Origin of the sequence: Paenibacillus haidiansis (assembly GCF_036553665.1) — a bacterium.
Classification (GTDB): domain Bacteria; phylum Bacillota; class Bacilli; order Paenibacillales; family Paenibacillaceae; genus Fontibacillus; species Fontibacillus haidiansis.
The window spans coordinates 403,561-459,895 of the sequence record NZ_JAZHPZ010000004.1; the positions used below are offsets into that span (position 1 = coordinate 403,561).

Sequence of the window (56,335 nt, forward strand, 5' to 3'; positions counted from 1 at the left end):
CGGAGTACCCAGGTCAAATACCGGTTTGAAGTCGCTCCCATTTGGATCTTTATCGCCAAGATCGCCTGTCTGGTGGCGGTCATCAACCTGCTGACCTTCGTGCTCGCCACGTATAACGGATTTCCGAACATCCTGGTCATCCTGTTCGTACTAGTCGTCATCTATTCGTTCGTGATGAACCGGATGATCGCCGGACGCCATATTTACGCGCTTGGCGGCAACGAAAAGGCCGCCCAGCTGTCCGGGGTAAAAACGAAAAGAGTCTCGTTCTGGGTATTCGTTAATATGGGCGCACTCGCCGCGCTCTCGGGCCTGATCTTCGCAGCCCGGCTGAATTCGGCCACGCCGAAGGCGGGCACAAACTTCGAGCTTGACGCGATCGCCGCTTGCTTTATCGGCGGGGCCTCGGCCTCCGGCGGGATCGGCACGGTGTTCGGCGCGATTATCGGCGGTCTCGTTATGGGCGTAATGAATAACGGCATGTCCCTTATCGGGCTCGGCGTCGACTGGCAGCAAGGAATCAAAGGATTGGTCCTTCTCCTCGCCGTCGCCTTCGACATTTACAACAAGTCCAAGACAAACTGATTCGGGGTCAATGACAAAACAAGCTCCCGCCGTAAAATACGGACGGGAGCTTGTGGTTTAGGATTCAATAATCGCTTTGATCTGCGCGCACTCTTCACGAAGAAGGTCTAGCTGTTCCAGATAACATAACAAAGCTTTGAATACGATGCTTTTCCCCGGAGCGTCGCTCGTCTCCGTTTTCATCTTCAAGATTGCCTCCAGATAATCCTCCTTTTCCCTCTCGGTCAAGGATGAATCATGCTGCACGGCCAATTCCATATTGCGGAACGATCGCAACAGCTGGCGCGATTTCGAAATCGGAGAAATATCCTCCGGGCATTCCATCAGCCAGGAAGGAGGGTCAAACAGGAGCGGCACATTCGGGCCGTTTTTTTGCAGTCCTTCCACCAGTACACCGACCATATGCTCCACATAAACCGCCAATTTGTAACAATGGTCATGGGACAGACGCGGATCGATCATCATCGTATAACTCAGCAAAATACTGCAGGCGATAAAGGCAAAATCCAGCGCACTCTCTTCAACTTGCTCACCGTACAGATCGACTATGCTTTCCGTAATCCAGATAAACAGTTTCCGTTCAATGGCCGCCGTTGCCCGTTGGATTTTCTTATTCTGAAAGACCGGCAAGATCGGGACAACGAACAATAGCGTATATGTCCGATGGTTGAAGATGTTTTCCAGAAAAATGACAATCAGTTCGATCATCCGGTCTCTTTTCGAGATATCCGTTCGACGATACAGATGATTAACCTTGTCTTCCAACTCTTCAATAAACATCGTCATCGCTTCCAGCAGCAAATCCTCTTTGCCGGGAAAGTATTTATAGAAGGACGGCTTCGTCATGCCGCTGGCCTTGGCGATGTCGTCGACGGTTAAAGAAGCATACCCTTTTTCCGCAAAAAGCCGGACCGCTGTCTCTATGATTATTTTTCTTTTATCCACGAGCGATCGGTCCTTTCAAATAAATTTATCTTACATCGGCAGCGGGTTCCCCGGAAGATCGGCCGGAGGCTTCGCTTTCGGATTCGCTTTGCGCTCCTTACGTTTGTCCTTATAAATCGCAACAACCATATAAAGCGAAGGTACGACAATCAAAGTCAGGATCGTCGAGAACATCAGACCGAAGATGATCGTGTACGCCATTGGCCGGAACAGGATGCTGCCCGAAATGGCAAGCGGCAGCATGCCGATGATCGCAGTCAGCGAGGTGAGCAAAATCGGCCGGAAGCGCGCGGCGGTAGCCGCGATGATCGCTTCTTTCAGATCCTTCCCTTCCCGTCTGGACTCTTCGATGAATTCTATCAATACAATCCCGTTCCGCACAACGATCCCGGCAAGCGAGATGATCCCCATGATACTCATGAAGCCGATGGAGGAACCGGAAATGAAGATGCCGATAACTCCGCCCGCGGCCGCCAGATAAACCGTCGTCATAATGATGACCGGCGCCGATAAAGAGTAGAACTGAATCGTAATCAAGAGCAGGATCAAGAAAATGACGATAACAAACAGGCTGGCCAGATCGGCGAAGATTTCCGATTGATCGGAGGTTTCGCCGCCAAGGCTCCAGCTGTAGCCCTCCGGAAACGGTATATCCTTCAAGATATCCTGCACTTCGGCGTTCAATTCCGTAGCCGTTTTCCCGTTGGCATCCGCCTCCACCGTCACGGTCCGCACCAGATTATAGTGCTGGATCTTCTGGATGGCAAACGTAGGCTTCAATTCGGCTACCTGCGACAATGGAACCTGCATCCCCTGGGAATTGGTAATGTTGATTTGCTGGAACAGCTCGCTCGGGTCGCCATCGCTGTTCTTCATATACAGGTTGACGTCGATGATCTGTTCCCCGGTGTCAAAATCGCCGATATCCAGGCCGTCCCCCATCAAACGCAGGGTCTGGGTCAAAGTGGCGTAATCGACCTGATGCTGGTTCATCGCGTCTTTATTGATTTCAAATTCCAGCGTATAGCTTTCATTCCCGAAGTCGTCTTTAATTCCCGTCGCGCCATTCACTCGCGCGATCTTCTCCTTGACTTGTTGGGACAGGTCCTGGAGCTTCGTCAAATCCTCGCCGGCAATCCGTATGGATACGGCCGCGCCGACCGGGATACCGAGTCTTGGAACGCGGAGGGAAATTGCGGCCGACGGAAATTGCTGATCCAGCTCCTTCTGCCACGCTTTCACCGTCTTATCCAAATCGAACTGACCCTCTTTGCCGACGACGGAAATTTGACCTGTCGTCGTCGAAGCGCCGATAACGTTCGTAATATCGGAAAACAGCTGCGGCGCCTTCCCGCCCGAGGAATGGCTGACAAGCTCGGCTTCCGGCTGTTTGGACACCCATGCGGCGATATCGGATATCGTTCGATCCGTTTCCTGGAATGAGGTGCCGACAGGCATCTCCACGTTGATGACAACGTTCGGCTCTTCCGCTTCCGGGAACAGGTCGATCGGCGCCAGCAGCGCAAAGCCGAAGGAGGCCGTACCGATCAGCAGCCCCACCAAAGCGGTAAGCAGCGGCCGCTTCAGCACTTTGGGTATTAATTTTTCCGAATAAGCCTTTGTAACAATTTGAATTTGTTTACCCAGCAGGCCCGCCGGCTTCGGTTCTCCCGTTTTCTTGTTGCGTCTTCGTTTCTCATACCATTCGCGGAAAATCGGAATAATCGTCAGCGACATCAGCATGGAAGCCAGCATGGAACTAGAGATGACAATCGGAATCGGCTTGATAAAGGTACCGATGTCCCCTGTCAGGAACAACAGCGGCATAAAGGCAAAAATCGTCGACAACGTGGCCGTCAAAATGGACACGGACACTTCTTGCGCCCCTTTGACGGAAGCGACGGACGGCGGTTCTCCCAATTCGCTCAGCCTGCGTTCGATATTATCGTTGACGACGACGGCGTCATCCACGAGAATCCCGAGCACGATAATCAGGCCTACGATCGATATCTCATTCAGAGAAACACCGGTCAGCGGCAAGGCGATCAGACCCAGCGCGATGGAAATCGGAATCGCCAGCGCCACGAAAGCCGAAGTCACCAAATTTAGACCCAGCGTACAGACGATAATAACGGCGATAATCGCAATGATCATCTCTCTGGACAGGTCTCCGAACATCTCGTTCACTTTGTCGACTTGGACAAATGTCGGAGAGAATTTTACGTTCGCCGGAAGGTTCTTCGCCATTTCTTCCAGTTTCGGCGAGATGGCCTTATCCATGGAAGGCACGTCGGAACCCGTCTGGGCGTTGACATTGATCAGAATGGCCGGCTTGCCGTTATAGTAAGGCAGGTAATCCGCCTCGCCCTGGGTCAGCTTCACTTCACCGATATCCTTCAAATAAACGGGAAATCCGCTTTGCGTCTTCATGATCTGGACATTGTTCAATTCATTCACGTCGTCCAAGCTTTTGACCAGCAGCTGATAATTCCGGTTATCGTAATTCAGATCCCCGAGCGGCACCCGGTTCGTCTCGGCCTGAACGGCCTGAACGACCATTTCCCACGGGACTCCGTATTGCTGCAGCTTTTGTGTATCGATTTGCATCCGGACTTCCTGATCCGGAATCCCGTCGATTTCAACGGACGCAACGCCTTTTACCGTACGGATCTGGTCGCGCCATTGAATCATCGTATCGTTCAGCGCATACAACTCTTCACGCGTTTCTGCGGTAATGACATAGGAGCCGACAAAGGAGGAGACCAAGTCGTCATTGACGACGGGCTGGAGCGCATCCTCGGGCAAACCGGACGCGGCATCCTGGACGCTTTTGCGCACCTCGTCCCAGGTTTCATCGTAGTTGGCGTCATCATACGCCTGTACGATGATGCTTGAATATCCGCTTCCCGAGGTGGAGGTGATGGTCTCGACCGTTTCCACCTTCTTGATCGCCTGCTCCAGCGTCTTGGTAACAGATTGCTCCACCTTTTCCGGAGTCGCACCCGGGTAAATGGTCGTTACCGTCGCCATACTTACGGTCGCGTCGGGCATATCCTGCCGTGCCAGACCGGTAAAGCTGTAGACCCCGAACAAAATAAGCATAATGAAGAACAACAGCGTAATTTTGCGTTTTTTTACGAAAAAGTTAATCATGGAGTCGTATCCTCCGCGGTTTTAATGGCATCGCCGTCAAACAGCGCATCGGCCCCCGCGCTAACAATGGTATCTCCCTCCTGCAAGCCGGACACGATCCGGAAGCGGTTGCCGATAATCTCTTTGCCCAATTCGACGACCGTCTTCACCGCCTTGCCGTCGACAGCACGGAAGACATACGGTTGCTGTCCGTTGCTGATGACCGCCTCCGCGGGAACAAGAATCCCTTTTTCGCCGCCGGTTTGTTTGCCGGCCTTCACGACTTGTCCCGGAATCCAGTCTTTATCCGGGTTAGGCACGGTGACTTCCACCGAGACCGTACCGGTTCCCGCATTCGTTTGCGGGTAAATTCGCTGTACGGTTCCCGTCCGGGTCGTGCCGGACAATTCCACGTCAACCTTCTGCCCTGCCTGCCAATCGGCGATTTGACTGTCCTGTACGGGCAATATCAGCTTGAGCGTTTCGGTCGAGCCGATCGTATAGGCCTGCGCGCCAGCGCCCGCCATTTGTCCGACCACCGCCGAATTTTGCAAAACCGTACCGTCGATCGGCGCGATCACCTTGGTTTTGGATAGGGCCAATTCGGCCTGATCCCGTGCGGTCAGCGCATTTTTATATCCGGCCTGCGCCTGCGACTGTGCCGCCAAAGCGGATTGCTTGCCCGACTTGGCTTGATCCAGCGACGACTGGGCTATTTTGCGTTGTTCCTCGGTCGCCCCGTCGGTCAGTTGGGATAGGGCTTGCTTCGCGCTGTCCAATTGGTTCTCGACATTTTTTAATTGAACTTGCGAATTCTCGTAATCACTGAGCGAAATCAATCCTTCTTGATACAAGTTTTGATAGCGGTCCGCGTCGGCCTTCATTTTGGTATAAGCGTCTTCGGCCTGCTTCACCTGATTTTCCGCCTGGGCCAGCTGCTGTTGGGAAGCCCCCTTCTCCACTGAAGACAAATTCGCTTCCGCCGTTTTGATTTGCGCTTCCGCTTGGGCGATGCCCGCCTTGGCCGCGCTGACCTGCCCTTCCGCTTGCGCCACGCCGCTCTCGGCTTGCGCCAACTGCAGTTTCGCCGGTTCATCGTCCAGCACGGCCAGTACATCCCCGGCCTTTACCGTATCGCCGACTTCAACCAAAGTCTGCTTGATCTCTCCGGAAGCCTGAAACGAAACTACCGCAGAATCGTAAGACTGAAGTGTACCGGATAAATCATATACTGTATCTAACGGTTCATTTTTTACTTGAATGACATCGACAACAACCGAATCGTCATTTGACGCCGCTGATTCCGCGTTGTTTCCGGAAGAACATGCGGTTAAAGACAGCGTTAATAACGCCGCCATGATCAAGTAGGAATAGCGTCCTTTCATTCGTAATTCTCTCCTCCCGTCTAACTGCCCGGTTATTTTTTTAACTCTAAAGTAACCCAGTCGCGGCGCGGTTGTCAAGCGACGCGGACAAGGCTAGCATTTGATTTTTACTATAGCTGTGTGATAGCATGTTGAACTAGAAGAAGATACTGTTATGGGGAGGAACATTTGCATGAAAAGGAAGCTGGCGGCATTCACTCTGTCTCTCGCCCTGCTTGCCGGCGGTCCGGTATCGGCGTTTGCCGCGGACAGCGACAATACGACCAAATCGGGAAATGCCGCCTCAACGGATAAGGATTTGAGAAGCAGCTTTGTCGAGTCGGGGAATCTGATTTCTATTAAACATTTGGATCTGGACACCGTTTTGGATCTGGCGCTTAATAATTCCTATAACTTATCTCTATTGGAAATGAAGCTTACGGCGCTCCGGCAAAACGAAGACAACCTCGAGGAGCAGGGGGAACAGCTTGAAGGTGCGGGGATCCCCAACATTTCCGGTTCATTGCCCGGTACATTGGAAGAATTCTTGGAGGAATACGGCCTGTCTATTGACGATGAAACGACCGAACTGCCGGACTGGCTTGAGCCGGCCTTCGAATCGGGCAGCGGCATGGTGAACGGAATCGTGCAGGGCTATAACGGCATCGCTTCCATGCTGAACCAGCAAATTCAAAGCTCGCGCGAGCAGCTTGAACTGGGGCTGGATCAAATCGGTGTGGAGAAATCGAACACGCTGATCGATCTGGAAAAAGCGCGTACCGGCGCAAAACTGCAGATTACTTCCCAGTACGTGCAGTTGCTGTCTTTGGACAAACAAATCGAACTGGGCGAAAAGTATTTGGGGGTACTGAACGGGGATTACAACCGGGCCGTAGTCATGCAGCGGGAAGCGATGGCGACGAATGAAGATGTCACGGCGGCCCAGCGGCTCGTCGACGATCAGCAGGAGCAACTCGACACACTGCGCGACAATTATCAGCTCGCCCTTATTCAAATGTGCTACGATCTTGGGCTAGTCTATGATCCGGAGATTATGCTTAGAGACATCCCTTATACGCCGGAATCCATTACGCGTAAGGATACGGAAGATCTTTTGGAGAATTCCTATGATATGAAGCAGAAATGGAATGCGATCGTGCTCGCGAATAAGCAGGAAAAACATACAAGCGCCGCTAATGAGCATGAGGAAGATTATCTCGATACGATGACGAGAATCGCCGAGGAGCAAGCGGAACAAACCCGCGTCGAGCTCAGCAAAAAGATCAGCAAAACCTATAGCGATGCCAACACGGCATATAAGGCTTACCAAAATGCGGCCAAAGACCTGACGGAGGTCCAGCAGGACTATGCCAATATGGAAGTCCGCTTTGAGAACGGGTTGGTCTCCCGCTATGATTTTAACAAATACGGGTTCCGGTTGACCCAACAGGAGCTTGCCCTCGATCTGACCCGGTTGCAAACGTATATGGCCGCCCAAGCGGTTGAGGCTATGGAAGAAGGACTCATCAATTAACCGGATTTGAATTCTACAATCATCCGATACACGAGTGAAGCACACTCGCGTTACGCCTATGAAGGCGTTCGCGGTGTGCTTTTTTATTTTACATAACTTAAACGTTGAGAGGAAAGGTGAAAAATGAATATTTCAGTTCAAGAGGTACAAGAAACGCCCTCCGCATCGGGTTACGGTAAAGCTGTGACCCCGCATGACGAAGCCTTCAAGAAGCTGCTGCATACCTTTTTCGCCGAATTTATTGAGTTATTCTTCCCTGAGCTTCACAAACTGTTGGACTACCGCCAGACCCGGTTTCTCATGCAGGAACAGCTTGTCGACATTGTCGGCGAAGAAAAACGAACTTTGGATTTACTGTTGGAAACAAAGTATAAGCAATCGGATGCTTTTATTCTCCTTCATCTTGAACCGCAATCTTTCAGGCAACAGGATTTTCACGAAAGAATGTTCATCTACTTCGGGCGACTTTTCGAGCGTCACCGGAAAGAGCACCGGCTCATTATTCCCATCGCTATTTTTACGGCCGACGACGCCCGTAATGAACGAAATTCACTCCATATGGCTATCCCCGGTCATGAGATATTGCATTTTCAATTTCTAAAAGTCGAGCTTCGCCAGAGCAACTGGCGTAGGTTTGTGGACTCCAACAATCCCGTGGCTGCTGCATTGCTGGCGAAAATGGGATACAATAAAGGGGAAGAAAAGGAGATACGGCTGTCGTACCTGCGTATGATTCTGCAACTCAGAAAAAAATTGGACGATGCCAGATTGGCGCTCGTCATGTCGATCGCCGATTTGTATTTTGTGCCCGATCCAACTGAGGACGAGGCAATGCTGCGTGAGCTAACCGAACAATTTCCGGAGGAGCGTGAATCTATTATGGAATTGATGCCGGCGTGGTCCCGTGCGGGATATGAGAAAGGGATCGAAGAAGGTAGGGAAAAGGGAATTTTACAAGGATTGGAGCAAGGATTGGAAAAAGGGATAAAGTCCGAAAGAAGGAACATCGCGCGCAAGCTGATTTCCAAAGGGTTCTCGCCCGAGGAAGTGGCCGACGCCCTGGATTTGCCCGTGGATGAAATAAATAATCTTATGAACTGAACCCAATACAAAGAAGCCGATAATGCTAGGCGATCGGCTTCTTTCTTTGCAAATTGGCGTATATTAAGCTATTGTATTTATTGATTAATTGATCGAGCAGCACCGACTGCTGAAGAACCCTTTTATGCTGCAAGCCGTATCTGGCCGCCAGCCGATTCAATTCTTTTCTCTCTACTTCTATGCTTTGTATGATTTTCTCATAATTATTCATAACTCTCACCCTATGAATAATTTAGGAGAAGTTGCTAAATATTGCATAGTGAAAGCTATTGCAAAGAAGAGATTTACATTTTTTACGAAAAAAAAATGGAGCCGGTTTATTTTCCGACTCCATTTTCGTTCGTATCTTATTGAGATTATCCCCATCCGTGATTATATGCAGCCAAAGCAATCGGACTCGTAACAAACATTACACTAAGCATAAGCATAGCCGAAACCAGCCATGACATTTTGTTTTTCATTTTCCCACACCTTTCTGCAAAATTCAGAATATTTTTTACGTTGTGCTTCAGAAGAGTACTCCCGATGTAATTCAAAGATTGCCATATTGGTTACAATTAGTTCTTTCCCGCCTAGAGACAGTGATAGCAGGATGCTATATAAGATATTGTCCAATCCTTCTTCGTATAATCCTTTACGGAAGTGGTATAACGCAAAATTTCGGAAGAAAACGGAACATCTGAAAATATTGGTAGACTCCTTATAGTTAGATTTAACTGAACCATGGGAGAACCAGCTATTATTATCCAGTTCTTTATAATCCTCGATCTCGGCAGAATATTTAGTCAAAATATCATCGATAAAAAACTGATGGCGATTTGCAGACTCGATTAAAGTGATTAGGCCCTCAATAATTTCATCCGGATGCTCTTCCAAGAAACGGACATAATCAGGAATAAGTGAACGATTTCCAGCTTTTATATCAACGCATAAATAGTTGGCTCGGGCAAACATTTTTAATAGCTTGACCTCAGCCTTCCCATCCTCGTCCAGTCCTTCAAACCAACTTAAATCAGCATACTCCGGAATCAACTTTTTACATTCTTCAAATAAACCACGATACTCATAAGTTCCCGATTTAATAAGAAGAGCCCTTCCATAGTAATAAACCAAAGGCCGAGCAGGGTTAAAATCGCTCTCTTGCCATGCCTTCTTGTTATACAAAGCTAAAGCCAACTGCCTTAACTCATCCACATAAATTTCTACCTCGGACCAATTAAACTTTAGTGCATGCACTTCTGCCAACATCAAAAGTCCGTCAAGCGCATAAGATTCCGGAAGCCTGTATCGGTAAGGTAGAAACTGCATAGCTGCCTTATATCCTTTTCGTCCGTCACCCTGGTGTATTTGAAACAGCCTATAATAACTCATGGCCAGACGTTCGGAATGATTGGATCTCTCGCTCTCAATTACGCTTTCGTACAGAATAACGGCCGCTTCTTTCCAGCCCTGCTCAAACATGAGCTCGGCCGTTTCAAAAATCCCCCCCACCTGCTTTAAATCGTCCAGTAGACGGGTAAGAACTTGTTCGATACAGTCATGCCGTTTAAGTTCGGCGCAGCGCAATAAAAACGGACGCATCCGCCGCCAATGCGGAGCTGTAGGAACAAAACATTCATCTGCGTATAAATCATAGAAGTAGCCTTCGGAGAATCCCATCGCTGTTGTGATTAGATCAAGCTGTCCTACGGAAATCGGGCGGTTACCGTTGATGATTCCGCTCAGGGTGCCGACGTTTACTCCCGAAAGTTCCGCGAAATGATGAAGGGTTATCCCTTCTCTCTTGATGTGGTCTTCCATTTCTGCGCGGATCGTGGTGGCGGAAATCAATCGGCTATCACCCCCAAACCAAATTTCACGTAAAATTCGAGTTAATTATCCATAATCTAGCATACGATGTATTTATATGAAATTATAATCCTGAAATTTACAGCAGTCAACACTAAATATGTAAATATATAATCGAAAATTAAAAATATTGTCAGATTACAATAAAAAGTAAAAAACTTCTTTTTATAAACAGCCATTGTTCGACTGCATTCCCCGCATTTCTTCCCGTGATCGGCATAGAAAAAGAGGGGCAGCGCTAACATCACGCTGTCCCCTCTATCTATTTTAGCTATTCCGTTACGAGCTTCGCTGCGTTCGCATTCGATTCCACCTGCGCCGGGTTCTTGCAGCCCGGAATCACCGCGCTGACCGCAGGATGGCGCAGGCACCACGCCAACGCCCACTCGGCCATGTTTACACCCTCCGGCACTTCTTCCCGGGCGATCCGCTCCACTTCTTCAAGCTTGCGGCGCGTGTTCTCCGGGTCGTGGCGGTGCCGGACATCGGTCTTGTCGAACACGGCGCCCGGCTTGTATTTGCCGCTCAAGTACCCGCTCGCCAGCGGCACCCGGGCCAGCACGCCGAGGTCCTGGCGCTCGCAGGACGGGAATACCCGCTGCTCCGGCGTGCGGTCCAGCCGGTTATATACTACCTGAATCGCCTCGGAATGGACCTTGGTCGAAGCCTCGGTTTGATGCAAATTGTCATTGCTGCCGATCGAGGTGCCGAGATGGCGGATTTTCCCGGCCTGCTTCTGCTTGTCCAGCATCGTCCACAATTCGTCATTGTCGAAGGCCGTATCCGGGCCGGAATGGAATTGGTAAAGGTCGATGTAATCCGTTTGCAGCGCCTTCAGCGAACTGTCCAGTTGCTTCTGCACATCTTGGGCACCGTACATATCCGTCCGGGTAAACCGTTCGTGGAAGTGATGCCCGAATTTCGTCGCGATAATCCAGTCCTCACGTTTCCGGCGGCCGATATAGTTGCCGATAAAAGCTTCGGACAAGTGATCGCCGTAGCATTCCGCCGTATCGATCAGGTTGATCCCCAGCTCCTGCCCTTTATCGAGGATCGCGTCGACTTCGTCCTGGGTGAACTGCTTGCCCCATTCCCCGCCGAATTGCCAGGTTCCAAGGCCAATGACGGAGACGTTCAGCTCCGTTTTTCCCAATCTGCGATATTTCATTTGCTTCCCTCCCGGTAGTTATGGCTATATAAGCCGGTTTCTCCTAAAATTGTACCACGTTTCATCAGCGCCGCAAAAACCGGAGCCCGGCATGCGCTATCCATCGGTAACTGCTACTTCATTACTTTCTTAATCAGCTTGAGGTTTCGATCGGAGTATGGCGGAAAAATGAAACTCAAGCTGACTTTGGTCGACTTCCTCAGCACACCCTTCCGGTGGGAAAAGGCCTCAAAGCTGTATCGTCCGTGATAGGCCCCCATGCCCGATTGGCCCACGCCGCCGAAAGGAAGATAAGGCGTTACGAGGTGAAGCAGCGTATCGTTCACGCAGCCCCCGCCAAAAGAGACCGCCTCCATCACCCGGCGCTCGGTCCGCTTGCTGCCCGTAAACAAATACAGCGCCAGCGGCTTGGGACGGGAATTCACCGCGGTAATGGCCTCCTCCAAATCGTGGTATTCCAGTATCGGTAAAATCGGCCCGAATATCTCCTCTTCCATGACCTTGTCGTCCCAGTCCACACAGTCCATCAATGTGGGGGACAAATACAGGTCCTCCCGATCGCTCGCCCCGCCGGCTACGACCTTTGAGGGCTCCAGCAGCCCGCTCAGGCGTTCCCAATGCCGCTCGTTCACGATCCGCCCGAAGTCCGGGCTTTGCTGCGGATCGCTGCCGAAGAAGGCGGCGATCCGCTCCTTCATTTTGGCGATGAGCGCGGGCTTGATGTCCCTATGGGCGAGCACATAGTCGGGAGCGACACAGGTCTGGCCGACATTGATCATTTTCCCCCAAATGATCCGCTGCGCGGCCAAATCGAGATCGGCGTCCTTGTCGACAATGCACGGGCTCTTTCCGCCCAGTTCCAAAATGACGGGGACAAGCCGCTCTGAGGCGGCCTGCATGACGATTTTCCCGACCCGGGTGCTCCCCGTAAAGAAAATTACATCGAACGGGGCATGGATCAGCGCGGAAGTCGTCTCCTGACCGCCCTCGACTACCCGAATGTATTCTTCGTCGAAATGGGCCCGGATCAGCTTGGCAATCACCGCCGACACATGCGGCGTGAATTCGGAAGGCTTGACGACGGCGGCGTTGCCGGCGGCGATCGCTCCGACGAGCGGGTCTAAGACGAGCATAAACGGGTAGTTGAACGGGCCGATAATGAGCGCCGATCCGTACGGCTCAGGGTAGATGACGCTTCGCGAGCCGAAATGAATGAACGGAGTCCGCACCCGCTTCGGCTTCATCCATCGCTTTATATTTTTCAGCGTGTAGCCGATGCTGTCGTACAAATAACCGAGCTCGGTCGTATAGGCTTCAAACTCGGATTTGCGCAAATCCTGGTGCAGCGCCTCCAAAATTTCGGACTCATGCTCCCGAACGGCCGCCTTTAAGGTTTGCAATTGCTTGATCCGAAACGCCAAGGAGCGCGTCGCGCCCGAGCGGACGTAATGCTTTTGCCGGTTTGCTAGGTCGAGCGCGATCCGCGGGTCCTTGATTTCATTCTTTTCCTCCATAGAGATCCCTCATTTCAAAGCATCCTTCTTGAGCCCAGTATATCGCAAAACCGAAAGGGACGCTGTTTCTGTTCAGTTATTGGGCCCAGCGGAAATATGTCTATTAAGAAATATTTAACCTCATCCAAATAAACTATCAGCCTATTAGATATTCATACAAGAAATATGGACTAGAAATGCATAGCATATAGCGAATCAATTCCTGTGATGAGGAGGGATTTTATTGGCTACCGTAATCAATGTGCCGGGTGATTTCCCCACCATTACGGCGGCTATAGCCGCCGCCGCTCCGTTCGATACGATCCGGGTGGCACCGGGAACATACAACGAAACGGTCATTGTTAATAAAACGATTCAGTTGCTGGGGGCCCAGGCCGGTGTCGATGCCCGCACCCGGCCGGGAACGGCCGGAGCCGAATCGATCATTTCCGCCGTCAATGCGAGCGGAACGGTTCAACTGACTGCCACGCATGCCGTGATCGACGGCTTTACGATCCAGAACAATACGGCGGGGCCCGGTATAGTCACTGCTGCGGCCGGTTCTGGCTACTGGATCTTCAGCAATATCATCCGCAATAACACATTCGGGATATACCTAAACTCGGATACGATACTGGAATCCCAGGTCCGACATAATTTCTTTATTAGCAATAATCAGGCGGGGGCCGGCAGCGGGAATGGGGTGTTTTCGGAAAACGGGGCGAACTTTTGGGTGGACGAGAACTTGTTCACCGGACACGCTACCTCATCGGTCAATTTTGCTCCCATAACTCCAGGGGCGGTAAATGCCGTTGTCTCCAACAATACCATGATTACAGACAACTCTATAGCGGTAACGAACGCAAGTAATATTAAAATCGCCGATAATCTACAGACGAATTCTCAAGGGAGCGCCATCTTCTTTGGCGGCAATTCCAGCAATGTCGATATCGAGGGGAATGCGATCCTGAACGGGGTCTCCAACGCGGTTCGGGTAACCACGGCATTCGTCGGTACTCCCAATACCAATATCCGCATGAAAAACAATACCATTTCCGGCAATGCCGTTGCCGGTCTTAATCTGGATACGGGAGCGTATGCGGTCGGCGGAACCAGCCTGGCGTTGGATGCCACCAACAACTATTGGGGCAGCCCGACGGGCCCCGCTCCGATCGGCACCGGGGATGCGGTAATCGACCCCGATGGCGTAGCTGTCGTGACCCCCTTCCTGACGGAGCCTCCCGTAGATGTGACCATCCCGCAATCCCTGCTTACAACGGGGCCGATCATGGTCTCAAGCTCGCCGATCCAAACCGCGGCCGTGCTGCTGCTGAACGATGATGCCGTATCCACGGCTCTGTTTACGATTACGGCGTACGATCTATCCACGGGAATCAAAGTGCCTTTCGCCGTATTTCCTTTCAATATTCCGCCGCAGCAGCTCCGGTATCAAGAGATCGCTGTGGGAGGTACCTTCGTATATGAACTGGAGTTCAGCATAGTCGGTACCAGTCAAGGAACGGTTTCGGTATGGAACCTCGATGTGAACAAGGTGCAAATTCTTGGCCTGCGGTTAGTGGCTGCGGAGATATACGTTCTGCAGCAGTCTTTTCCGACAGTCGATTAGCGAAAAAGCCTCCAATTCCGATGTTCGGAAATTTGGAGGCTATGTTTTTCCATACGTTATACGAGAAAGGGCGATCAGGGCTTAACCTGCTGAATCTGGATCAGGTTGGTTGTCCCCGCCTGACCGAGCGGCAGCCCGGCCGACAGCACCACCGTGTCTCCGGCGTTCACATACCCGGTTTTGAGCGCGCTGCGAATCGCCGTATCAAACATCTCGTCCGTAGTGGTTACCGGCTCTCCCTGGAACGGAAACACCCCGGAAAGCAGGCATATCTTAGGCAGGACATGCCGGTCGCGGGTAATCGCCAGGATCGGCGCCTTCGGGCGATATTTGGACACCATCCGGGCGGTAAACCCGCTCTCCGTGGAGGTGATGATCGCCTTCGCGTCCAGTTCCAGCGAAGCGCTGACCGCGCTCTGGCTGACGACCTCCGTGATGTCGGCCGCATGCTGTTTGCGCTTGCGGTCGAATTGATCGCGGTAATCGGTCATCTCCTCCGCCTGATGCGCCACCCTCGCCATCGTCCGGACGGACTGGACCGGATATTTGCCCGCGGCGGATTCCCCGGACAGCATGACTACGTCCGCCCCCTGCATGACCGCGTTGTAGACGTCGCTGACCTCGGCCCGCGTCGGGCGCGGATTCACCTGCATCGACTCCAGCATATGCGTGGCGACAATCACCGGCTTGCCGGCGAGGTTGCACTTGTCGATCATTTCCTTCTGCATCATCGGCACGACTTCGACCGGCACTTCTACGCCGAGGTCGCCGCGGGCCACCATAATCCCGTCCGAGGCCTCAAGAATATCGTCCAGTTGCTCGATGCCTTCCTCATTCTCGATCTTGGAAATGATCTGCACATGGCCGGCGCCGCGCTCCTCCAGGATCCGCCGAACTTCGCGGATATCGTCTCCTTTTCTGACAAAGGAAACCGCGATCATTTCGATATCGTGCTCCAGCCCGAACCCGATATGGCGGATATCGCGCTCCGTTATCCCCGGCAGCGTCGTCTTGATGCCGGGAAGATTGACGCCCTTGCGCGGCTTGAGTAAGCCACCGCTAATGATCCGGCAGCGGATGTCCGTCCCTTCCGCCGAGAGCACCCGAAGTTCGATCAGCCCGTCGTCGATCAGAATCCGGTCGCCCTCCCGGACTACCTTGGGCATGTCCGGATAATTCACCGAGATCCGCCGGGAGTCGCCCTCGATCTGCTCGGTAGTCAAAGTGACTTCCTCCCCCGCCGTCAACCGGCAGGACTCCTCCTTGAGCTTGCCGATCCGCACCTCCGGCCCTTTGATATCCATCATGATCGGCACAAACGTGTTCAGTTCCCGCGCCGCCTGCCGGACATTGGCGATCCGCCGGGCATGCTCCTCCGGTTCCCCGTGGGCCATATTCAGCCTCCCGACCGTCATCCCGGCCTGAATCATCTCCTTCAAGATGTCCGTAGAATCGCAAGCGGGCCCCAACGTGCATATGATTTTCGTCCGCAGCATATAATCCCTCCTTCTTATCCCTATTACCCTAAAAACACGCCGGTTCCGTCCGTTATCCGGCAAATTCCCAGCCCGCGGCGCATATTCGCTCAGGTTAGGTTACCCTGGGAGAGATTACGGTATCCCCAATCATAGGCGGCAAGAAAAGCGATAAGGAAAGCCGCCGTTCGCCTTAAATCTCCTGCAGCCGCTTGTCCAAAAGCCGGAACATCGCCTCGCAGCGGTCTTTCGGAACCCCGGCATACATATCTCCCATGCTAAACTCAAAGTAACTCGTTCCCGCGTCGAAATCCCTGAGATTCCCGGTCAGTCCGATGCCAGTCTCTTCGCATATTTCCGCGAGTACCGATTCCACCTTATCTTTCGGCGCGGCAAAATGAACGTGAAACATATTGGATACGGGCACTTGCGGGCGCGTAGATACGCCGTGGCATTGATTGATGCGCTCGGCCAGCGCCTGCGCGTCCCGGTAATACTGCTCCATTTTGCCGATCCGTTCTTTAAAGTAATATTCGCTGCTCAAAATATACGGATACAAGCTGATCAGATCGCCGCCATGCCGTCTTTTCCAAACTTTCGACTTTTCGGCAAAGGTCGTATCCCCCGCCAAAATCGCACCGGCTACGCCGCCGATCGTTTTATAGAAAGAAACGTACACACTGTCGAACAGCGCGCAAATCTCGGCAGCGGTCTTTTGGTAGTAAGGCAGAATTTCGTACAATCTCGCGCCGTCCAGATGCAGCTTGATGCCCTTCTCCCGGCAGTAAGCGGAAATCGCTTCAAGCTCGGTAAACTCGGGCAGCTGTCCTCCGATTTCGCGCTGCGGCAGCTCCAACAGGAGGCAGGCGATATCCTCTTGCAGCTCCGTTACGTCCTCCAGCGTGATTAAACGGTTCTTATCGGCAAGCAATATCGGCTTGATGCCATGTAATTCCTTAAGCCCGTCCTCTTCGTGGATCTCCAGATGGCATAGCGGATGATAGGCGACCTGCTTCAAATTTTGCCCGTCGCACCATATTCTTAAAGCAATTTGCTGCGCCATCGTGCCGCTCGGAAAAAATACCGCTGCCTCCTTGCCCAAATAAGCCGCCATTTCATTTTGAAAATCGTCAATGATTTTGCCCTTGCCGTACATATCACTGTCCGTGCTTCCGTCGACTTGTTCCAGCACGGTCTTTAACACGTCGACATTCCGCGGCCCCTGGCCCGGCAGGCGATATTCCGCCCGGTTAAACGCATCCGTTAAACTTGTTGCTTTTTGATTATAGCCGCTCATAGGTGTTTCGCTCCTTTTTATCGCTTCCCATTTAGGGTACTGTTTAATTCGGTACAATATTTCTATTGTATACCTCCCTGGGGAAACGCAACACCCCTGTACTACGTCGGTCAAAGACCGGAAATGATGATGCGACCGGTTTCATAAGCCAATATGGAAACAACGGAGAAATTTAGTTACAATAGGGCACGAAAGATACTCTAATATCTACCCGAAAGGAATCTTATAACTATGATCAATGTGAATGGAAAATGGGCGCTGATCACGGGCGCCAGCCGGGGCGTCGGCTACCAGACCGCGATATTCATGGCGAAGCAGGGCTGTAATCTCATCTTGCATAGCAGAAAGCTGGAGAATACCAAGGCGGTGGAGGAAGAAGTCAAAGCGCTTGGCGTTGAAGCATACAGCGTAGAGGCGGAGCTTGCCCGCCAGGAGGAAGTCGTTAAGATGCTCGATGAGATTGAAGCCAAAGGAACGCAGGTGGATATCGTCTTCAACAATGCGGCCGTCCAGATTGCCTACCGGAACGATTATTGGAATACTCCCGTGGAGGACTTCGAGCAAAGCTTCCAGATTAATTTCATCGCTGCCGTTACGATTTGTAACCGCTTTATTCCGAAAATGCTCGAACGCGGCTTCGGACGCGTAATCAACACGACCAGCGGCATCCGCAACGAGCCGGAGCAAGCCGGATATGCGGCCAGCAAAGCCGCGCTCGACAAATTCACGAAGGACTTGGCCTCCCGCTTGGAGGGCAGCAATGTGATGCTGAACCTGACCGATCCCGGCTGGTGCCGTACCGACTTGGGCGGACCGCAAGCGCCTAATGATGTGCGGAGCGTCATTCCGGGCATCGCCGTCGGCGCTTTCGTCGACGACAAGCAGAGCGGCCGTTTCTTTCCGGCCCAAAGCTTCACGGGCCTGTCCCTGGAAGAAGCCGTCGCGAAAGCCGAACAAATGGAAGCCCAGCCCTATGTAATTTAGCCCAATCCAGCCCGGCGCTCAGGGCCGGGCCTCTACAGATAGCGTCCTAAAAAGACGTTATTTGTACCCATTTGGCTTAAAACGCAAAAATAGCGTCCTTTATGGGCGCTATTTTCATCGAAATTAAGCTTCCGGAGCAAAAAAAGGTCAAATTTGCTTAAATAAGCGCCTTTTCTGCCGCTATTCTATTGTACTCGGCCAGATTTGGCTAAATAACGTCCCAAACGGACGATATTAGTTATATTATTTGGCTTCTTTGGCAATCGCGCTCGCCGTTTGCTTCGCAAATTCCTCGGGTGTAACTTGCTTGTCGAACAGGGCGGTAATCAAATTACGGTGCAGCTCCGATACCGTGGCGGTCGCCTGGGTATCAAAATAAGTCGTTACATTGGAAGCTTTGTTCAAATCATCGAGAATTTTCACGTACATCGGAGGCAGATCGATGCCTTCGGTGTCCACCTTCGTCGCCGGAATCACCCCGGCTTCGGCCACGGCTTTCTCGCCCCATTCTTTGACCAGGAAGGCGGCGAAGGCTTTGGCCTGCTCCTTCACCTTGGAATTCTCCGCCACGAACAAGCCTACGCCGGGACCGCCTACATAACTGTCGATACTCGTACCTTTGCCGCCATGATAGAGCGGGAATTTGAAATAGCCGATCTTATCCTTGAATTCCTGCGAAACTCCCGGGCTCATCGTGTAGTTCGGCAGCTCCCATGTCGCCGTCAGAAACATCGCGGCCCGCTCACTCACAAAGTATTCCTTGGCATCATCATTAGACAATCCGCTGCTGCCTTTCTCGAAAGCGTTCATGTCAACCAGGTTCTGTACTTCCGCCGCGGCTTGCACAATAGCCGGATCATTGAAGCTGACTTTGCCGTCGATCACTTCGTTTAAAATCGTCGGTCCGCCGATCCGGTCGGTCAAATACATGAACCATAAAGAGCCGGGCCAGCCGTCCTTGTTGCCCACGGTAGCGGGAATAACCCCGTTATCCGCCAGCGTTTTGACGACATTTTTAAGTTCTTCGAAGGTTTGCGGAACCTCCAGGTTGTATCTCTTGAAAATTTCCTTGTTGTAGAATACGTAAGAAATATTCAATTCCAGCGGCATTCCGTAGGTTTTGCCGTCAGCCGCATAGGATTCCTTGACGCCGGGGATGAACGCATCCTTCAGGTCGGCTTCGATGACGTCGTCGAGCGGAGCAAATAAATTGCCCTCCGCAAAATTTTGGATGTATCCGTCCGACCAGGTCATTCCCACATCGGGCAATTCATTCGAAGAGGCCAGGACTTTAATCTTTTCCTTGTATTGGTCGTTGCCCAAAACCTCGGTCTCGATTCTGACGTCCGGATGCAGGCTCTCATAATCGGCGATAATATTTTTGACAACCGTAAACTGGGCATTGGCGCTTCCTTCCGGCCATAGGTGCATAAAATGAATGACCGTTTCTTCTCCGTTGGGCTCGCCCCGGCTTGTTCCCCCCTCCGCCAAACCGCTTCCATTTCCGTTCAAGCCGGAGAATGAACAGCCGGGCAGCAGCAACACGGCCACAAGCGTTAGAGACAGCATCATCGAAAACGCCTTCCTTTGGAACAATTCAAATTCCCCCTTTGTTACTTGTCCAAGTTCCGCTTATCGCTTATAACCGGAGCCCAACACTTTTTTTAAAACGCCCTATTTGTGTTTTTTGCGGTATGCCGTCGGAGTGAGCCCTTCGAACTCCTTGAAGATCTTAATGAAATATTTGGCCGTCTTGTAACCCGCCTCCTCGGCGATGTCGTCAAGGGGAAGGTCGGTCGTAATGAGCAGATCCTTCGCACGCTGAATTTTGCTGCGGGTTACATATTCGCTGAATGTCAGATTCAGCTGTTCCTTAAACAGTACGCTGAAATAGCTGGGATTCAGATGTACATGATCGGCTACTTCTTTCAGTGTGAGCTCATTCTGGAGATGATGGTCAATGTAGTGCAAGGCTTCGCGAATCGGACCGTTGGCCGTCACCGTTCTTGTATTGGCGTGAACCAGCTTGTCGTCAACCACCTTTTCGATGATTTCCGCCCGCTCCCGTTTTTCTTCGATCCGGAGGGCGTCCTCCACGGCCTCGATCAGCTTGCCGCGGCTGATCGGCTTGAGCAGATAGTTGACCACGCCAAGACGCAGCGCCTCTTGGGCATATTCGAACTCGGAATAAGCCGAAATGAGGATGACGACGGGAGACATATTTTGTTCCTTTATAGTCTTCAGAAGCGCCAAACCCGTAATTTCGGGCATGCGGATATCGGTCATCAGGATATGAATCTTCTGGCGGCGCATCACCTGGATCGCTTCTTCCCCGTTGTCCGCGGTAATAATCTGATACTTCCCGCAGGACCAATCTTCGAGCGTCTTTTTGATCCCTTGGCTCGTTCTCGGCTCGTCGTCAACAATTAAAATGGTCTTAGCATACATTTTCCCTGCCCCCATGAATTGGTATTTCAAAGGAAATCAGCGTCCCCTGATTGATTTTGCTTTCTATGGTAAGCAAGTTCCGCTCCCCCTCCTGATAGTACAGCTGCAGCCGCTTATATACGTTGGAAATGGCCATACCCTTGCCGAAACCGGACTGAACTCCTCCCTTTTCCATCGAAGAGATAATGTCGGCGAGCTTTTGCTCCTCGATGCCCGGTCCGTCATCCCGGACGGAGATCCGCAAAAACTCCTCATTGCGCGTAGGTTCAACCGTAACGGTAATCGTACAGTCGCCGATTTTATTCCCCGCTCCATGCAAAATGGCGTTTTCCACGAGCGGCTGAATCAGCAGCTTCGGTATCCTGACATAGTCCCATTCCGGGGAAAGCGAGATATGGCAATTCAACCTGTCTCCAAACCGCATTTTCATAATCTCCATATAATCCTTGATATGCTGGATTTCATCTTTGATAAATACCCAATCATCGTCGGACGGTTTGGTAATCGTATAACGAAATAGGTTTGACATCGCCACCACATGCTCCGCCAGTTCCCCCTGGCCGTTGTCCTCCAATGACCAATGGAGCGCATCCAGCGCGTTAAACAGGAAATGAGGGTTAATTTGCGCCTGGAGCGCCTTCAGCTCGCTGTGACTCCTCGTAATCTCTTTCTGGTAGACCATTTTGATCAAATGATTGGTTTCCTTCACAAGCTGGTTGTAGGTGCTGTTCAGTTCATTGATCTCACTGACCGCGGAGAACCCGGGGTTCATCGTCAGCGAGCCTTCGCTCGCCTGCTGCATCGTTTTCGTTAGCCGGTTGATCGGCTTCGTAATCATCGTGGAGAGAAGGACCGAACATATGACGAAAATCCCCAGTCCGATCAGGCCCGAAAACACAATGCCGATCTTTAGCGCATTGGAACCCACCATTAAAGCGCTTACAGGAGTGAGAATTACTACGGTCCAGCCTGTTTCGGACGACTTTTGCTTGGTCATGATGTAGTCCGTATTATCCAAGGTCACGGTGGATTCTTTGCTGTTTAGCACCTCTTCAAGCGAACCATTGTAATTCGAAATAATGGGGGTATTGTCCTCGCCCAAGAGAATGGAGTATGGCCTGGTCCCGTTGACAAGCCTTTGATTCGCAAATTGAAAATAAGAGCGGTCGATGCTGACGAGCAAATATCCGCCGTTGGTATAGTAATAATCAATCAGATTCGTTCTTCGGATCGCGAGGAAATAATTGTGGTCATTCGGATCTTCCCCGATCCAAACCAACTGGCCCTTCGCTTCGTTGGCCTTGGCTACCCATTCGTTGGGTATCCGCATCGAAAGCGGCGTATCGTCGAGCGGGAGAATCCGCTCCAGCATATTGGTATACAGCTCAAACGAGGAAATCCCGTCGGCATTGCCCATAAGCGTATACACAATTCCCTTCAACTTCTGCCGGTCATTGTAGCTCACCGGATTGTCGTAAAATTTGCGCAGTAAAATTTTCTGGGTATTATCGTTGGTAATGACGAGCTTGGAAACCATGTTGATTTGCTCATAGAGGGAATCGAACCGGCCGCTGGCTTCGACGGCTACCTGCTGAATCTGAGCTTCGGCGTTGTTTTGCAATAGAGAGGATACGGTCTTGAAGGTCAGAAAACTAACGATCAAAAGCACGATCACCATAACAATAATGAAGACGAACAGAATTTGGTTTCTGAGCGTGTTCATTTTGGCAAAAAATGAGTTCATTTGCGGGTCGCCTTCCTTGAAAAGGAGTATGGAGACAATGCGGAAATATACGATATGGAACTTTAGCACTACCGCCATTATAAGCGTGAATTCCCGGCTTGGGCAATCCCAGCCTGAAAAACAATGACGAAAAAGCTCTATCCGTACCGATAACGGCTTACGGATAGAGCTTTACGTTCCAATAACGGAACCGTGTTTAGTTCTTCATGCGCGGATCCAGCGCATCGCGCAAGCCGTCGCCCATCAGGTTGAAGGCAAGCACCGTGAGCATGATGGATATCCCGGGGAAAATCACCGTCCAGGGCGCGGTAGCGATAAACTGCCGCGAATCGGACAGCATTTTGCCCCATTCCGGCGCCGGCGGCTGGGCGCCCAGGCCGAGGAAGCCGAGTGCGGCCGCCTCGATGATCGCGCTGGCGATGCCGAGCGTGCCCTGCACGATGATCGGCGTCAGGCTGTTCGGCAAAATATGACGCAGCAGAATGCCGCTATTCTTCATGCCGATCGCCTTGGCGGCGGTAATGTACTCTTCGTTCTTCAGGCTGAGCACCTTCGCCCGGACCAGCCGCCCGTACGTCGGGACGTTGACGATCGCGATCGCGTACAGGGCGTTTTGCAGCGAAGGCCCGAGGATCGCCACGATGGCGATCGCCAGCAGGATGCTCGGGAAGGCCAGCAAAATGTCAAACAGCCGCGAGATGAGCATATCCACCCACTTGCCGTAGTATCCGGCGAGGATTCCCAGCAAGGTTCCGATCACGATCGAGCCGACGACAGAGAACGTGCCGACCCAGAGCGAAATACGCGCCCCGTACAGGATCCGGCTCAGGATATCCCGTCCCAGATCGTCCGTGCCAAACCAATGCGCCGACGACGGCGGCTTGAGCCGGTCGGTCAGCTCCTGGGCTTTGTAATCGTATGGGGCGAGCACGGGAGCCAGCAGGGCAAGCGCGATGAACAGCACCATCATGATCAGGCCGGCCATCGCGATTTTGTTCTTGCGGAACGCCCGCCACGCATCCTGCCAAGGTCCGGAAACCTTTTCCTCCCGTAAGGTGGCGCCCGTAGTCAGATTTGTCGCAGTTTGAGCCATGGTCTCCCTCCTTACCGAAAGCGGATGCGCGGATCGACCGCCGCGTACAGCAGATCCACAATCAGATTGATGAATACGAAGATGAAGGCAATGATCAGAATGCCGGATTGGATGACCGGATAATCGCGGAAGCTGATTGCTTCATAGATATACCGCCCCACACCCGGCCAGGCGAAGATCGTCTCCGTCAGCACGGCGCCGCCCAGCAGCGCGCCGGTTTGCAGCCCGATCACGGTCAGCACCGGGATGAAGGCGTTCTTCAGCGCATGCTTGTAAACGACGAAAAATTGCGACAATCCCTTGGCTTTGGCCGTACGGATGAAATCCGAATTCATGACCTCCAGCATGCTGGAGCGGGTCATGCGGGCGATGACGGCCATCGGGATCGTACCGAGCGCCACGCTCGGTAGAATTAAATGCTTCATCACCGTCCATAATTGATCCCAGCGGCCGGCCAGAATGCTGTCCAGCAAATAGAGATTGGTCACGGCCTCGACCGGATCGCGCGCGTTCATGCGTCCGCTCGAAGGCAGCCAATCCAGCCTGAGCGAGAACACCCACTGCTCCATCAAGCCCAGCCAGAAAATCGGCATGGACACCCCGATAAGCGCGACGAGCATACAGATGTAGTCGAACCAGGAGTTCTGCTTCCAGGCGCTGATAATCCCCGCGTTGACCCCAAAGATAACCGCGAACAGCATCGCGGCCACCGTCAATTCCGCCGTAGCCGCCAGGTAAGGCCCGATCTCCTTGGCAATCGGCACTTTCGTGCGGATCGATTGCCCGAGATCGCCTTGCAGCAGATCACCCATGTAGGTGAAATACTGCTGGTACCAGGGATTATTCAAACCGAGCTGCTCCCGCAGCGCCTCTTTGGATTGCTCCGTGGCCTTTTGGCCCAGAATCGTCTCCGCGGGATCGCCGGGAATCGCGTGAATGATCGAAAATACAATCAATGTCATGCCGATCAGGACGGGAACCATTATTAACAGCCGTTTAAGAATATATGATTTCAAGAAAAGGTTCACCTGCCAACCGGGTTAAAGAATCACCCGTTTATTCGAAATATATGTTGCTGTAGTATTCGGTTCCCGTCGGAGCCGGCACATAGCCCTTCAGGTTTGCTTTAGCCGCCAGCAGAGGTGTGGTGTGCACCAGCGGAATCCATGGCGCATCGTTCTTGATGATCACTTGGGCTTGTTTATACAGTTCTTCACGTTTGGCTTGATCCGTTTCGGTTTGCGCCTGGATCAACAGCTTATGCAGCTCGTCATTGGCGTAATAGCTGTAGTTATTCGATGGAATCGCATCTTTATCAAGCAGCGTATACAAGAAATTGTCCGGGTCTCCATTGTCGCCGGTCCAGCCGAGCATGTAGATATCGTCCTTCTCGCCGGCTTGGGCATCGTCCAGATAAGTCGCCCATTCCGGAGATTCGATATTTACTTTGACGCCGATCTTCTCAAAATCCGCTTGAATGACTTCCGCTACCTTTTTGCCGTCAGGCATGTACGGACGGGATACCGGCATCGCATAGAAGGTATATTCCCCAGGCAAGCCGTTTGGATAACCCGCTTCGGCCAGCAATTGCTTCGCCTTTTCCAAATCGTACGGATAATCTTCAATAGTATCGTTATAGCCCCACAGGGACGGCGGCATCGGGTTGACGGCCGCTTGCGCTTGCCCCGCGAAGAAGGCGTCGATAATGCCTTGTTTGTTTACCGCGTGGTTCAGCGCCTGTCTCACTTTGACATCGTTAAAAGGCTCTTTCTTCAGGTTGAAGCCGACATAGCCGACATTGTTGGCCGGGCGTTCGATCTTTTGCAGCTCCGGATTGGCTTCCAGCGTCGCCAGATCGTCCGGGCTCAAATCTTCCATCAGATCGATTTCCCCGCTTTGCAGCGCGTTAAACCGTGCGGAGTTGTCCGGGATGGAACGAACGATAACCTTGTTCAGCTTCGGAAGGCCTTCCTTCCAATAGTTCGGGTTCTTCTCCAGCGTAATGGAGTCGTTGCGCTTCCATTCCTTGAATACAAACGGCCCGGTACCGACCGGCTCGTTCTTGAAGTTCTCCTTCTTCTCCTGAATCGCCGTCGGGCTGGCGATCCCGAAGGAGGTCATCGCCAGGTTTTGCAGGAACGGCGCCTGCGGCTGGTTCAGTGTAAATTCGACCGTATTCGCGTCGATCGCTTTCACTTCCTTAATGACCCGGCTGCCGTCGGGACCGAACATCGAATCGTAATAGTCGAAAGAGTCTCCTTCAAATTTGTATTCACTGTTCGGGTCGGACCAGCGCGTAAAGTTGAATACGACCGCATCGGCGTTGAAATCCGTTCCGTCGTGAAACTTCACGCCTTGACGTAATTTAAAAGTGTACTTTAGGCCGTCTTCCGATACATCCCAGCTTTCGGCCAGGGAACCTTGCACTTCCGTTGTTCCTTCCTTGTATTCCAGCAAGGAATCGAATACCTGGTGGGCAATCTTCAGTGACTCGCCGTCCGTGACGATCGAACCGTCCAAAGAGGCGGAATCCCCGCCGCGTCCCAAGATCAGCGTATCCTGTGACGAAGCCGCACCCTTGTTCTCTGTATCTCCCGCGTTCGTACCGGTATTCGCGGTTCCGTCAGCGGTCTTCCCCCCGTTGCCGCCGCTATTGCCGCCGCAGCCGGTGAGGGCTACCGCCACGCTTAGCAATAGGACTAACATCAATAAACTTAACTTTTTCGCCTTCATGTAATGTCTCCCTTCCCTTTTTAACATTATGTGTTTATATCAAGCCGGCCATGGGCCGGTATAAACCGATTCTGTGTTAAAGCCTGAAACGTGCACTTAAATCGCCTCTTCCTTGGAAAGCGGCTCAGTGAATAAATGGCATGCCGTTTGATGTCCGCTCCCGGTGGCGGCGAGCTCCGGCCGTTTGCTCCGGCAAATGTCCATCGCCAGCGGACAACGGGTATGAAAGGCGCAGCCTACCGGTGCGTTTGCGGGACTCGGAACTTCCCCCTGCAGCAGAATCCGCTCCGGCTTCACGTCGGGATCCGGCTCCGGCACCGCGGACAGCAGCGCCTTGGTATACGGATGCTGCGGCGAAGCGTAAAGCTCTTCCGTATCGGCGATTTCAACGATTCGGCCCAAGTACATCACGGCCACCCGGTTGCAGATATGCTTGACGACGCTGAGGTCGTGAGCGATAAAAATGTAGGTGAGGCCGAACTCCGCCTGCAGGTCCTGGAGCAGGTTGACCACCTGCGACTGGATCGACACGTCGAGGGCGGATACCGGCTCGTCGGCCACGATCAGCTTCGGCTGCAAGGCGAGCGCCCTGGCTATGCCGACCCGCTGCCTCTGGCCGCCGGAGAATTGATGCGGGTACCGCTGCAGGTGGCTCTTCGTCAAGCCGACGACATCGATGAGCCGGTTAATGGTGCTCTGCCGCTCCTTGGCCGGAACCCCATGCACGCGCAGCGGTTCCTCCAATATCTGCCGGACGGTGTGACGCGGATCGAGCGAGGAGAACGGATCCTGGAACACGATCTGCATATCCCTGCGCTTCCGGCGAAGCTGTTCGGCCGATAGAGACGTAATATCTTCCCCGTCGAACACGATCCGCCCGCCGCTCGGCTCGATCAGCCGCAGCAGCGACCGTCCCGTGGTCGACTTCCCGCAGCCGCTCTCTCCTACGAGCCCGAATGTTTCGCCCCGGGATACGGAGAAGGATACATCGTCGACGGCTTTCACGAATTGATCGGTCTTGCGGAACATTCCGCCGGAGACCGGAAAATATTTCTTCAAATGCTCGACCTGGAGCAGTGGTTGTTGTTCGCTCATACGGCATCCTCCTGCGATTCATGAAGCCAGCAGCGGCAGCTGTGCGCGGCCCCGTATTCTCTAAGCTCGGGCAATTGCTCGAGACACAGCGGCATGGCGTGCGGACAGCGGTCGGCAAACCGGCACCCCTTCATTCCCGCATGCAGGACCGGCACATTGCCGGGAATCGAGAACAGGCGCGGCCGCTGCTCGTTCATCCGCGGCACCGATTGGATCAAGCCCTGGGTATACGGATGAAGCGGATTTTTGAAAATTTCGCGGACCGGCCCTTCCTCCACCACTTTCCCCGCATACATGACCGCGACCCGGTGGCACATTTCGGCTACAACGCCGAGATCGTGGGTGATCAGCATCACGGCGGTGCCGTTCTCTTCGTTCAGCCGGCGGATGAGGTCGAGAATTTGCGCCTGAATGGTTACATCGAGCGCGGTCGTCGGCTCGTCGGCGATAAGCAGCTCCGGACTGCAAGAAATCGCCATCGCGATCATGACCCGCTGGCGCATCCCTCCGGAGAGCTGGTGCGGATATTCGTCCAGCACGCTCTCCGGCCGCGGAATGCCCACCTTCCGCAGCATTTCGACGGTATGCACGCGCGCATCCTTTCTCCCGAGCTCCCGGTGCAGCCGGATCGCCTCGCCGATCTGTTCGCCGACGGTAAACAGCGGGTTCAGCGAAGTCATCGGCTCCTGAAAGATCATGGAGATCGAGTTGCCGCGGATGCGCCGCATCTCCCGCTCCTTGAGCGGAACGAGGTCCTCGCCCTTGAACAGGATGGACCCGCCGACGATTTTGCCGGGAGGCTCCGGTATAAGCTTCAAAACCGAAAGGGAGGTTACGCTTTTCCCGCAGCCCGATTCGCCGACGACGCCGAGCACTTCGCCGGGATTTACGGTCAGATTGACGCCGTCAACGGCGGGAACTTCCCCACGGTCGGTAAAAAAGCTGGTACGCAAATTCTGAATCTGCAAAACAGGTTGGATCATCGTATTACAGCCTCTTTTCGCTATAGATTGAGCTTGCTGCCTAATGGGATGTAAGCTGTATGGAATTCGGGCAAACCGTCCACGCTATGTAAACATTTGTCCGTCTCCGCTTCCTTAATGCAATGCAGTAAAGCGATTGCATGCAAGAAATTCATGTCTGTAATCACTGGATAGATTCTGTGTCGCAGGCGATCAAGCAAAGTGTCCGCCAGTTTTCTCATGCTGCCCTGATTGTGGTGTAGTATTTGTATGTCGGGTGTTGGTTGTTGGTTGTGCAGGATCTTGTTGTATGGTACCGGCGGCCGTTCATGAAGTAGTACCGGTTTTGGGAAAAGGAAGTTTATAATGCGCAATCGTAGTCGAGGTTGAAGTTGAAGATTTGACAAAATCCGGTTTTTTATAACAAAAAATCGAACTTAGGTCAATTATTATGTTAGCATTTGTAACATACATGTTAAGATATTTTATAGATACTTTACAGTATTTTTAAAATCATGGCAATACAAAACTTGGAAGTCTCCGTCAATGAAACCCTTATGTACGACGCGTTTTCCAAGGAGCGGGAGACCCTTTTAACGACAATTCCCTTCCGCCAGTCCGGCGTGTCTCCATTGCTGATGTGATTTAACTTTACACATTTGTCATAACAACGTAAAATCGGACTTCTCCATATTGAACCATAATGATGAAAAAATATGTCCGCTATGCTACAATACTGGAATGTTCATCGGGAATTTACCTGGGAGGTTAATGAAATCGCATGTTAATCATCGGCATCGCCGGCGGCACCGGCTCCGGAAAAACAACGGTGGCCCGCTCTGTCATCGAACAGCTCGGGCCGGATAAAGTTACTTTTATATCGCAGGATAATTATTATAAAGACCAAACGAATTTGACCATGGAAGAACGTTTGCTTACCAACTACGATCATCCCTTCGCCTTCGACAACGAGCTGTTAATCGAGCATTTGACCTTGCTGCAAAGCGGACAAGCCGCCCACGCGCCGGTTTATGATTTTACCGACTATACCCGTTCCGAGACGGAGACGGTTCTGCTGAAACCGAACCGCATCGCGATTGTGGAGGGCTTATTCGTGCTGTATGACGAGAAGCTGCGGGAAATGCTGGACATCAAGGTATTCGTGGATACGGATTCCGATGTCCGCCTGCTTCGCCGTGTTCTGCGGGATATGGAAGAGCGCGGCCGCTCCATCCATTCCATTCATCAGCAGTATCTCGCCACGGTGAAGCCGATGCACGAGGCGTTCATCGAGCCGTCCAAGAAATATGCCGACCTGATCATCCCCGAAGGCGGGCATAACGAGGTCGGCATCAGAATGCTGTCCATATTGACCGAGAAGTATTTGCTCGGCGGCGGAAGCTGGCCGCTCGATTAAGGCGTCACCGTCCGCATCCACATTTCGATTTCATCGGTGTTCATCGGTCTGCCGTAATAGTAGCCCTGCATGACATGGCAACCGAGCTGCATCAGGAATTCGACGTGCTCCCGGCTCTCCACGCCTTCGGCAATCACTTCCAGTTCCAGATTTTCCGCCATTAAAATAATCGCGCTGATCACGGCCCGCTTGGTAGGCGTTTCCAGATTATTGATAAATAGACGATCCAGCTTCAAGGCGTCAAGCGGAATCCGGTCCAGCAGTCCGATCGAAGAGTACCCCGTCCCGAAATCGTCCATCGATATTCGGACGCCCATCTCGCGGAGGGACTCGATCTGCCCGATGATATCCTGAATATCGTGCAGGACCATCGACTCGGTGATCTCCAGCTCCAGCATCCGGGGGTGGAGCCCCGTTTCTTCCAGCGCATGCCGGATCATCGCCCGCAGCCTGCCGGTCTGAAACAATCGGACCGAAAGATTGACGGAAATCGGCTTATGCATTCCTCGGTCCTGCCAGATTTTGCACTGGCGGCAAGCCTGAAGCAGAGTCCATCTGGTCATGGGAACGATCATTCCGGTCTCTTCGGCGATCGGAATGAATTCGCCGGGCGAAACCATCCCGAGACGGGGGTGTTTCCAACGGATCAGCGCCTCCCATCCGGCGAGCAGGTTCTCCCGGGCGTTCCACTTCGGCTGATAGACTAAATAGAACTGATCGTTGTCCAAAGCCAGCCGCAAATCTTTTTCGAGCTCCATTTTCCGGACTTCCAGATGGCCCATTTCCTCACTGTAGAAGCAATAGCGGTTCTTCCCTGCTCCCTTGGCCCGGTACATCGCGGTATCCGCGGATTTCAGCAGGGCCGTACGGTCCTTGGCCTGTCCGGAGCCGATGCTGATGCCGATGCTGGCGGTTATGTATAACTCGTTTCCTTGTATGGAATATACTTTCTTCAAACTGTTTAAAATATCTTCCGCCAATATTTTGGCTTGTTCGTAATCGCAAGGCGCGGATATGAGCAAAAACTCATCCCCTCCGATGCGAAACACTTCCCTGCCGCTCTGCGCGAATTCGCTCAAACGCTTGGCCACCTGTTCAATGAGCATATCTCCGACCTGGTGCCCCAAGGTATCGTTGATCGCCTTGAACTTGTCGAGGTCCAGATAGAGCACTCCGATGCTGTCCTGCCCCCCTACCGTATCGAAAAAGCGGTTCATTTCGTTCCGGTTCGGCAGCCCGCTGACCGTATCGCGGTAAGCCATTTTCTCCAACACATAACGGTCGAACAGAATCGCGCACCAGGATACCAGAAAAATCACGAAAATCAATAAAGTTACTCCCAGCAGCAAGTATAAATCGATACCGTGCCTCGAAGAAAGAGGGATATTCTCACGGGTAAATTGCACGGCCTTCATGCCCGTATAATGCATCCCGCAGACCGCAAGCCCCATAAAGCCGGCGGACAGCCACTTCAGCCAACTGGTCGAATGCTGGTTGCGGAATTTAAGAAACAGCAGCAAGGCGGTAAACGCGGCGGCCAGGGCGATGAACACGGACAAAAGCACATACTTGATGTCATATTTCACTTCCGCCGGGACGATCAGCGCCTCCATGCCCAAATAGTGCATCGCCACAATGCCGATCCCCATGGTGAACCCGCCGACCGCCAGCTTAAATTTGCCGATCTTGGCCGGCAATGTTATATAAAACGCAATAAACGAAGAAATCACACTCACAATCATCGATAGCAGGGTAAGCCACAGGTCATATCTGACCTGAATTTGCAAATGAAAAGCCATCATTCCGACAAAATGCGTCGCCCATATTCCCGTGCCCATGACGAACGAGCCGACAAAAATCCAAAACAGGCGGATGATCCCGCTCCCCCGGGAAATTCGGGCCGTAATGCTAAGTGCGGAGTACGAAGCCATAATCGATATCCAAATGGACAGTGCAACGATATAGTAGTTAAAACTGCCTGTCAGATGCAACGCACTCCCTCCTGTTCCTCATGCTGTCTACATTGCTTATATATGATATCGGCTGAACTAGGTTTAATTTTAAATTTAAATTTTAAAAAAAGCCGAAGGCATTGGCCTTCGGCTTTCCACAATTTTCGCAATATTCCGTATGAGATTAGAACGATAACGACGAATGAAGCAATTCGCTCACGGTAAGCAGTTCGTACCCTTCCGCCTTCAGCTCGGATACGAGAATCCGCACGGCCTCGATGGTCTGGGACCGGTCGTCGAATCCGTCGTGAAAGATCAGGATGCCGCCGGCTCTTGCGACTTCCCGGCTTTTGTCGACGATATGCCGCACGCCGGGCATCTCCCAATCGGTCGCCGCTCCGTTGAGCGCTCCGATCGCCCGGTAACCCGACTCGTCCACGATTTCGGCCACTTGCTCATCATATGCGAAATAAGGCGGGCGGAACACCTTCGGGGCGCTTCCGGTGATTTCTTTGATCAATTCGCCGGTTCGTACCAATTCTTCCCTGCACTCCTGTTTCGTTAGCTCCGGCAGGGCCGGATGGTGATACGTATGATTTCCGATTTCATGGCCCTGTTCGTAGGCCGCCTTCACCAATTCGGGATGCTGTTCCATCTGGGTGCCGATCATGAAAAAGGTCGCTTTCCCGCCGGCCTCCCGGAAAATTTCCAGCACCTGCGGAGTATAAACCGGATTAGGGCCGTCGTCAAAAGTAAATGCAACCGCTTTCCTTTTTGTTTGAATTTCGTTGATAATTTGTAACTCGGGCATGGTTTGGCCATCTCCTTTAGCCTTTAATATAGGAAAGGATAATACGAAGCCGGGAGCCCGTCAATCTTCAATCTCATTTCTCGTAGTGGAATCGGCCGGGATGTGTATTTATTATTCCGGCACAGTATCCGCGACTCCAAGCTGGGCACAGGTTTGGCCAAGCTGGGAGTCGCGGCCACGGTGCGGAACTGGAAGACCATGAACAAGCTTGCGGAGCTCGCGTCCGATATGGAGTAAATATGCCGCTGGCCGAGGGTATCTATCAGGCCCGCTTGGCCTCGCCCCATCGCAGAAACACTTTGATAATCTCGTTGATCAGCAGCGGCACCAGAGCCAGCCCGACGACGATGCCCCAATCGGTCAAAGACAAGCTTTGCACCTGGAACGCCGCGGCCAAGAAGGGCACGGTGATCGAGATAAACTGCAGGACCAGGCCCAGAACGACGGCCCCGACCAGAAACTTGTTGCTGAATACGCCGATTTGGAAAATCGATTTGGTATCGCTTCTCTTGGAGAAGGAGTAGAACAGCTGCGAAGCCGCAAGCACGACGAACGCCATGGTGCGGGCATAGGTCATCGCGTCCTCCGGAATATCGCGCGCACCCAGGCTGTAGCCGAATTCCCTTAGCCCCAAATAGAAGGCGACCAGGGTCAAGGCGCCGATCAAAAGGCCCCCGAGCACCGCGCGAAGCGCCGCCCCTCCGGCGAAGAAGCCCTCTTTCGGGTCCCGCGGCTTCTTCCTCATCACATCTTTCTCGCCCGGGTCTACGCCGAGGGCGATCGCCGGCAGCGTATCGGTCACGAGGTTGACCCACAGAAGCTGGGTCGCGAGCAGCGGTAGCGGCCAGAAGAACACAATCGAGGCAAGGATCGCCACCACCTCGCCGAAATTGCAGGCAAGCAGGAAGGTGACGGTCTTGCGAATGTTCGCGTAAATGTTTCTGCCCTCCCGGATGGCGTGGACGATGGTCGTAAAGTTGTCGTCGGTGAGAATCATGTCGCTGGCGCCCTTGGACACGTCCGTTCCGGTGATGCCCATGGCCACGCCGATGTCGGCCGATTTCAGAGACGGCGCGTCATTGACCCCGTCCCCCGTCATCGAGACGATATTGCCCTGTGCTTTGAAGGCCTTGACGATCTTGACCTTATGCTCCGGGGAGACGCGGGCGAAGACCCGGATATTTTTGATTTTCCGCGCGAAGGCCTCGTCCGTCAGCTCGTCGATGTCTGCCCCCGTCATGCTCTGATCGAGCGATTCGGCGATGTCGAGCTCTTTGGCGATGGCGACGGCCGTATTTTTGTGATCGCCGGTAATCATCACCGGGGTGATGCCCGCCATTTTCGCCTCCCGGATCGAATCCTTCACCTCCAGCCGCGGCGGATCGATCATCCCGACAAATCCGAGCATCGTGAGATCCCGCTCCATCTCCTCGGGCGGCAGCTCGCGGCCGGTATCCTTGTACGCCGCCGCCAGCACTCTCAGGGCGTCGTTCGACATCTCCTCGGCCGCCTGCATATACTGCCGCTTCAGCTCCTCCGTCATCGGTACGACCTCGCCGCCCACGACGGCGGAAGTCGAGATTTTCAGCAGCTGGTCGATCGCCCCCTTCGTGTTCACCCGGAATCCGGTGCGGGTTCGGTTCAGGGTCGACATCAGCTTGCGGTCGGAATCGAACGGCTTCTCGCCGACCCGTTCGTATTCCGCTTCCAGCGATTTTTTCAATATTTCGTGCTGTTCCCCGTAAGCGACCAGAGCGATTTCGGTCGGGTCGCCGGTCCCTTCCCCGTTCTCGTATGTGGCGTCGGAACAGAGCACAAACGATTTAATCAGCTCGACCGGCGGTTTGTCGCCGAGCGGAGTCGCCGTATAATACTTGACCACCGTCATTTTGTTCTGGGTCAAGGTACCGGTTTTATCGGAGCATATAATATTGACCGAGCCCAATGTTTCCACGGCCGGCAGCTTTTTGACGATCGCGTTGATCTTGGACATTCTGGTGACGCCAAGCGCCAGCACGATCGCCACGATCGCGGCCAGTCCCTCCGGGATCGCCGCAACGGCCAGACTGATCGCGGTAAGAAACAGGTCGAGCAGATCCCTTTTTTGAAAAAGTCCGATCACGAAAATGAGCACGCAAATGCCGATCGCGATATAACCGAGCATTTTGCCGAGCTCTTCGAGCTTTTTTTGCAGGGGCGTCAGATCTTGTTCGTCTTCATCCAAAATTTTGGCGATCTTGCCCATCTCCGTGTCCATGCCGGTGGCTACCACCACGCCTTCGCCCCGGCCATACGTGACCAGGGTGGACATGAAGGCCATATTCGCCATATCGCCGATCGGTGTCTTGGGATCCGATAGAATCGCATTCGCATCCTTGTCGGAGGGGACGGATTCGCCGGTCAGCGCGGATTCCTCGATCTGCAGGTTGGCGCCGGAGAGCAGCCTGAGATCGGCCGGAATGGACCGGCCGGCATCAAGCACCACGATGTCTCCCGGCACAAGGTCGGTGGAGTCGATCTCCCTGACTTCCCCATCCCGCTTAACGAGCGACTTGGGGGTCGCCATTTGCTGCAGCGCTTCGATTGCTTTTTCCGCCTTTTGCTCCTGAAAGACGCCGATGACGGCATTGAGCAAAACTACCACGAGAATAATTATCGCGTCTATGTATTCGCCGACGATCAGCGTGACGACAGCCGCCCCCAGCAGCACATAAATAAGCATATCCTTCAGTTGCGCAAGAAATAAGGCAAGCAGCGTTTTCTTCGGCTTCCCTTTCAGCTTGTTCGGACCGTGCCGCTGCAGTCGGGATTTTGCTTCCCCGGCAGCGAGCCCGTTAGCGGGATCAACCTGCAGCTCCCGAATGACCTCTTCCTTGGATTTGGAATACCACACCCACGTTCACCTCAAATTATTAGGATAATTATAGATATTCTAAACCGAATCGGAGCAAATTAATCCGGAAATGGAAAAAAGGGCTCCTACATTAAGTATAGGAGGCCCTTCTCCGGATTACAAATATTCCCTCAAACCCCACTTCTCATTCGACTTTACCGCCTTCAACGACAAGCTGATCCGTAAAGCCTTCACCATAAACTGAATTCAGCGTCTCGTTATACGCCTGGTGAATATAATTCTCTTGGCCCAGCGTTTCGAGCTCCTGATTGATCCAATCGAGCAACTCTTGATTGCCTTTGGCGACGGCCGGAGCGATCGTATCCTGTCCGCCGAATTCCGGAATCGTAACGGTGAAGCCGGGGTTCGATTTCGCCCAGGCGATCAGCTCCGTGTTGTCATTGGCGATAGCGGCGCCGCGCCCGTCTTTAAGGGCCGAGAAAATTTCCGTGTATTGGTCGAATTTAAGCAGCTCGATGTCCGGGTAATTTTTGGTGAAATACGTTTCGGCCGTCGTCCCTTTGGCTACGATCAGCTTCTGTCCTTTCTCTTTCAATTGATCGATGGAAGTGATCGGGGCGCTGTCCGGCGAAACGATCCCGAAGGAAAGCTTCATATACGGAAGGGCGAAATCGACCTTCTCTTTTCTTTCGTCCGTTACGGTGAAATTGGCCATGATAATATCGACCTTGTTGGACTCCAAGTAAGCGACCCGGCTCGCCGCGTCCACGAGAACGAATTCCGCCTTGGATTCGTCCCCGAGCAAATCCTTGGCGAAGCGCTTGGCGATGTAGACGTCAAACCCTTGATTTTGGCCGTTCTCATCTACATATCCGAACGGCGGTTTATCCGCGAAGACCCCAATTCTGATCTTGTCATTCTTCTTGATCTGTTCGATGGAATTGAATTTGCCGCCCGAGGCGGATTTGCCGTTCCCGGAACCGCAGGCCGTCAGCGACGCCACCAGCAGAACCGCCATCAATAGCCATCCGATTTTCTTTACGCTTGTCTTCATCCTTCTCCATCCCCCTCTTAATGATCGTACTGAAATATATCCAGAAAGTGCTGGGCACGCTCTGATTCAGGCTTGGTAAAAAAACGCTCCGGCGGCGCGGTCTCCACGATTCGTCCCCGGTCGATAAAGACGATCCGGTCGCCGACCGATCTGGCGAAGCCCATCTCATGAGTGACGATGACCATCGTCATCCCCTGATTGGCGAGGCCGCGGATCACATCGAGCACTTCCCGGACCATCTCCGGGTCGAGCGACGCGGTGACCTCGTCGAACAGCATAATGTCGGGATTCATGCATAAGGCGCGGACGATCGCGATCCGCTGCTTCTGCCCGCCCGACAGCTCCCGCGGGTAAGCATGCTTGCGGTCGAGCAGCCCGACCCGCTCCAACAATCCTTCGGCCTGAAGGAGGGCCTCCCGCTTGTCTCTTTTCTGCACTTTAAGCGGTCCGAGCAAGATGTTATCAATCACATTCATATGCGGAAAAAGCTCATAGCTCTGGAACACCATGCCGATGCGCTGCCGCACTTCGCGCCAATCGGTGCCGGCGGCGGTCAAGTCCTTGCCCGCATAACCGATGCTCCCGCCTTGTACGGATTCAAGGCCGTTAAGACATCGCAGCAGCGTGCTTTTGCCGCACCCGGAAGGTCCCAGCACGACGATGACCTCCCCCCGCTTGACCTGCAAATCGATGCCGTCCAGCACTCTGCGCTCGCCGAATTGCTTCACCAGCCCTTTGATCTCCAGCAGGGTTTCCGTCTTTGTATCTGTTCCGGCAAGCTCCGCCGGGTTCGCGATATTCAATATATTCGCCATATTCGTCCTACCTCCCACAGCTAGCTTTGCCACCGGCGTTCAAACCGCTTGGACAGTTTCGATAACGGGTAACAAACGAGAAAAAACAGAATAAAGATGAAGCCGTACACCCAGAATGAGGCATTCGGCGCTTTGATGACGCCCAGCTCGATGATTTGCTGCCCCACCTTGACCACTTCGATGACCCCGATCAGCACGACGAGCGAGGTCGTCTTGATCATGCGCGTGGCGAGGTTGATCGTCCCCGGCAGCATCCGCCGGATCGCCTGCGGGATCAGAATGTGACGGTAAATTTGCGCAGAGCTTAAACCGAGCGCTTTGGCGGACTCGAGCTGATGCTTAGGCAAGGATTCAAGGGCTCCGCGCACGATATCGCCCATTTCCGCGGCTCCCCAGAGACTGAATACGAGAACCGCGGTCAGCTCCCCGCTGATCTCCACACTCATCATCGGCGTAAAGATGAAATACACCACGTAAAGCCAGACCAGGATCGGAATGATCCGGAACGCCTCCAGATAAAGGCGGAGAATGAACCGCAGCGCCCCCGACTTCAGCGTCCGGAGCAGCCCCATTAATAAGCCCAGAACCGTCCCGATCAGGATGGAGACAAAGGCGATTTCCACCGTGACGAGCAAGCCTCCGAGCAGCCGCAGGAAGTTCGATCCTTGAAACAATACCTCAATCCCCAAATTCCGCATATCTTACCTTCCTTTCGATCCAGGTCAACAAGAACGACAGCGGCAGAATCAGGATTAGATATGCCGCCACCAGCATAAGCAGCGATTCCTCCGTCTTGTAAAACATGCCGATCAGGTCTTTGGCTAAGTTGGTCAAATCCAGCAGCGAAATGGCCCCGACGATGGAGGTCTCTTTCAGCAGGAAGATCGCATTGGCGCCCAGGGACGGAATGCTGATGGAAAAAGCCTGCGGCAAAATCACGTGCCGGGCCAGTTGCATCCGCGACAGCCCGATGCTGAGCCCGGATTCGATCTGCACCCGGCTTACGGCTTCAATGCCGCTGCGGAACGCCTCGGTCATATAACTCCCGCCGAGGAAGGTCAGCCCCACGATGGCGCAGCTCATTTCGCTCATATGTATCCCGATCTTCGGCAGCCCGTAATACAGGAAGAATAACTGTACGAGGAGCGGAGTGTTTCTCGACAGTTCAATATAAGCCCGGATCAACGTCTGGAGGCCTTTCACCTTATAGTGCAAAATAATGCTGAACGCCAGGCCCACAAGCAGTGAGAGCAGAACGGCCCAAAAGGCCAGCTTCACGGTCAGCCACATCGCCTCGCCGTAAAGCGGCAAATTCTCGTAAATATAATTCCAGTCCAAATTCATCTCGTTCTTCAGTTCCCTTTTTAAATAATATATAAAATTTAAAATAATCCTTATTAATCCTATGTATTAAATCGGATATGTGAGATCGTGACACCGATTGTAACCTTTTCCCCAGTACTCGTCAAGTAGTTTGCGCACAAAGAAAGTGTTGTCACACTAGATAATTTGGCGGTAGGGCGTGATGCGGAGTCAAGCACATTCCTGCAAATGTGCAGTTTTTTTTCGAGCAGGAGGCACAAAAAAGAGAAATTCCTGCGATTGTGCAGGAATTTCTCGATTTAGCTCGTCTTATATGGATTTATGGGAAAAATACATGCATATTTGCAGGAATCCGGCTGAAGCATCGCCACGTTTCGGAAGAAGCTGCACTTTTGCAGCAATTTCCGGTCAAATCAATTTATGCGTATACCACTTTTTGCCGCGGAACCGCCAAAGGAAGAGAGCCCCCCGCACGCCCCACTCAAAGTTCATCGCCAGCCAGACGCCCAAAATGCCGAAGCCCAGTATAATGCCGAGCACATACCCCATGATGACCCGGAACAGCCACATCGTCATCATGGAAGTCATCGAGGTGAATTTCGAGTCGCCCGCGGCCCGCAGCCCTGACGGCAAAATAAAGCTGATCGACCACAGAGGAACCTGAGCGATCGTGTTGATCAGCAGGACGAGGAAAATATCGTCAACAATTTCGGCCGGCGGATTGAAAATCGAGACGAGCGGCCGGAACAACGGCATCAGAATGAGTCCGATCAGCAAAAGGGAAGCCGAGCCGAGAATTAGAAAAGATTTGATAAACTTCCGGGCATCGGCGATATTCCCCCGCCCGATACATTGGCCTACCACCGTTACGATGGTCAGGGACAAGGCGCTGGCGGGAATCTGGAATACCATCGACAGGGAGCCGGTGATCGCGTTGGTCGCGATGGCGTAGGTGCCCAGGCTGACGATAAACACCTGAGTCAACAGCTTCCCGCCGTTGAAAAACATCTGCTCCGCCGCAAACGGCACGCCGATGAACATGATTTTGCGCAGCATCGAAAGCGGGACTTGAAACAGATCGCGCAGACGCAAATGTAAGGTTGAGTCTATTTTGAACAAATAATACAGCGCGCAAGCGGCTCCCACATAACGGGCGATATTGACCGCCAGCGTCATCCCCAGCACGCCCATATTCAAAAGATTGATAAAGACGACATTAAGCGCGACATACAGCAGGTTCATAATAAGCGAAAGCATCAGTGAGGCCCGGGTCTTGCCGATCCCCCGGAGCGCACCGCAGACCGCCTGGACTACGGCGATGCCGAGGTAGGAGGCGCTGCTGCCGATCAAATAAACCCGGGCGTTCCCCAACACCTCGGGCGTGGCCGTTCCGAACAGGACGCTGAGCACGGGGTTGTGGAAGCCCATCAGCAAAAGGCCGATGGCCAGCGAGATCAGGGACACCACCGTCACGGCGCTCGCCGACGCCTTGGACACCATCGGGTCATTGCCGCTGCCCTTGTACTGCGCAACTACCACAGTGCCGCCGGTGGCGATGGCCACAAACACATTGATCAGAAAAATGTTCAGCGAATCCACCATATTTACCGCGCTGACCGCATCCACCCCGGACGAGCTGATCATGGCGGTGTTGACCAGGTTAAGTCCGACAATAAAAGCCTGATCGATCAGGATCGGAATAAACAAAGCTATGATTTGCCGGTAGTCCATCGACTCCCCGGAAAGGTATTTCTCCAAAAAATTACTCTTTTGCAGGCGTGCAGGGAGCTGCATCATGATCACATTCTTTTCTAGTAAAATGGAAAAAACCCTTCATGCGAAGAGCTTCTCAATAAGTGTATCGGTTAAAGAGCCTTGATAATTGAGGATAATAGGGCCGCCTTCACGATTTATATACCTGCTTGAAGATATCACTCGCCGCCGAATCTGTCAATGAAATTGGCCCTTTTTCGTAAAGGTAAAATACGTCTGCAGGCAAAACACTAGACTAGGTATATAGAATTATATTTATAGGTCTTTTGGAGCATTATTTTAGTCCCTGTTAAAAATATTATCGAAGATTCCCAAAAAAATAATGTAATATTTTAAGCAATTTTGAACATGGGGAGCTGGTGTTACTTTTTTCATAGAAACGCGATGAATTAATCAGGAGGAGACGGAAAACAAAAATCGGCCGGCATCAATGAGGAGTAAACCTACTGGAGGTTAAAAATTGAAAAAGACAGCTAACTTGAGACTAAGCGTAAGAAATAAACTGATTATCGTATTTCTGATTGTACTCATTATCCCTTCTCTCATCATCGGATTATTATCCTATCGCTTGGCCAGGAATGAGCTGGACAAGCAGTTTATGCGAAGCGCCGGCGAAAGCGTCGATGTCCTAAATCAAATCATTTCGGATACGATCGGTTCCAAGCAGAAGGATATCGGAATTTTTGCCGGATTAATTAACGCCGGTCTATATGGAGAGGGCGCCAGCCCGCAAATTACGGAGCAATTTGGAAATTACTTACAGTTCCATGAGGAACTGAGCAGTATTTATGTAGGAACCAATGAAGGAGCCATGATTCAGGTTCCGGAAGCCGAGTTAAGCGACGACTATGACCCGCGTGAAAGACCTTGGTATCAAAAAGCAATGGACCATAAAGAACAAGTAGTCCTCACCGATCCCTATGTATCTGCCGATTCCGGGAACCTGGTCGTATCCATAGCCAAGGCGACGGAAGACGGAACGGGCGTTGTCAGTATGGACATTGAACTGGAACAGCTGCGCCAGGTTGCGGGAACCGTCGGCATCGGCGAGAAAGGATATGCCCTTATTCTCGACCAGCAAAGCAATATTGTCGTGCACCCGACCAAGGAATTGGGTTCTAAAGCGACGGAAGCTTTCTTTCAGAAGATGTTCGAGGCGGATACCGGGGAATTAGATTATTCCTCTGAAGGGGACAAGAAGCGGATGACCTTCATGACCAACGATGTTACGGGCTGGAAAATCGGCGGGGTCGTGAATGAATCCGAAATTCAAGATATAACTCGGCCCATCCTCCTCACCACCAGTATGATCATTATGATCGCGGTTCTGCTGGGGGGATTGTTGGTGCTTTACATCATCCGGATGATTACAAGGCCGCTTCAGTCCCTGCGCGAATCAGCCGCACGGATCAGCGATGGATATCTGACAGAGGAAATCCGGTTGAAAAATAAAGACGAGATCGGCGATCTGGCGGCGTCCTTTAATCAAATGGCCCATAATCTCCGCGCGTTGATTCAAGAGATCGGCTCAAAAGCGGAGCAGCTGGCCGCCTCATCCGAAGAGCTTACGGCAAGCTCCACGGAAACCGCAAAAGCTTCCGAATACGTGGCTTCTTCCCTCCAGGAAGTATCCGGCCGGTCCGGAAGACAAAACGAGCATCTCAATCAGACGGTAGAATCGCTTACGCAAATTACCGGGGATATCCATAAAGTGGCCGAAAATTCCCTGAATGTATCCGATTTGGCCATGCAGGCCGCCCGGCAAGCGACTGAAGGAAATGACTCGGTGCTGCATACGATGGATCAGATGAATGATATTTATAAATCCGTCACCCAGTCCAACGAGCGTCTGAAATCGTTGCAGCAATCCTCTCAGGAAGTCGCAAAGATCGTCGACCTGATCGGCGGAATCGCGGGGCAGACGAATCTGCTGGCGCTGAATGCCTCGATCGAAGCGGCAAGAGCCGGGGAGCACGGCGGCGGGTTTGCGGTGGTAGCCGTGGAAGTGGGCCAGCTGGCCAAGCAATCGGAGCAAGCCGCCAAAGAGATTGTGCGTCTCATTAACCGCATTATGGGGGAAATCGAGATGACCGCAAAGGCGATGGAACAGGCCGAAGAAAAAGTCGAGCGGGGTCTTACCATTTCCTACAATACAACCGAGACTTTTGCGTCCATCATCGAAAGTATCGAGGATGTTCCCGCTCAGGTCAAAGAAGTCGCAAAATTGTCCGGGCAAATTTCGGCAAATGCGGAAACCGTCACTTCCGCCGCTCAAGATTTGCTGGCCATCGCAAACGAAAATGCGGCTTTAACCGAGGACATGGCAGGCTCGACCGAAGAGCAGCTGGCTTCCATGGAAGAGATCAGCGCCGCTTCCGCTTCCTTGTCCAATCTCGCGGATCAATTGCAGGAGATGATCCTGAGATTTAAAATCTGATGCATTGAAGTATCCGCAAACGTTGGAGCTTCCGTGAAAAACAACGAGCATGCCCCGTACCGGGCATGCTCGTATTATTAAATGCGAAATTCCATCGTAAAATGCGAATTAGCTTAGGCCCGTCAATCGATCTTGATCCAGCGTGTGGCCCAGCTCTGAATATCCTCGAACAAAGGCGCCAGTTCCCGGCCTTTCTCCGTCAACGAATACTCGATCCGCACCGGCTTCTCCGGATATACCGTTCGTTCGATAACCCCTTCTTCCTCCAATTCTTTCAAACGCTCGGAAAGCACCTTGCCGCTCAGGTTGGGCAGGGAATTTTCAATAGCCACAAAACGCTGCGGTCCAGCCATAAGCTGGTATACGATCAATGTCGTCCAGCGTTTGCTCAGCAGTTCCACCGCTTTTTCAAACCGGGGGCATAATTGCGTCATTTCCATTCCCTATCACCTCTTCGTAATTAATTCTATTATACATGGACTTATTTTAATAAACAATGTTACTTTATGTATTATTCATTACTTGACGTAATTTTATTTTATAAATATACTTGGTTACATAAAGTAATTAAATGAATTGAAGTTACTATTTTGGAATGAAAATAAATCACTAACTGGAGAATGCGCGTATGAATATGGAATGTGACGTCAGTATTGTCGGAGCCGGACCCGCCGGTACTCTGCTGGCCTATTTGCTGGCCAAAGAGGGCGTGCGGGTTACGCTCGTCGAACAACATACTTCGATCGGCAAAGCTTTCCGGGGCGAAATTTTGAACGAGGAAGGCGACCGGGTCCTGAAAGATCATGGGCTGCTGGAGATGATCAATTCCGACGCCTATCTCCCTTTAACGCGTATCGAATACTGGGAACGGCAAGAAATCATCAAGCAAGTGCTGCCCAGTCAAAGCGGCGGGCACTTCGGCATTCATGTCCCGCAGAGCGAGCTGCTGCACGCCGTTCTGGATAAAGCGGCGGAACACCGCAACTTCACCCTGCTTGCGGGAGTTACTGTAACGGAGCTGCTGCAAAATGAGGATCGGCGCTATACGGGGCTGAAGGCGAGAGCCAAGAACGGCGATACGGTAATGATTCGCAGCGCGGTTACTGTAGGAGCCGACGGGCGTTATTCGGCAGTACGCAAACGGGCAGATATTCCCGCGGCGAGCCGACGCCATGGTTATGATCTGTTGTGGGCCCTGATCCCCGCCCCGAGCGGATGGGAACCCGTCATCCGGTTCGCCGAGGTGGACCGGCAGCAACTGTCTCTTTTTACACAGGCCAAGGGGATGATTCAGATCGGCTGGAATATTGCCGAGGGGTCTTACCCGGAATGGAAGCGCCGCTCCTTCGAGCCGTTCATCGCCCGGTTGACGGAAGCCTTCCCGGATTTGCGCGGGCCCGTGGGGACGCATATTCGCTCCTGGTCGGATTTCGTTCTGCTGGACATCTTCAGCAGCGTAAGCGAGGCATGGGCGAAGGACGGACTGGTGCTGATCGGCGATGCCGCCCATACGATGACGCCCACAGGGGCATTCGGTGTCAATTCGGCGCTAAAAGATGCGGATGTGCTGTATCGTGAATTGATCGGCGCCTTGAACGCGAACGACGTATCCGCGAAGCGTTTGGGACGGTTTGAACAAGCCCGCCGCAGCGATGTGAACGCCCTGCAGCAGCAGCAATTTACGATGGAATCCTCCTTCAAGCTGAATTTCACGGCTCAGCCGGTAATACACGGCTGACCGGCTTTATCATATAGATCGGCTTCTCTTCGCGGGGAGCTTCATTAAATTAAGGGTGGTAATGACATGATGCACAACAACGCAGTTTCCATATTGCAAGATAAAATAGCGATTGTCCCGTCCGAGGCATCGACCAATATTCTGGTCGGTCCGATCCGGCTTCCGGTTAATCTCGACGGTCAGACCGTCGTGTTCCAATGGTATTGCTGGATGCCGGTCAAAGGGGAACAAGCCCGGGAAGCCTGCAAAACGGCGACGGCCGAGGCGTTGATCGGGCAATTGTCTTCCTTGAATCTGGCGGAGGGACAGCAATCCAGCGTGCTGGTGTACGGCGACTTTGAGCATGCCGAAGACGCGCTGATCCGGATGCACAGCATCTGCCATACGGGCGACATCTTCGGCAGCAAGCGCTGCGATTGCGGGTACCAGCTTCGCCAGTCGATGAGAATGATCGTTGAAAACGGAGCGGGGGCGCTGTTTTATCTCGCCAACCATGAAGGCCGGGGCATCGGTTTGTTCAGTAAAGCGATGGCCTACATTCTGCAAGAGAACGGGCTCGACACGGTCGAAGCCAACCTTGCGCTCGGTTTTGCGGACGACTCGCGCGACTACAGCGATGCGATCGGTATTCTACGGCATTTAAGACAGCTCCCGGTTACGCTGATTACAAACAATCCGAAGAAGCTTGAAGCGCTGAAAGCCTCCGGCATGAACGTAGTCAAGCGGGTTCCTCTATGGGGCGATGTCTCCGAGTTTAACGCGAAATATCTGCAAACCAAAGTGAAGCGGTCCGGTCACTTTGCGCAGCAGGAGGAGATGCTGAATGAATACGCATGAGACCTATATGCGGCTTGCCCTGGACAACGCGAAAGCAGCCAAGGGACAGACGCGGCCAAATCCGATGGTTGGCGCGGTCATCGTCAAGGACGGGAGAATTGTCGGCATCGGGGCTCACCTGAAGCCCGGGGAGCCGCATGCGGAAATCCATGCGCTGCGGATGGCCGGCGAGCATGCGGAAGGCGCGACCATCTACGTCACACTCGAGCCCTGCTCACACCATGGACGGACCGGCCCGTGCGCCGAGGCGATTGTGCGTGCGGGAATCCGCAAGGCCGTGATCGCCGCGACAGACCCGAATCCTTTGGTCGCGGGCCGGGGCGTACGGATTTTGCGCGACGCGGGAATCGAGGTGATTCAGGGCGTATGCGAAGAGGAAGCGGTCCGGATGAACGAAGTGTTCAACAAATATATTGTGAGCAAGCGGCCCTTTGTCACGATCAAATCCGCCGTCACGATGGACGGCAAAACAGCTACGCGAACCGCGAGCAGCCGCTGGATTACATCCGGGGAGGCACGGGAAGACGTGCACAGGCTGCGTCATGAACATGCCGCTATTCTGGTTGGGGTAGATACGATCATTCATGACGATTCCCAGCTTACCACCCGCCTGCCCGATGGAAACAATCCGCTGCGCGTGATTTTGGACAGCCGTCTTCGCATTCCGCTGGACGCCTGCGTTGTAACGGACGGAGAAGCGGAGACCTGGATTTTTACCGGAACGGATTATGATCGGGAGAAGAAAGAGCAGTTGGAACGTTTGGGAGTCAAGATTATTACGACGGACGGCGAACGCGTCGACCTGGAACGGATGCTGGACACGCTGGGGTCTCACGAATTCTCCTCCTTGCTCGTGGAAGGCGGAGGCCGGGTGAACGCCTCATTCGTGCAGCAGGGATTGGCGGATAAGCTGGTATTGTACATGGCCCCCAAGCTGGCGGGAGGCGCGGAGGCGCCCACATTTTTGGAGGGAACGGGCATCTCTGTTATGGACGAAGCAGTACCTTTGACAGACCTGCAAGTGCGGCAGCTCGGACCCGACCTTAAAATCGAGGCCTACTTCTCAAAAGGCGGAAACCATGGATAAGCGCAAACTTGGGAGGCGACTCCAAATAGGAAAACCCCAGTACCGACACCGGTACCGGGGTTTTCCTATGGATTGATCCGGCTTTATCTGGCACGCTCGCCTTCGCTCACATCATTGTAGAATTTGATCGCGTAAATGGCGCAGATGCCGACAATCACATAAACAATACGGGACAACGCGGCATCTTGCCCTCCGAAGATAGCGGCCACCAAGTCGAATCTGAAGAGACCGACCAACAGCCAGTTAAGTCCACCCACAATCAACAAGGTGAGTGCAATAACATTTAATGTTTTCATTCACGCCAACTCCTCTTCATTATCACTTGCTACTAATAAAATTGCCAAGTTTAGCAAGATTTAAGCAATGAAGATGTGAATTTATTTATACGGAAACGAAGACGCGAAAAAAGCCTCCCAAAGGGCGGCTTCAAAGGTATCTGATTCTTTTAAAAGATCGTATTCATTTGCGGCGGCAACGACAGCAGCAGTTGTTGCCGGAACGGGTTTTGCGTCTTTTTTTCTTGCCATGGCGAACCCGGCGCTTCTTGGGGGACGAAGGCGATTGTCCATTGTTTCGTTCGGCTCCGCCTTCATCGACGCTGTCACGTCCGCCGTCTTTACAGGGGATCAATCTTCCCATGGGATCGATCTTATACAACATAGTCACCCCTCCTTTTTGTTCCAGTGTATGTCCAAATCAGGAGGAGTGCTTGGACCAATGGACAGGACCCGTCCGGCTCAGCGAGCCTTTTTAATTATTGCCGCAGCTGCTCCTGAACCTCCAGATACAGCACCTGCAGAAATTTCTTGATGTTCACCTTGACTTTGCCGCCCTCCCGGCCCTGCTCCATGTCTTTCATCTTTTGGCGTACATCTTCGAAGTCAAAATAAAGCGGGGCATAATATTCGAATTTGGGGTGTCCGTAGTCGGTCAGTCCGATCGAAGCCAGATGGCCGGTTCCCGCCGCCAAAGCGCGGCGCAGGCGCTGTTCGATCGCTTTGATCTCCTTGTCGATCTCCGCCGGTCCGCAGCTCCCCGCTTTGCCCCGGCAAGCGACGGCCCGGTACACCTCTTTCAGCGGCGGAAACCCGGTCTCGCCGGCCTCGCGGCCGAGCAAATACTCCATGATACCGATAATGTCCCGGCAGCCGCTTTCGCCGACCATGCCCATGCTCATGAGTATGGGCTGAACCGCTTCCTTCACCGTTTTGCGGGGAACGGCATTGGCGGCGGACGATGCCGCATGATGCATACCTTCCAATTTGGCCAGCGTCGAGCGGATCTCGGTCAAATATTGGTTCACCGCCCAGCGTTCGCTGATCTTCCGCAGCACCGTTTCCACCTCGATCCGGTTAATCGGCTTGCGGATAAAGAATTCGATGCCGGACCGGTACGCCTCTCCGACCATCTCCTGATTTTCGATTTGGGAGATCATGACGTACTTGGCCGCGCAGCCCCGGCTTTGCAGCAGGGAGATCGTTTCGATGCCGTCCTGATCCGGCATCAGCAAATCCATGAGCACGACATCCGGCGACTGCTCCAGGATAAGGCGCGCCCCTTCGGCGCCGCCCTCCGCCATGCCCACGACCTCGCCGAGGCTGGCGTCCTCGATAATATGCTGAAGCATCCGCCGGGTGCCCCGATCGTCATCCACAATACAAAAAGAAAGCGCCATCCGTTAGTCACCTCTTTTTAATGAGATTGTCGGAATCGATACCGTAAACATCGTGCCTTTTCCCTTAGGCGGATTCGAGACTGTGATGCTGCCGCCCAGCGAATCGGCGATATCCCGGACATGCGATAACCCGATCCCTGTCGCGGAGGCCCCCTCGTCGTCAAACTTGGTCGTGAATCCGGGCTCAAAGACGATTTCGCGATCGGCCTCGTCCAGGCCACGCCCGTCATCCTGCACCACAAACCGCGTCAGTCCCCGGAATTCGTCGATGCGCAGGATAACCGTTCCCTTGCGTTCGATCGCTTCGACCGCATTGGCCACAAGATTGTTAAGCAAAGCTAGCAGCGGGATAAAAAGCGGGGTGCGGTAATCGGCCCCGACCGTCTGCTCGAAGGCGATCTCCTTGCCGAGCAACGCCGCGTATTTCCCGTTGCTCTTTAGCGAGTAATCCGCCATCTGGGAGAGCGGCATATCGGAATTTCGGGCGTCCTGATCCAGTTCGGACAACTTCGTAAGCCCGGCCAGGATCCGCTGCGAGTCCTTCTTCACCTCATGGATTTGCTGCGTTATATCCAGCAGGCGTTTGCTGTGTTCGAGCTGCCCGCCGTTTTTCAGATTCCGGTACAATTCATGGCTCGCCGCGGTCAACCGCTCCACCGTGTCCACCGATTTCCTGAGATAGAATACTTCCCCGTACAAGCCGGAACCGAAGCTCAGCATCTGATCCACCCGCCGCTGCTGCTCCGCCTGCACGGCACGCATTCTCGACATGACGATACTGCTGTATATTCCCGTTGTAAAATAGGTACGCAGCACGGCGATAAAAGATAAATAGGTCCATTCGTTCAGACGAAACGTGGAGGTGCCCAGCACGAGCATCCGGGTCAGCAGTTCGGCCTCGTTGGAGATGAAATCGGCAAAGGCCGCGGCTCCGCCAAGCAGCAGGGGATGCACATGATCCAGCTTGCGGACCAAATTCAGCCCGGCCCCGAACACGATATAATACACGGATGCGGAGATATGGTTAAGGAAGCTTTGCAGGAGGGGATCGCGGTTCGGCCAAAAGACATCCAAGGCTACGCGAAACAGCAGAACGGTCGCACCGGTCAGTACGCCCGTCTTCAGGCACGGAAGATCGCGGAGCAGCAGGAGGAACAGCAGGAACGCGCTGCTTCCGAGCGCGATGCGGAAGATGTCGCCGTCAAACGGGTTGATTTTGAATTCTCCGGCCACGGCCGTCCCCAGAGCGACCAGAAGCATCTGCGCATTCCGGTTCCTGATGAAGTGTCCCGCCATATCTCTTCACCCCCGCCGGCACTTCTCATTTGTTGCAATTATACTAGCACATTTGAGGCATTTTTCAATAAGTATCCTTACATGGGATGTAATACTGCACCTTCCTGGCTCAAGTCGGCAGCTTATTATAAGTTAGGTCGTTTTGCTTTCGAGCCGGCGGGAGAGCAGGGAGAGCAAATAGTTGACGGTAAAATAAATCACCGCGCACAATAGCAGAATCGGAATCGCATAGTTATAGCTGTGTCCGATGATGATCTGCGCATTGTGCATCAGCTCGGCAAGGGCGATAGCCGTTGCCAGCGACGTATCCTTGAGCAAGGAAATGAACTGGCTCACCAGCGGAGGAACCATCTGCCTGAGGCCTTGCGGCAGCACGATATAGCGCAGCGTCTGCACATTGCTAAGGCCCGAGGACCGGGCCGCTTCGATCTGTCCTTTGGGAATGCCGTTCAGGCCGCCGCGGACGACCTCGGAGATCATCGCCATTTCGAAGATCGTAAGTCCGATAATCGCCGCCCCTTCCGCTCCGAGCCGGATTCCGACATCCGGCAGCGCAAACCGGCAGAACAAAATAATTAGCAGCAGCGGCAAATTGCGCAGCAGCTCCACCACTACTCCCAGCACCGGAGCCAGCACCGGGACTTTGGCGTAACGGATAATGCCGATAATACAGCCGAAGGTAAAGCTGAGTACGATGGAAATCAGGGCGATTTTCAACGTAACCAGCAGCCCTTCCATCAAAAAGGCCAAAAATTCGCCCGAGTAGGCGCCCGCAAAATCCATAGCTGTCCCGCCTCCTTTTCTCTTCTAGTCATGTCTGGCCAGCTTTCGTTCCAGCACCCGGGAACCGTAGCTGAGCGGGAGGGTGATGATCAGATAAAACATCGCGACGAAAATATAAGTGTTGATCGTATCGAACGTATCCGTAGCGATAATATCGCCGAAATACATCAGGTCAAAGCCGGCCACGATGCTGAGTACGGACGAATTTTTGACCAAATTGATAAACTGGTTACTCAGCGGCGGAATCACCAGCTTGATCGCCTGCGGCAGAATGACGTAACACATTGTCTGCACATAGGTAAGCCCCGAGGAACGGGCAGCTTCCGTCTGCCCCTTCGGCACGGCCATAATGCCTGCGCGGATCGCCTCCGCGATGAAGGAGGAGGTGTAAACCGCCAGTCCGATCGTGCCCGCGGCGAACCCGCTCAAGGTAATCCCCAGGGAGGGCAGTCCTAAATAGAATAAGAACACGACTAGCAGCAACGGTATATTGCGAAAAAATTCGACGTAAGCCGTCCCGAACCAAACCAGCGGCCGCACCCGGGTAATCCGGAACACGGCGATGATCGTGCCCAGGATAAAACTCCCCGCCAAGCCCAGCAAACTGGCCCCGATCGTATTGAGGAATCCGCGTAGAAAGGTATCGAAATTGTCGATCAATAAAGAAAAGTCCATGATTGTCTCACCCCCCGAATTAAAAGAAAGGATGGCCGGCGGGTCATCCGTCCATCCTTTAAGCCTACAAACCTGCATGCCGGAAACCGGATTATTAATACTTATTCAGCCGGCTTCTTTCCGATCCATTTTTCATAAATCCCGTCATATTCCCCGCTCTCGTGCAGCTCCTTCAAGGTGTCATTAACGGCTTGCACCAGGTCGGAATTGCCTTTGCGGATCGCGATTCCGTACGGCTCGTCGGTAAACGGCTCGCCGACCACTTCATAGTTCGGATCTTGCGCCGCCATCCCGTAAAGGATTGCGTCATCGGTCGTCAGCGCATCGCCCTGACCGGCTTTCAGCGCGCTGAAGGCATCCTGGTAATTGTCAAATTCCAGCACCGTGATGCCGGGAATTTTCTCTTGAATGTTCTTGACGGAGGTGGCGCCCTTCGAGCTCATCACCTTGGTATCGGCCGTTACATCTTCAATGCCGCGGATCGGGCTGCCCTTCTTCACCAGGAGCGACTGTCCCGCTTGGAAATACACATCGGAGAAGTCGACTTCTTTCTTGCGTTCCTCGGTAATCGTCATCGTCGCCACAATCATATCGATCTCACCGTTGTTCAGCATCGGAATCCGTGTTTTGGACGTAACTTCTTTAAATTCAATCTTGTTCTCGTCACCGAGAATACTCTTGGCCAACTGCTTGGAGATATCGATGTCGAACCCTTCCACATTGCCGGTGGCCGGGTCCTTCAGCCCGAACAGCTTGGTATCGAACTTGACGCCGACGACCAGTTTGCCGCGTTCCTTAATCGCCGCGAGTCCGTCTTCTTTTTTCTCCCCGCCGCACCCGGCCAGCAGCCCGACCATCAGGCTCATCGCCGCCGCGAGCGAAATGATTTTCCAATGCTTCTTCATGGTTCCCATCCCCTTTTTTAACATTGAATAATGCCTTAATGACTTAACAATCTGCTGAGGAACGTCTTCAGCCGTTCTTCGCGCGGATTGCTGAAAAATTGCTCCGGCTCGCTCTCCTCCAGAATTTGTCCCTGGTCCATAAACACGACCCGGTCGGCGACTTCGCGGGCGAAGCCCATCTCATGCGTGACCACGACCATCGTCATGCCTTCGCGCGCCAAGGTCTTCATCACATCCAACACTTCCCCGACCATCTCGGGGTCGAGTGCCGAGGTCGGCTCGTCGAACAGCATGATCTTCGGCTTCATCGCCAGCCCGCGGGCGATCGCCACCCGCTGCTGCTGCCCGCCGGACAATTGCGCGGGGTAGCTTTGCGCCTTGTCCGCGATCCCGACCTTCTCCAGATAGTACATCGCCGTCTCGGCGGCCTCCTGCTTCGGCGTGCCCAGCACCTTGATCGGAGCGAGTGTAATATTGTCTATCACCTTCATATGGGGATACAGGTTAAAATGCTGAAACACCATGCCGATGTCGCGCCGAACCTTGTTGATGTCAACCTTGCGGTCGTTCACCCGGACCCCGTTCACCGTCAATTCGCCGCTCGTGATCGTCTCCAGGCGATTGATGCAGCGCAGCATCGTGCTTTTACCCGAACCGGAAGGACCAACGACCACAACCACTTCGCCTTCCCCTACACTCAGTTCAATGTTCTTAAGTACATGGAAATGCCCGTAATGCTTATCTACCTCATGAAACCGGATCAGCTTGAGTCCCTCCCCCTCTTCGATTGCGTTATGCTTCAGCGGTCATGTAACATGTAACAAGATGTTACAATTCATAACGTGTTATTTAAACCATAATGGGCAAACTACGGAATCCTACAGAATCCTACAGGTCAGAAATTCATAAAGATGATAATGTTTTGCTATCGGCGTTATAAGGCCAAAGGTTAGCGTTTTCATTAACGAATGGGTGTTAGATATTATGACATGCATTTGAATAGAACAAAAAAAGACCCCTCCGGGTCTCTTATGGTTATGTTGACTCAGTTTCAGAAAACTTAATGACATTATCCGATAATCCAAGGATCACTCCGGTCCTGAAACAGCATGGTTCCGGCATCGAGCAGAACCAGATCATATGGCAGTCCAGAAGGACCGAGATTGCTTCGCCCTTCCCTTCCAAGCTTGTCAAGCCCCGATAGCGTTACACCTTGCCCTCATGATCTTTGATGTATCGGAAAAAATAAAGTTGGAACTTATGGAAGGTGAATCAGATCATGATTCATAAGTACACAAACACTAGAACATTAATCTGTATCCGGCTTCTCACTGTGAATAAACCAGCTTGGCCCACCTACATTCTCAACCTCTTTTGTATCATAATTATATGTTATGAAAATAGCTGCATCTTCTTATCCCTTAAGGAAACCGTCGAGAAAAATCGTAGAAGTAATCGAAGGATCTAAATTGTATTTATAGCGGAGCAATCCGATCGTTATGAAACAACAAGTAATATCGCTAGCGAAAACAACAGTTTTTTTCGCATGATTAGTAACCTCACAAAGTATTTGACTTTTTTGCTTTGGATAAGCCAACATTTACAGCACGTTATAAAAATAACAACTACTTAATTATCGGGGTGGGATACGACTGTCAATAAACCAACTTGGTCCCCCCACACCTTCCACTTCATTATTTTTGTAATTATAAGAAACAGTTATAATAATGTCTTCGTGATTTTTAACATAACCATATAAATATAGTGTTGAACTCACTGAAGGATGAATTATGTCATAGTCCGTTAAAACAAAGTCACTATTATAATACTTTTTCACGTATTCTTGACTAAGCCTTGTTGCTGTTTCTACCATTTCTTTTTTTTCAAATTATTGGTATGACTAATTACTAGACCAATAGCTATAATAACTAGACATGTAGTGAACACTATTAATAATCTTCTCTTCCACATTATCCATATTCCCCTTTATTAATCTCGAAGTGTATTCAATTTATTCCCTATATAGTATAATAGTTCCATTAATTTAATAACAACATTAAATTGTTTTGTTCAACGTAAAGCTTTAATCTATTAAGTTTTATGCCGAGGAAAGCCTGGTTAAGGAGAAAATGATATGGCTTATATTAGTGATGAGACTTATTGGAAAATATCAAAGGAATCTTATGAACGTACTTCTTCATCTGAAGATCTTGATTATATTCCAGGATGGAGGCCTGCAGAACCTAATGGAGCCATGCTGCACGACACTAACGGCTCTGGATTCGATGCCACTGTCTTCTACAATGAAGAGACGAATCAGATAATCATTGGCTACAGAGGTACAGAGCCTTTTGGAAGACCCTTAGAGAGTTTGATTCCCGACTATGGAACCGATCTGAATGATGTCGTCGGTAATCGTGTTAAAAATGTTGAAGAAGTACATCAGTACTATGAGCAAAATAAGGAGAAAATTAATGCTCTCCCGCTTGAGGCACAGATGGGGTTCATTCAATATGAAGCGAAATACCAGGACAATCAATTCATACAGGCTCAGAAACTTTACGATGCCGTCAAGGAACAATATCCCACGGCCGAAATATCTACCACCGGCCATTCTCTCGGAGGAGCATTGGCCGAATATGTTGGAGTACGCAATGGATTGCCTTCAGTAAGCTTCAATGCGCCTGGTATCACTCATGCTCTGCCTGACGATCTTCAAGAGAAGGTAAAAAACGGGGATTTTCGTAATACAAATATTGCTTATGTCAATCCGAAGGATACGATCGGTTCAGGTGCCGTTAATCAGTTGGAACATGTTGGAGAAACCTATTCATAACTTTTTAATATAAATTCCCTGCCGTAATGCTCTTTTATGTACTCTTTACTAATCTTCGTGCAGTTTTTGCCATTTATTTTCAAATTGTGTTTATGAAGAAAACACTCTAATCGCAATGAATATTACAAGAAATATCACCAACCAAATAACATACTTTTTCTGCATGATTAATTTACGCTACAAAAATAAATTAGTCGACATCAGATTTTTCTCCATCGATAAACCACTCTGGACCCCAAACATCACGTACCTCTTTTTCTACATAATCGTATGTAATAGAAATTGTGGTATCTTCGTTGCCGACAATGTATCCATCAAGAAAAATGGTTGTGTTTATTGAAGGATGAATAATGTCATATTTTTTTAGTATAAACTCTTTATTATAGTGCCTCTTTATGTACTCTTGACTTATCTTTGTTGCAGTATCCACCATTTCTCTCTTTTTCAAATAGGATTTATATCTGAACCCCCCAATTAAAATAAAAATTACTACAATTATTATTAGAAAAACTAAAAGTTTTTTACGCATATTAAACTCCTTCTTTTTAGTTTTTTTCATTCCCATTCCGCCAATCAGTTCTTCCAAGAATCTACAATTTTCGTTGATGGCTAAAAACTAGTGATTTTCCTTATTATTATAGTTGTTCCTATTACACAAAATATAACCTATGGAGTATAATAGTTCCAATTATCGTTTTTGTAAAATTTTGATTCATTCTCAAAAAGGGGTAGAGTTACTTTGGCTTATATTAACGATAAAACTTATTGGAAAATCTCAGATAAAGCGTATCATCAGAATTCCCCTAACGAAGATACCAACAAAAAAATTCCATATTGGAACATCATTGAACCCGAAGGAGCCATGTTACATGACACTAACGGCTCTGGATTCGATGCCACTGTCTTCTACAATGAAGAGACGAATCAGATAATCATTGGCTACAGAGGTACAGAGCCTTTTGGAAGACCCTTAGAGAGTTTGATTCCCGACTATGGAACCGATCTGAATGATGTCGTCGGTAATCGTGTTAAAAATGTTGAAGAAGTACATCAGTACTATGAGCAAAATAAGGAGAAAATTAATGCTCTCCCGCTTGAGGCACAGATGGGGTTCATTCAATATGAAGCGAAATACCAGGACAATCAATTCATACAGGCTCAGAAACTTTACGATGCCGTCAAGGAACAATATCCCACGGCCGAAATATCTACCACCGGCCATTCTCTCGGAGGAGCATTGGCCGAATATGTTGGAGTACGCAATGGATTGCCTTCAGTAAGCTTCAATGCGCCTGGTATCACTCATGCTCTGCCTGACGATCTTCAAGAGAAGGTAAAAAACGGGGATTTTCGTAATACAAATATTGCTTATGTCAATCCGAAGGATACGATCGGTTCAGGTGCCGTTAATCAGTTGGAACATGTTGGAGAAACCTATT

The 56,335-nt window shown here is 52.0% G+C and carries 48 protein-coding genes (1 of these 48 cut by a window edge); 13 read left to right on the top strand and 35 right to left on the bottom strand.

Annotated features, from left to right (window positions below; all coding sequences use genetic code 11):
• On the top strand, window positions 1–585 hold the 3' portion of the coding sequence (gene mmsB / locus V3851_RS11385) for a multiple monosaccharide ABC transporter permease (protein ID WP_331846646.1). 579 nt of this gene lie to the left of the window's left edge; the window shows 585 of its 1,164 coding nt (coding positions 580–1,164); its start codon lies off the left edge, out of view; the stop codon is at window positions 583–585.
• Window positions 586–642: 57 nt separating this feature from the next.
• On the opposite strand, the gene V3851_RS11390 is transcribed toward mmsB, so the two are convergent.
• From V3851_RS11390 to V3851_RS11400, 3 genes are read right to left on the bottom strand one after another with little or no spacing between them, the layout of a single operon-like run.
• A complete protein-coding gene (locus tag V3851_RS11390; protein WP_331846647.1) occupies window positions 643–1,530 on the bottom strand; it encodes a TetR/AcrR family transcriptional regulator in 888 nt (295 codons plus the stop codon).
• 30 nt (window positions 1,531–1,560) lie between these two features.
• The gene (locus V3851_RS11395; protein WP_331846648.1) at window positions 1,561–4,683 is read right to left on the bottom strand and encodes an efflux RND transporter permease subunit; all 3,123 of its coding nucleotides are present in this window, start codon (window positions 4,681–4,683) and stop codon (window positions 1,561–1,563) included.
• Window positions 4,680–6,047, bottom strand: a complete 1,368-nt coding sequence (locus tag V3851_RS11400; protein ID WP_331846649.1) for an efflux RND transporter periplasmic adaptor subunit — start codon at window positions 6,045–6,047, stop codon at window positions 4,680–4,682. The genes V3851_RS11395 and V3851_RS11400 overlap by 4 nt, the downstream gene beginning before the upstream one ends.
• A 172-nt stretch (window positions 6,048–6,219) precedes the next feature.
• Here V3851_RS11400 and V3851_RS11405 point away from each other — a divergent pair, with 172 nt between their 5' ends.
• Entirely contained in the window at window positions 6,220–7,560 is a 1,341-nt protein-coding gene (locus V3851_RS11405) for a TolC family protein (protein WP_331846650.1), read from the top strand.
• A gap of 123 nt (window positions 7,561–7,683) precedes the next feature.
• Window positions 7,684–8,661, top strand: a complete 978-nt coding sequence (locus V3851_RS11410) for an Rpn family recombination-promoting nuclease/putative transposase (RefSeq protein ID WP_331846651.1) — start codon at window positions 7,684–7,686, stop codon at window positions 8,659–8,661.
• 25 nt (window positions 8,662–8,686) lie between these two features.
• Here V3851_RS11410 and V3851_RS11415 read toward each other — a convergent pair whose 3' ends face one another.
• From V3851_RS11415 to V3851_RS11430, 4 genes are all read right to left on the bottom strand, one after another.
• Entirely contained in the window at window positions 8,687–8,872 is a 186-nt protein-coding gene (locus V3851_RS11415) for an aspartyl-phosphate phosphatase Spo0E family protein (protein WP_331846652.1), read from the bottom strand.
• A 203-nt stretch (window positions 8,873–9,075) separates the two neighbouring features.
• Window positions 9,076–10,491, bottom strand: a complete 1,416-nt coding sequence (locus V3851_RS11420) for a helix-turn-helix domain-containing protein (RefSeq protein WP_331846653.1) — start codon at window positions 10,489–10,491, stop codon at window positions 9,076–9,078.
• Between the two features lie 289 nt (window positions 10,492–10,780).
• Window positions 10,781–11,677 carry an aldo/keto reductase gene (locus V3851_RS11425; protein ID WP_331846654.1) on the bottom strand — a complete coding sequence of 299 codons (897 nt, stop codon included), beginning with the start codon at window positions 11,675–11,677 and terminating at the stop codon, window positions 10,781–10,783.
• A gap of 113 nt (window positions 11,678–11,790) precedes the next feature.
• Entirely contained in the window at window positions 11,791–13,191 is a 1,401-nt protein-coding gene (locus V3851_RS11430) for an aldehyde dehydrogenase (RefSeq protein ID WP_331846655.1), read from the bottom strand.
• A 223-nt stretch (window positions 13,192–13,414) separates the two neighbouring features.
• On the opposite strand from V3851_RS11430, the gene V3851_RS11435 reads away from it, so the two are divergent.
• A complete protein-coding gene (locus tag V3851_RS11435) occupies window positions 13,415–14,797 on the top strand; it encodes a right-handed parallel beta-helix repeat-containing protein (protein WP_331846656.1) in 1,383 nt (460 codons plus the stop codon).
• A gap of 74 nt (window positions 14,798–14,871) precedes the next feature.
• On the opposite strand, the gene pyk is transcribed toward V3851_RS11435, so the two are convergent.
• Both pyk and V3851_RS11445 read right to left on the bottom strand, forming a co-directional pair.
• Window positions 14,872–16,293, bottom strand: coding sequence for a pyruvate kinase (pyk, locus tag V3851_RS11440; protein ID WP_331846657.1), 1,422 nt, complete (start codon window positions 16,291–16,293; stop codon window positions 14,872–14,874).
• 172 nt (window positions 16,294–16,465) lie between these two features.
• Window positions 16,466–17,569, bottom strand: a complete 1,104-nt coding sequence (locus V3851_RS11445) for a threonine aldolase family protein (protein ID WP_331846658.1) — start codon at window positions 17,567–17,569, stop codon at window positions 16,466–16,468.
• Window positions 17,570–17,800: 231 nt separating this feature from the next.
• Here V3851_RS11445 and V3851_RS11450 point away from each other — a divergent pair, with 231 nt between their 5' ends.
• Window positions 17,801–18,553 carry an SDR family NAD(P)-dependent oxidoreductase gene (locus tag V3851_RS11450; protein ID WP_331846659.1) on the top strand — a complete coding sequence of 251 codons (753 nt, stop codon included), beginning with the start codon at window positions 17,801–17,803 and terminating at the stop codon, window positions 18,551–18,553.
• Window positions 18,554–18,796: 243 nt separating this feature from the next.
• Here the strand turns inward: V3851_RS11450 and V3851_RS11455 are convergent, their stop codons facing one another.
• From V3851_RS11455 to V3851_RS11490, 8 genes are all read right to left on the bottom strand, one after another.
• Window positions 18,797–20,125, bottom strand: coding sequence for an extracellular solute-binding protein (locus V3851_RS11455; protein WP_414859298.1), 1,329 nt, complete (start codon window positions 20,123–20,125; stop codon window positions 18,797–18,799).
• A gap of 102 nt (window positions 20,126–20,227) precedes the next feature.
• Window positions 20,228–21,001 (bottom strand): response regulator, encoded by a 774-nt coding sequence (locus V3851_RS11460; protein ID WP_331846661.1) that lies wholly within the window; start codon window positions 20,999–21,001, stop codon window positions 20,228–20,230.
• A complete protein-coding gene (locus V3851_RS11465; protein ID WP_331846662.1) occupies window positions 20,991–22,745 on the bottom strand; it encodes a sensor histidine kinase in 1,755 nt (584 codons plus the stop codon). Before V3851_RS11465 ends, V3851_RS11460 begins: the two co-directional genes overlap by 11 nt.
• 196 nt (window positions 22,746–22,941) lie before the next feature.
• Complete coding sequence (gene nikC, locus V3851_RS11470) at window positions 22,942–23,838, bottom strand: nickel transporter permease (RefSeq protein WP_331846663.1); 897 nt, start codon at window positions 23,836–23,838, stop codon at window positions 22,942–22,944.
• Window positions 23,839–23,849: 11 nt separating this feature from the next.
• On the bottom strand, window positions 23,850–24,854 hold the full coding sequence (locus V3851_RS11475; RefSeq protein WP_331846664.1) for an ABC transporter permease: 1,005 nt from the start codon (window positions 24,852–24,854) through the stop codon (window positions 23,850–23,852).
• A 40-nt stretch (window positions 24,855–24,894) separates the two neighbouring features.
• Window positions 24,895–26,571 (bottom strand): ABC transporter substrate-binding protein, encoded by a 1,677-nt coding sequence (locus tag V3851_RS11480; RefSeq protein ID WP_331846665.1) that lies wholly within the window; start codon window positions 26,569–26,571, stop codon window positions 24,895–24,897.
• A gap of 96 nt (window positions 26,572–26,667) precedes the next feature.
• Window positions 26,668–27,666 carry an ABC transporter ATP-binding protein gene (locus V3851_RS11485; protein ID WP_331846666.1) on the bottom strand — a complete coding sequence of 333 codons (999 nt, stop codon included), beginning with the start codon at window positions 27,664–27,666 and terminating at the stop codon, window positions 26,668–26,670.
• Window positions 27,663–28,649, bottom strand: coding sequence for an ABC transporter ATP-binding protein (locus tag V3851_RS11490; RefSeq protein WP_331846667.1), 987 nt, complete (start codon window positions 28,647–28,649; stop codon window positions 27,663–27,665). Before V3851_RS11490 ends, V3851_RS11485 begins: the two co-directional genes overlap by 4 nt.
• A gap of 760 nt (window positions 28,650–29,409) precedes the next feature.
• Between V3851_RS11490 and udk the strand changes: the two genes are divergently transcribed.
• On the top strand, window positions 29,410–30,045 hold the full coding sequence (gene udk / locus V3851_RS11495) for a uridine kinase (protein WP_331846668.1): 636 nt from the start codon (window positions 29,410–29,412) through the stop codon (window positions 30,043–30,045).
• Here the strand turns inward: udk and V3851_RS11500 are convergent.
• Together V3851_RS11500 and V3851_RS11505 are read right to left on the bottom strand one after the other, a co-directional pair.
• Entirely contained in the window at window positions 30,042–32,036 is a 1,995-nt protein-coding gene (locus V3851_RS11500) for a bifunctional diguanylate cyclase/phosphodiesterase (protein ID WP_331846669.1), read from the bottom strand. The two genes, udk and V3851_RS11500, sit on opposite strands and share 4 nt — an antisense overlap.
• A 145-nt stretch (window positions 32,037–32,181) precedes the next feature.
• Complete coding sequence (locus V3851_RS11505; RefSeq protein ID WP_331846670.1) at window positions 32,182–32,808, bottom strand: polysaccharide deacetylase family protein; 627 nt, start codon at window positions 32,806–32,808, stop codon at window positions 32,182–32,184.
• Between the two features lie 102 nt (window positions 32,809–32,910).
• On the opposite strand from V3851_RS11505, the gene V3851_RS11510 reads away from it, so the two are divergent.
• On the top strand, window positions 32,911–33,045 hold the full coding sequence (locus V3851_RS11510; RefSeq protein WP_331846671.1) for a hypothetical protein: 135 nt from the start codon (window positions 32,911–32,913) through the stop codon (window positions 33,043–33,045).
• 25 nt (window positions 33,046–33,070) lie between these two features.
• Here V3851_RS11510 and V3851_RS11515 read toward each other — a convergent pair whose 3' ends face one another.
• From V3851_RS11515 to V3851_RS11540, 6 genes are all read right to left on the bottom strand, one after another.
• A complete protein-coding gene (locus V3851_RS11515) occupies window positions 33,071–35,701 on the bottom strand; it encodes a cation-translocating P-type ATPase (protein ID WP_331846672.1) in 2,631 nt (876 codons plus the stop codon).
• Window positions 35,702–35,846: 145 nt separating this feature from the next.
• The gene (locus tag V3851_RS11520) at window positions 35,847–36,716 is read right to left on the bottom strand and encodes a cysteine ABC transporter substrate-binding protein (RefSeq protein ID WP_331846673.1); all 870 of its coding nucleotides are present in this window, start codon (window positions 36,714–36,716) and stop codon (window positions 35,847–35,849) included.
• Window positions 36,717–36,733: 17 nt separating this feature from the next.
• On the bottom strand, window positions 36,734–37,531 hold the full coding sequence (locus V3851_RS11525) for an amino acid ABC transporter ATP-binding protein (protein ID WP_331846674.1): 798 nt from the start codon (window positions 37,529–37,531) through the stop codon (window positions 36,734–36,736).
• Window positions 37,532–37,551: 20 nt separating this feature from the next.
• Window positions 37,552–38,229 carry an amino acid ABC transporter permease gene (locus tag V3851_RS11530; RefSeq protein ID WP_331846675.1) on the bottom strand — a complete coding sequence of 226 codons (678 nt, stop codon included), beginning with the start codon at window positions 38,227–38,229 and terminating at the stop codon, window positions 37,552–37,554.
• The gene (locus V3851_RS11535; protein ID WP_331846676.1) at window positions 38,210–38,875 is read right to left on the bottom strand and encodes an amino acid ABC transporter permease; all 666 of its coding nucleotides are present in this window, start codon (window positions 38,873–38,875) and stop codon (window positions 38,210–38,212) included. The genes V3851_RS11530 and V3851_RS11535 overlap by 20 nt, the downstream gene beginning before the upstream one ends.
• 387 nt (window positions 38,876–39,262) lie before the next feature.
• Window positions 39,263–40,651 carry an MATE family efflux transporter gene (locus tag V3851_RS11540; RefSeq protein ID WP_331846677.1) on the bottom strand — a complete coding sequence of 463 codons (1,389 nt, stop codon included), beginning with the start codon at window positions 40,649–40,651 and terminating at the stop codon, window positions 39,263–39,265.
• Between the two features lie 436 nt (window positions 40,652–41,087).
• On the opposite strand from V3851_RS11540, the gene V3851_RS11545 reads away from it, so the two are divergent.
• Window positions 41,088–43,064 (top strand): methyl-accepting chemotaxis protein, encoded by a 1,977-nt coding sequence (locus V3851_RS11545; RefSeq protein ID WP_331846678.1) that lies wholly within the window; start codon window positions 41,088–41,090, stop codon window positions 43,062–43,064.
• A gap of 122 nt (window positions 43,065–43,186) precedes the next feature.
• On the opposite strand, the gene V3851_RS11550 is transcribed toward V3851_RS11545, so the two are convergent.
• Complete coding sequence (locus V3851_RS11550) at window positions 43,187–43,504, bottom strand: winged helix-turn-helix transcriptional regulator (protein ID WP_331846679.1); 318 nt, start codon at window positions 43,502–43,504, stop codon at window positions 43,187–43,189.
• A gap of 188 nt (window positions 43,505–43,692) precedes the next feature.
• Here V3851_RS11550 and V3851_RS11555 point away from each other — a divergent pair, with 188 nt between their 5' ends.
• From V3851_RS11555 to ribD, 3 genes are all read left to right on the top strand, one after another.
• Window positions 43,693–44,802, top strand: coding sequence for an FAD-dependent monooxygenase (locus tag V3851_RS11555; protein ID WP_331846680.1), 1,110 nt, complete (start codon window positions 43,693–43,695; stop codon window positions 44,800–44,802).
• A gap of 66 nt (window positions 44,803–44,868) precedes the next feature.
• A complete protein-coding gene (locus V3851_RS11560) occupies window positions 44,869–45,639 on the top strand; it encodes a GTP cyclohydrolase II (RefSeq protein WP_331846681.1) in 771 nt (256 codons plus the stop codon).
• Window positions 45,626–46,726: a bifunctional diaminohydroxyphosphoribosylaminopyrimidine deaminase/5-amino-6-(5-phosphoribosylamino)uracil reductase RibD gene (gene ribD, locus V3851_RS11565; RefSeq protein WP_331846682.1), complete on the top strand. Its 1,101-nt coding sequence runs from the start codon at window positions 45,626–45,628 to the stop codon at window positions 46,724–46,726. The genes V3851_RS11560 and ribD overlap by 14 nt, the downstream gene beginning before the upstream one ends.
• Before the next feature lie 83 nt (window positions 46,727–46,809).
• Here ribD and V3851_RS11570 read toward each other — a convergent pair whose 3' ends face one another.
• The 8 genes from V3851_RS11570 to V3851_RS11605 all read right to left on the bottom strand — a co-directional run bounded on the left by V3851_RS11570 (window position 46,810) and on the right by V3851_RS11605 (window position 52,824).
• Window positions 46,810–47,022 carry a DUF378 domain-containing protein gene (locus V3851_RS11570; protein ID WP_331846683.1) on the bottom strand — a complete coding sequence of 71 codons (213 nt, stop codon included), beginning with the start codon at window positions 47,020–47,022 and terminating at the stop codon, window positions 46,810–46,812.
• 81 nt (window positions 47,023–47,103) lie between these two features.
• Window positions 47,104–47,253 carry a hypothetical protein gene (locus tag V3851_RS11575; protein WP_331846684.1) on the bottom strand — a complete coding sequence of 50 codons (150 nt, stop codon included), beginning with the start codon at window positions 47,251–47,253 and terminating at the stop codon, window positions 47,104–47,106.
• Window positions 47,254–47,480: 227 nt separating this feature from the next.
• A complete protein-coding gene (locus V3851_RS11580; protein ID WP_331846685.1) occupies window positions 47,481–48,401 on the bottom strand; it encodes a response regulator in 921 nt (306 codons plus the stop codon).
• Window positions 48,402–48,404: 3 nt separating this feature from the next.
• The gene (locus V3851_RS11585; RefSeq protein WP_331846686.1) at window positions 48,405–49,697 is read right to left on the bottom strand and encodes a sensor histidine kinase; all 1,293 of its coding nucleotides are present in this window, start codon (window positions 49,695–49,697) and stop codon (window positions 48,405–48,407) included.
• Between the two features lie 132 nt (window positions 49,698–49,829).
• Window positions 49,830–50,480 (bottom strand): amino acid ABC transporter permease, encoded by a 651-nt coding sequence (locus tag V3851_RS11590; RefSeq protein WP_331846687.1) that lies wholly within the window; start codon window positions 50,478–50,480, stop codon window positions 49,830–49,832.
• A 24-nt stretch (window positions 50,481–50,504) separates the two neighbouring features.
• Window positions 50,505–51,158: an amino acid ABC transporter permease gene (locus V3851_RS11595; RefSeq protein WP_331846712.1), complete on the bottom strand. Its 654-nt coding sequence runs from the start codon at window positions 51,156–51,158 to the stop codon at window positions 50,505–50,507.
• A 98-nt stretch (window positions 51,159–51,256) separates the two neighbouring features.
• Window positions 51,257–52,060 carry a glutamate ABC transporter substrate-binding protein gene (locus tag V3851_RS11600; protein ID WP_331846688.1) on the bottom strand — a complete coding sequence of 268 codons (804 nt, stop codon included), beginning with the start codon at window positions 52,058–52,060 and terminating at the stop codon, window positions 51,257–51,259.
• A 35-nt stretch (window positions 52,061–52,095) separates the two neighbouring features.
• Window positions 52,096–52,824, bottom strand: coding sequence for an amino acid ABC transporter ATP-binding protein (locus tag V3851_RS11605; RefSeq protein WP_331846713.1), 729 nt, complete (start codon window positions 52,822–52,824; stop codon window positions 52,096–52,098).
• Window positions 52,825–54,194: 1,370 nt separating this feature from the next.
• On the opposite strand from V3851_RS11605, the gene V3851_RS11610 reads away from it, so the two are divergent.
• Window positions 54,195–54,896 carry a lipase family protein gene (locus V3851_RS11610; protein WP_331846689.1) on the top strand — a complete coding sequence of 234 codons (702 nt, stop codon included), beginning with the start codon at window positions 54,195–54,197 and terminating at the stop codon, window positions 54,894–54,896.
• Between the two features lie 190 nt (window positions 54,897–55,086).
• Here V3851_RS11610 and V3851_RS11615 read toward each other — a convergent pair whose 3' ends face one another.
• Window positions 55,087–55,482 (bottom strand): hypothetical protein, encoded by a 396-nt coding sequence (locus V3851_RS11615; RefSeq protein WP_331846690.1) that lies wholly within the window; start codon window positions 55,480–55,482, stop codon window positions 55,087–55,089.
• 153 nt (window positions 55,483–55,635) lie between these two features.
• Here V3851_RS11615 and V3851_RS11620 point away from each other — a divergent pair.
• Window positions 55,636–56,335 (top strand): lipase family protein (locus V3851_RS11620; RefSeq protein ID WP_414859290.1); only part of this gene is annotated, 700 nt, incomplete at its 3' end.

Coding starts and splice junctions, on each gene's coding strand:
- V3851_RS11560 (WP_331846681.1), top strand. CDS start 44,869: ATGATGCACAACAACGCAGTTTCCATATTGCAAGATAAAATAGCGATT.
- V3851_RS11450 (WP_331846659.1), top strand. CDS start 17,801: ATGATCAATGTGAATGGAAAATGGGCGCTGATCACGGGCGCCAGCCGG.
- V3851_RS11460 (WP_331846661.1), bottom strand. CDS start 21,001: ATGTATGCTAAGACCATTTTAATTGTTGACGACGAGCCGAGAACGAGC.
- pyk (WP_331846657.1), bottom strand. CDS start 16,293: ATGCTGCGGACGAAAATCATATGCACGTTGGGGCCCGCTTGCGATTCT.
- V3851_RS11575 (WP_331846684.1), bottom strand. CDS start 47,253: ATGGCAAGAAAAAAAGACGCAAAACCCGTTCCGGCAACAACTGCTGCT.
- V3851_RS11590 (WP_331846687.1), bottom strand. CDS start 50,480: ATGGATTTTGCGGGCGCCTACTCGGGCGAATTTTTGGCCTTTTTGATG.
- V3851_RS11395 (WP_331846648.1), bottom strand. CDS start 4,683: ATGATTAACTTTTTCGTAAAAAAACGCAAAATTACGCTGTTGTTCTTC.
- udk (WP_331846668.1), top strand. CDS start 29,410: ATGTTAATCATCGGCATCGCCGGCGGCACCGGCTCCGGAAAAACAACG.
- V3851_RS11505 (WP_331846670.1), bottom strand. CDS start 32,808: ATGCCCGAGTTACAAATTATCAACGAAATTCAAACAAAAAGGAAAGCG.
- V3851_RS11520 (WP_331846673.1), bottom strand. CDS start 36,716: ATGAAGACAAGCGTAAAGAAAATCGGATGGCTATTGATGGCGGTTCTG.
- V3851_RS11430 (WP_331846655.1), bottom strand. CDS start 13,191: ATGGAGGAAAAGAATGAAATCAAGGACCCGCGGATCGCGCTCGACCTA.
- nikC (WP_331846663.1), bottom strand. CDS start 23,838: ATGGCTCAAACTGCGACAAATCTGACTACGGGCGCCACCTTACGGGAG.
- V3851_RS11400 (WP_331846649.1), bottom strand. CDS start 6,047: ATGAAAGGACGCTATTCCTACTTGATCATGGCGGCGTTATTAACGCTG.
- V3851_RS11425 (WP_331846654.1), bottom strand. CDS start 11,677: ATGAAATATCGCAGATTGGGAAAAACGGAGCTGAACGTCTCCGTCATT.
- V3851_RS11540 (WP_331846677.1), bottom strand. CDS start 40,651: ATGATGCAGCTCCCTGCACGCCTGCAAAAGAGTAATTTTTTGGAGAAA.
- V3851_RS11585 (WP_331846686.1), bottom strand. CDS start 49,697: ATGGCGGGACACTTCATCAGGAACCGGAATGCGCAGATGCTTCTGGTC.
- V3851_RS11600 (WP_331846688.1), bottom strand. CDS start 52,060: ATGAAGAAGCATTGGAAAATCATTTCGCTCGCGGCGGCGATGAGCCTG.
- V3851_RS11455 (WP_414859298.1), bottom strand. CDS start 20,125: ATGATGCTGTCTCTAACGCTTGTGGCCGTGTTGCTGCTGCCCGGCTGT.
- V3851_RS11405 (WP_331846650.1), top strand. CDS start 6,220: ATGAAAAGGAAGCTGGCGGCATTCACTCTGTCTCTCGCCCTGCTTGCC.
- V3851_RS11485 (WP_331846666.1), bottom strand. CDS start 27,666: ATGAGCGAACAACAACCACTGCTCCAGGTCGAGCATTTGAAGAAATAT.
- V3851_RS11610 (WP_331846689.1), top strand. CDS start 54,195: ATGGCTTATATTAGTGATGAGACTTATTGGAAAATATCAAAGGAATCT.
- V3851_RS11415 (WP_331846652.1), bottom strand. CDS start 8,872: ATGAATAATTATGAGAAAATCATACAAAGCATAGAAGTAGAGAGAAAA.
- V3851_RS11535 (WP_331846676.1), bottom strand. CDS start 38,875: ATGAATTTGGACTGGAATTATATTTACGAGAATTTGCCGCTTTACGGC.
- V3851_RS11480 (WP_331846665.1), bottom strand. CDS start 26,571: ATGAAGGCGAAAAAGTTAAGTTTATTGATGTTAGTCCTATTGCTAAGC.
- V3851_RS11580 (WP_331846685.1), bottom strand. CDS start 48,401: ATGGCGCTTTCTTTTTGTATTGTGGATGACGATCGGGGCACCCGGCGG.
- V3851_RS11525 (WP_331846674.1), bottom strand. CDS start 37,531: ATGGCGAATATATTGAATATCGCGAACCCGGCGGAGCTTGCCGGAACA.
- V3851_RS11530 (WP_331846675.1), bottom strand. CDS start 38,229: ATGCGGAATTTGGGGATTGAGGTATTGTTTCAAGGATCGAACTTCCTG.
- V3851_RS11445 (WP_331846658.1), bottom strand. CDS start 17,569: ATGAGCGGCTATAATCAAAAAGCAACAAGTTTAACGGATGCGTTTAAC.
- V3851_RS11465 (WP_331846662.1), bottom strand. CDS start 22,745: ATGAACTCATTTTTTGCCAAAATGAACACGCTCAGAAACCAAATTCTG.
- V3851_RS11555 (WP_331846680.1), top strand. CDS start 43,693: ATGAATATGGAATGTGACGTCAGTATTGTCGGAGCCGGACCCGCCGGT.
- V3851_RS11570 (WP_331846683.1), bottom strand. CDS start 47,022: ATGAAAACATTAAATGTTATTGCACTCACCTTGTTGATTGTGGGTGGA.
- V3851_RS11490 (WP_331846667.1), bottom strand. CDS start 28,649: ATGATCCAACCTGTTTTGCAGATTCAGAATTTGCGTACCAGCTTTTTT.
- ribD (WP_331846682.1), top strand. CDS start 45,626: ATGAATACGCATGAGACCTATATGCGGCTTGCCCTGGACAACGCGAAA.
- V3851_RS11410 (WP_331846651.1), top strand. CDS start 7,684: ATGAATATTTCAGTTCAAGAGGTACAAGAAACGCCCTCCGCATCGGGT.
- V3851_RS11550 (WP_331846679.1), bottom strand. CDS start 43,504: ATGGAAATGACGCAATTATGCCCCCGGTTTGAAAAAGCGGTGGAACTG.